Raw genomic sequence first — 57,671 nt, 5'->3', positions numbered from 1 at the left:
GCCCCCGTTGGGCAGTCGGACGTCGACCATGACCACCGACTTCTCGACGGCCTCGGCCACGCGGGCGACCTGACTGCGGGGTTCGGCCTCGTTGTCGTCGTCGCTGCCGGACAAACTCACGGTGTCCGAGTGCAGTGGTGAGGTGACCTCTGCGGTCAGCCGGCCGATCAGGCCTCCGACCACGCCGACCAGCACTGCGATGACCGCCAGCACAGCCAGGGCCTGCCAGCTGACCTTCCGGTCGAAGAGCACTTCGCGGACACCGAGCTTCGGCCCTGGTGTCGTCGGTGCCGGTGGCACCTCGGTCTCGACGGCCGGTGCGCTCAGGCTGGCGGCGGCATCGGGATCGCGCCACGGATCCTCGGGTGCAGGAGCCAGCTCGACATCCCGGGATTCTTCATCCGGATCTCGCTGCAGGCTGTCTGCACCGTCGGGACGGGAAAACGCCTCGCGCAACACAGGATCGGGATTCGACAGGACCGGTTGCGGCGCTCGCGTGGGAGCGGACCCCGAGGGCGCAAATGCGCCGTCTACGCCGTCCGGACGCCCGAAGACGGCGGCAGTCTGTGGCGGCACGGGTGGGCGCTCATTCGGCCGCGGGCCCAATCGAGGGGCCTCGCCGACGTCGCGTGGTTCGGAAGGAGGTGTGGCGCCGAGGCCGTACTTGTCAGTATCGGTCACCGGCCCGCCCGGTCATCCGGTCTCATGAAAAACTCGAACCCCTCGCTCGCGGCTATTCGGTCGCAGATCAACCGGCACCGCCGATCAATCCTCACCGAGGCTACCCGGCTGCCGGTACAAAACAATTGCGGTGCTGCCGCGGACACCGATTGCGGCATTGCCGCGGACACGGTTTCTCAGCGGTTGCGTCGACGCTGGTCCCGATGTACCGGTGAGGCGGGTGCATCGAGCAGGGATTCGTCAGGGTCGACTTGCGCCGGATTGCCTGCGGTCGCGCGCAGGTCGATCTCACGAGTGGGGATCTGGTTGAGTGCGCCCAGCAGTCCCGCGGGCATGACGATCTCTCCGGAGCGTCGCAGTGCCGCGCGCGCTGAGCTCTGCGCATCGACCTCGGCGCGGCATTGCACGCACAACTCGAGGTGCTGTGAAGCACGCATGTAGGCATTCATCCGGAGCTCGCCGTCCACATACGCGGCCACAGCTTCGGTAGCGAGATGCTCGGTGGACAGGAATCGGCGTCCGCCGACGCTGCCGGGTGCTCGATAATTCTTGTTTGCCGAGACCATCGACGACGCCGGGAACCATCCCAGCGCCCGTCGCCGGTTCCGCATTGCTGCGGGCCGATCTCCGCTGCCTGTCGGTTCGGCGCCGTTCGAATCTGCGGGGCCGGAGTCATCGGGTGTGCGTTCACTCACCGCATTCACTCCTTCCTCTTACGTGCCCACCGGGATCCTCGTGGTAGAGGACAAACCTTTTGGGCGTCTCGACAATTCGCCTCGACTCTACGGACTTCGGCGCATGTTCGCCGCGCCGGCGTCCAACATCAACAACGAAGTCACATCCCCTCAGGTTCCCGTTCGGTACGCGGGTCAGATGTCTTGCGTCATGACCGATCGCCCCGAGTGATGACCACTGGCCGCAAGATGTCCGCGGATGGCCTGCCGACCCCGGTGGATGCGGCTGCGGACCGTGCCGAGCTTGACCCCCAGCGTCGCGGCGATCTCCTCGTACGACAAACCTTCGATGTCACACAGGACCACTGCGGCGCGGAACTCCGGTGCCAGGGAATCGAGCGCGCTCTGCAGATCCGGATCGAGATTGGCGTCGTTGTAGATCTGCTCGGGATCCGGATCGCTGCCCGGTACCCGGTCGTAGTCCTCGGGAAGTGCTTCCATCCGGATCTTGTTCCGGCGCCGGACCATGTCCAGGAACAGGTTGGTGGTGATGCGGTGCAACCAGCCCTCGAAGGTGCCTGCCTTGTAGCTCGAGAGCGACCGGAAGACCCTGATGAAGGTCTCCTGGGTCAGATCCTCGGCGTCATGCTGATTGCCGGAGAGTCGGTAGGCCAATCGATAGACCCGGTCGGCGTGTTCACGGACCAGCTCATCCCAGGCCGGCATCAGGGTGGCGTCGCCGGTGGCATCGAAACGCGCCGTCCCAGTCGGTTGGTCTGTCGAAGAATCGTTGGTGTCGAGCACAGTAAGAGTCCCGTTACCGTCTTTGCGGTTGGTCTCTGTCACGATCTGATCAACTCTCCTCCCGGGACCGGTCGACTGCTCCGGTCAATTGCTACACGCACTAGATCGTCAAGAATTGTTACCGAAGGCAACGCCGGCACCGGGCCGGTTGTTCCCCTATGACCCTGTCCGACCGGGGTGTGTACGCACTATGAGCGGCCTGAGCGTTCCCTGAGAGTCCGTGCGCTGCGCAGCAGACTTCCGATACCGCTGCTCAGCGCGCCTAGGCGGCCATTTCCGCGGGCAGCGCTAACCTCAGATCTGTGTCCGATGAGAGCCAGTCCGCCAACACCGATTCCCCGCCGCCTGTCATCGACCCAGCAGTGTTGAGCAGCTACGCGGAGGCCGCGATCGTCGAAGACGAGGCCCTGCGGCTGGCGCGCGAGCGTTCCGACGAACTCGGAGCCCCGTCCATCACCCCGGCTGTGGGTGCCGCACTGTCACTGTTGGCCCGATTGGTCAACGCAAAGGCCGTGGTCGAGGTCGGTACCGGCGCCGGGATCAGCGGACTGTGGCTCCTCAACGGCATGCGCACCGACGGCGTGCTGACCACCATCGATTCCGAAGGTGAGTACCACCGCGCCGCCAAACTGGCGTTCAACACGGCCGGTATCAGCCCCGGCCGCACCCGCCTCATCAACGGACGGGCCGCAGAGGTCCTCCCCCGGCTCGCCGACGGCGGCTATGACCTGGTGTTCATCGACGGCGCCGTCACCGACCAACCACGTTTTGTGGCCGAAGGCCTCCGACTGCTGCGCGGTGGCGGTGTTCTGGTCGTCCACAACGCCTCTGCCGACGGAACCGTCGCCGACCCGGCCACGTCCGATCAGGCTGCAGTCGCGGCGCGCGAAGCCGCAATGCTCATCGCCGACGACGACTCACTGTTGCCGGTGGTGATCCCCCTGGGCCGCGGATTGCTCGCAGCGGCAAAGGCCCCCGCGGCCGACTAACCGATTCCCCCACCTGAACGCTCCACCTTTGCGAGGACGCTCCACATATTTCCGGAGCGTCCTCGTACACGTGGAGCGTTTGGTCAGGTACTGGGCGTCATCGCCGTGAGTTCGGGGTACTTCGGTGCGATCGTGTCGCCCGTCGACACGCCCAGTAGCCGGCGGCCCACCCACGGCATCGCATGCTCCACCGTCCACTGCCGACTGTCCCGACGACGCTGCGTCGGCGAGATCTGTTGCGGCGGACCGAGTTCCACCGGAACCAGATCGTGTTCGATGCCGAGCGCATCGAGCACCTCGATGGCCATGTACACGTGCCCGGCAGTCGACATGTGCATCCGGTCGAATTCCCACATCCCGCGTTCGCGGAACACCCGCATCCGCCAGAAGTCGACCAGCGTGAGGTTGCGCCGCTCGACCACTTCACGCAGGAGTTCGTTGTAGACCGCAAATCGACCGCGCAGGGCCCCGAACACCGGTTTACCGCCGGTGTCGTGAACGGTGAAGGTGACCACCTTGGCGCCGGAATCCTGCAACCGGCCGATCGCGGCGTCGTAGTCCTCCATGAGGGTGTCGATGTCGGCGTTCGGCCGCAACAGGTCGCTGGCACCGGCACTGATGGCCACCAGATCCGGCTTCATCTCGAGGGCCGGGCCCAGTTGCTCCGACACGATTGCCGACATCAGCCGGCCGCGGATCGCCAGGTTCGCGTACCGGAAGTCGGAATCGGCGCGGGCCATCACCTCGGCCACCCGATCGGCCCAGCCCCGCACCCCGTTCGGGCAGCGGGGCTCGACGTCACCCACACCCTCGACAAACGAATCACCGAGGGCGACAAAGCGTTTGAATGATGGTGAGGCGACGACGTCAGACATCTGTCGAGAACCTGATTCCACCATCGGGGAGCTTCACACCTGGCCAGACACGCGCGCCACGAAGCAGTTCACATCGGGCCCCGATGTCGGCACCGTCCCCGATCACGCCGTCCCGGATCAGGGCACGTGGTCCGACCCGGACACCGAAACCGATGATCGACCGCTCGATCACCGCGCCCGCCTCGATCACGGCACCATCGAAGATGACGGCGCCGTCCAGGCGTGCGCCGGCACCGATCTCCGCGCCACGGCCGACCACCGTGCCACCGATGAGCAGCGCCCCCGGCGCCACACCGGCACCCTCGTGGACCAGGTACTCACCGCGAGGTCCGCTCAGCGCCGGTGACGGTGCGATACCGCGCACCAGGTCGGCACTGCCACGGACGAAATCCTCGGGTGTGCCCATGTCGCGCCAGTAGCCGGAGTCGACGTAACTCTGCACGTGCGCGCCGTCGGCGAGCAGTCCGGGAAAGACCTCACGTTCCACCGAGACCGGACGGTCGGCGGGGATCTTTTCGATCACCGAACGGTTGAAGACGTAACAGCCGGCATTGATCTGATCGGTTGGCGGATCCTGCGTCTTCTCGAGGAACGCCGTGACCCGTCCGGTCTCGTCGGTGGGCACACAACCGAATGCCCGTGGATCCCCGACCCGCACCAGATGCAGCGTCACCTCGGCACCCGAGGTCCGATGGGTGTCGATGATGGAGCGGACATCGGTGCCACAGAGGACGTCACCGTTGAACACCAGGATCGTCTTGGCGGTCAGGTGCCCGAGCACATTGCGGATGCCGCCACCGGTACCCATCGGTTCGGACTCGTGCACGTACGTGATCGACAGGCCCATCTTCGACCCGTCACCGAAATGCTGTTCGAAAACCTCGGATTTGAAGGAGGTTCCCAAGACGACCTGCTTGATCCCCGCGGCCTTGATCCGGGCCAGCAGGTGGGTCAGAAAAGGCACACCCGCCGTCGGCAACATCGGCTTTGGCGCCGACAGCGTCAACGGACGCAGTCGAGTTCCCTTGCCGCCGACCAAGATAACGGCCTGGACATCATCTGTCGGGGCGTCGGAAGCCGGGGATGTCACACCATCATCGAGGGTCACTTTGCGCCTTTCGTCGAACTGTCGATCGTTGAGTTGTTTGATGAATCTTCGCGGCGGGCAGCACGTTTGGCCGCTGCTACCACCACTGCCGACCGCGCGGTGAGTCCCGCACGCAGGGCAAGCCTGAGGGGCGCCTGCCACCAATGCGGGTGCCGATCGGCCTGAAACCGATATGCGCTGCGATGGTGCGCAGGCAACATCTTTCCTGGATCACGGCCAGCCGCATGGCCTTTCGTGTGCAAGACCTCCGCGTCGGGCACAAAGACGTTGAGCCAGCCGGCCCGGCCGAGCCGGTCACCGAGGTCGACATCCTCCATGTACATGAAGTAGCGGGAGTCGAAACCGTCGATGGAGTCGAAGGCATCGCGCCGCACCAGCAGGCACGACCCGGACAGCCACCCCACGGCGCGTTCGGATACATCGACGGCATCCTGCCGGTACGCCGCGGTCCAGGGGTTGGACTTCCATACCGTCCCCAGGATCGCGTGTCCGGTTCCGGAGACCAGGTTCGGAACCCGCCGCGCCGACGGATAGATGGTCCCGTCGGGTTCGCGGATCAGGGGTCCCAGAGCACCGGCCCGTGGCCAGCGGTCGGCCGCGGCCAGCAACCGGTCGATCGAACCCGGCGCCCACTCGACGTCCGGGTTGGCCACGATCACGTATTCGATGCCCGGATCCACCGCGGCAACCGCCCGATTCACCGCGCCGCCGTAACCGATGTTGCCACCGGTGTGCAACAACGAGACGTGGTCGTATTTCTGTGCAGCCAGCTCGGGGGCACCATCGTCAGAACCGTTGTCCGCCATGATCACCGCCGGTGTCCCGGTCATCGCGTCATCGAGCGTCTCGATGAATCGGGCCAGGTAGTCACCGGACGAATACGTCACGGTCACCACAACGACACGGTCGGAAACCTGCTCATCACTCACCGCCACAGGGTAGCCGGATACCGCGGCGTCCCCTCCCATCACGCCCCCACCGCCGATCAAGCGCTGACCGCGGCGGCCAGCGCCGAACGCCAGTCCCGCAGCGGGGTCAATCCGGCCTTCTGCCACGACTGACCGGACAACACCGAATACGCCGGACGCGGCGCCGGACGGGGGAATGCGTCCGAGGTGGTGGGCAGCACCCGGGCCGGGTCGGCACCGACCTCGGCGAACACGGCCTGCGCGAGGTCGAACCAGCTGCAACTCCCGGCATTCGTGGCGTGCAGGATTGTTCCGGTCGCCGGTGAACCACCTGCACAGATGTCGGCAGCGAGTTGCAGCAGGCCATCGGCCAGATCGGCCGCGTACGTCGGCGATCCCACCTGATCGGTGACCACCGACACGGTGTCGCGTTCGCCCTCGAGGCGGCGCATGGTTGCGACGAAGTCATTGCAGCCGGGCGCACCGGTGTAGACCCACGCCGTACGGACCACCGTCGCCGACGGGTCACCGGCGCGGACCGCGACCTCGCCTGCCAGCTTGGTCTCGCCGTAGACCGACTTCGGGCCGGTCGGATCATCCGGTTCCATCGGGCGATCGGCCACACCGGTGAAGACGTAGTCGGTCGAGATGTGGATCAGGTGCGCGCCGGTGTAGGCGGTCAGCGCTGCCAGGTTGGCGGGTCCGGTGACGTTGATCGCGTATGCGCGGTCCCGGTCCGTCTCCGCCGCGTCCACCGCGGTGTAGGCCGCGCAATTGATGATCACGTCGGCAGGCCCGAGGCCGCCGAGCACCGAATCCACTGCCACCGGGTCCGTGATGTCCAGATCGGTCGAGGTCAGAGGCCGCACGACCTCGCCCCCTTGAACACGTAGCCGACTGCCCAACTGACCGCCGGCACCGGTCACGACCACAGATCCCAATTGCCTTTGCATACAGACCATCATGTCCGGTTCGGTCGGCCTCCGCGCATCGAGGCCCGATTCGCCAACGTGAACAACATCATCACGGGCGCGCCGGAGCAGCTCCGGCGACGCCGCGAGAATCGCACGTAGCATTGCCACCAGTCCGTCCCCGGTGCACGGCACATCGCGCCCGGAGACCCCTGCCAGTACCTGCCAGAGCCAGCACACAGAGATAGGAGCGCCGCCCGCCGTGGACCGTCCCTCTTCGGATCGACCGTCGGGTGAGCGTCGCAGCGGATCACCCCGCGAGGGTCGCCAACCGCGCTCCTCCTCGGGCGAACCCACTCCGCCGGGTGCACGCCGCCGGCCATCGCCGGACGATCCCCGCGCCGCGGTACCTGCCGAACAGCGGCAGCCACGGCGTCGACTGGACGATGCCGAACGCGTTCGCCGCCCGTCGCGACCGCAGGCAGGCGATCCACCACCGAAGACCCGCCGCAGCGACCGGCCCGCACCCGAAGGTCGTCCGAAGAAGGCGGCGCCCCTTGCCTCGGCCACCTCGACGACAGGTGAAGCCGCCGACAACAAGAAGTCCACTCGTTCCATCACCCGGATCGCGGTGGCCGTGGTCTCGGTCGCCGTCATGGTCGCGACCGGTTACGCCTGGAACCAGATGACCGACCTCGAGAACAGCATCACCAAGCTGGACGGCCTGAGCCTGGGCAGCGGCAAGGACGGCGCCGTCGACATCTTGATGGTCGGTACCGACTCACGCACCGACGCGCAGGGCAACCCGCTCTCGGAGAAGGAACTGGCCCAGCTGCACTCCGCAGACGATGTGGGCACCAACACCGACACGATCCTGCTCATCCGCATCCCCAACGACGGATCCTCGGCCACCGCGATCTCGATTCCACGGGACTCTTACGTCGATGTCCCCGGGGTCGGGATGAACAAGATCAACTCCGCATACGGCACGGCCAAAGAGGAGCGCCGCCGCGAGCTGGTCAACGACGGCATGGACCTCGACGATGCAGACAAGAAGTCCGTGGAGTCCGGACGCGACGCACTCATCGACACCGTCACCGAGCTCACCGGTGTCGAGGTCGACCACTACGCCGAAGTCGGCCTCCTGGGGTTCGTCCTGCTCACCAATGCGGTCGGTGGAGTCGACGTCTGCCTGAAGGCGGCGGTTTCCGAACCGTTCTCGGGTGCCGATTTCCCGGCCGGAGCGCAGACCCTGGACGGATCCGAAGCGCTGAGCTTCGTCCGTCAGCGCCACGACCTGCCGCGGGGTGATCTCGACCGCATCGTCCGTCAGCAGGTCTTCATGGCCTCACTGGCACAGAAAGTCCTCTCGGCCGGCACCCTGTCGAGCCCCGGCAAGCTGTCCGATCTACAGAACGCGGTGTCGCGGTCCATCGTGATCGACGAGAACTGGGACGTCATCAAGTTCGTCGAGCAGCTCAAGGACCTGTCCGGTGGCCGGGTCCAGTTCGCGACCATTCCCGTGGTGACCGAACAGGGCTGGAGCGACGACGGCCTGCAGAGCGTGGTCGAGGTCGATCCGGCCGCCGTCAAGTCCTTCACCGCAGGATTACTCGGCGAAAAGGATGCCTCCGGCAAGACCGCGTTCGTGGCCGCCGACTACACCGTCGACGTGATCAACACCGGCACGGTCGACGGACTGGCCACGAATGTGTCGCGAATCGTTGCGGGCAAGGGATACCTCCCCGGCGAAACAGACAACGACCTCAACGACACCGTCGACAGCCAGGTGCTTGCCGCGGCCACCGACGATCCGGGCGCGAAGGCCGTGGCCAAAGACCTCGGCGGACTGCCGATCATCGCGGATCCGTCGCTGCCCCCGAACACGGTTCGGGTCCTACTGACCGACAGCTACACCGGGCCGGGTTCGATCAATGATTCCGGTCCACAGGACAGCCAGGATTCTGATGGTGACACCGCACCCCCCGCTCCACCCGCCCCTCGAATCACTGCCGGTGGAACCGGCCCGGAGTGTGTCAATTGATCACCCTTGCAGACGCCGCGCTCGATCCGGCGCTGACCAGAGACGGCACCCAACCGCTCCTGACGTACTACAACGACGCCACCGGTGAGCGGACCGAACTATCAGGTCTGACCGCTGCCAACTGGGCTGCCAAGACCGCCAACATGATTCGCGACGAGTTCGGGTTGATGCCGGGCGATGTCGTGGCTGTCGGTCTGCCTGCACACTGGCAGACCGCGGGGGTCCTGCTCGGCGCGTGGTGGGCCGGAATGCATGTGCGCCTGGGTTACACCGACGATGCCGCACTGGCCTTCTGCTCGATGGACACACTCGGCGTGATGGAACAGGCGCCCGAGATAGCGGTGGTCTCGCTCGACCCGTTCGGTATGCCGATGCGGGATCTGCCGATCGGTCTGACCGACTATGCGGCGTCCGTGCGGGTGCACGGGGACCAATTTCGTCCGAGTGGGTCCGCCGATCTGGCGCTCGACGGTCGAACCGTCACACAGATCGTCTCCGCGGCCACCGCTGCCGCCGACGAGGCCGGGATCGTGGCGGGTTCACGGGTCATGTCCACGAGTACCTGGGACACCGCCGAACGCCTGATCGGCAACCTGCTGACGCCCCTGATCGCCGGCGGTTCACTGGTGCAGGTGGCCCATCCAGATGACAGCAAACTGGCCGCGCGGGCCACCACGGAGAAGGTCACCGCGACCCTGCCCTGAGATGACCCGGGACGGCTCAGAACAGCGTGGGCTGAGGCTCTTTGACCGGAGTATGCGTTGGCAACGCTCCACGGAGGGGGTTCTGGCCGACGTCCTCGGAGTCATCGCCGGGGGTACCGGCGAGCCCGTGCTTCTCGATCAGCGGCGTCGTACGGTCGCGTAACCACCGCTGGTATTCCGGTGCCGTGTAGGCCCCGCGTCCATAAATCTGACGGTAGCTCTTCATCAATGCCGGATGGTTCTCCCCGAGCCACGTCAGATACCAGTTCCGGGTTGGGCCACGTAGATGCATCGGAAACGCGGTCACCGAGGTGGCGCCTGCGGCCGCCAGCGCACCGAACAACTCGTCGAGTGCCCCGCGAGAATCGGTGAGCTGCGGCAGAATTGGTGCCGCCATCACATGACAGTCCAATCCGGCGTCCCGCACTGCGGTGATCAGATCCAGTCGCGCGCGAGCCGATGGGGCACCGGGCTCCACCTGCTCACGCAGATCTTCGTCGAGAAGCGCCAACGAGATCCCGATCGACACCGGAACCTGCTGCGAGGCAAGCGACAACAGCGGAAGGTCGCGGCGCAACAACGTCCCCTTGGTGAGGATCGACATCGGTGTGCCGGAATCGGCCAGCGCGCCGATGATCCCCGGCATCAGCCGATAACGCCCTTCTGCCCGGTGGTACGGATCGGAGTTGCTGCCGAGTGCCACCGGTTCACGCTTCCAGCTCCTGCGCGACAACTCTTTTCGCAACACCGCGGCCACGTTCATCTTCACGACGATCTGGGTGTCGAAGTCGCGTCCGGCGTCGAGGTCGAGGTATTCGTGTGTTCCGCGGGCAAAGCAGTACACGCACTGGTGCAGGCATCCACGCATCGGATTGATGGTCCACCGAAACGGCACCTGCGACGCCTCGGGCACCTTGTTGAGCGCACTCTTGCAAAGGACCTCGTGGAAGGTCACGCCGTCGAAGTCAGGTGTCCGTACCGATCGGACGAGACCGGCCCGCTCCAGCCCGGGTAGGGCCGGAGCGGCCGAGTCCTCACCCGCGTCGGGTTCGGCGTCGAGGAGTTGCCCGTCCCATCGCATGTGACCAGTCGAACATCCGTTCTATTCGATGTCAAGTCCACGGCACCGAAGCGGCCAGTTCTCCCAAAACGCCGAAAGTGCGCCGCAACACCCAGATGTCACAGTGCGGCAGCCGGATCCGCCCGCAATGCCTGCCGAGCCGGGAGCGCCGCCGCGAGCAGACCGGCCAGACCGCCGACCACCACGATCCCTGTCAGTACGCCCCATGGCATGTCCGGCGCGGCAAACCGATCGGTGCCGAGTACCGCGGCTGCGCCGGTGAGGCCGTATGTGATTCCCAGCAGCACGCCCATTGCCGAGGCCACCGCGGCGATGGTCGCCGCTTCACACAGCAACATGGCCGCGACCCCGCGACGACTCACACCGATCACCCGCAGCAGCGCATTCTCGCGTCGCCGTTCGATCACCGACAGCGCCATCGTGTTCCCCACCCCGATCAAGGCGACAACCACCGCGACAGCCAGCAGCGCCAGCACGATTCGCAGTACCAGTGCGACGACGTCATCGAGCTGCTGCCGGATCTCGACGCCGCCGGAGAAGGTCGCATCGGGTGTGGCGGAGGCGAGCAGTTCACGTAATTCGGTGAGTGTCTCGCCAGTGTCGGCACGCGAAGTCGTGAGCCGGATCGCCACACCGGTCGGTACGGGCGACGCCGACGCCCCGACCACGGCCCGATCGGCGAATGAGCCGCTGTCTCCCTCGATCACCGTCAACGTCGTCGTCACGCCGCCCGAACCCACCGAGACCCGTTGTCCGACCTCGACTCCCGCGAGCAGCCGATCCTCGTCGGTCAGTGCCAGCTCCGATGACGTCGGCGCCCGGCCGCTGCGCATCAGGTTCTGCAGGTCGACCGTATCGACCACTCCCACCGTCAGCGGTACCCCGTCAACGGCAATGTCCGTGCGGGTCACCGCGACTGCGTCCGAGACTCCCCTGCTGTGCCCGATGGCCTCGACGAGATGGTCGGGCAGCGGCGAACCGGAGGACACCAGCACGTCGACCGGGTACATGTCGGAGATGAGTTCGGTGGCACTCGACCGGACCGTTTGGGCGCCGATGACCATCATCGTGGTCAAGGTGATCCCGATGATCAGAGCCGAGCAGGTTGCCGCTGTTCGGCGGGGTGACCTTCCGGCATTGTCGGCCGCGAGTTCGGCGATCGGTCCGGCCGCGGTGCGGCGCAGCACTCCTGCGCCTGCGGTGCCGACACCCCGGATCAGGGGCGGGAACAGGACGACGCCGGCCTGCATCAGTGCGAGAAAGGTCATGGCGCCACCGAATCCGGCCACCACCCCCGAACCGAGGGCCAGGCCGAGCACCAGAGCCACCGCGCCGGACACCCCGAGTGCCCCTGCGCACCACAGTCGGACAACTGGGCGGTGACCACGTCCAGTGCCCTCGTCACCGGTGGCGAACGCGGCCAGCGGCGAGACCCTGGTGGCCGTCCGGGCCGGCACGGTCGCGGCCACCAGCGTCATCACGACCCCGAGCAAGATCGGCACCACAACCGCCGTTGCCGGGATCGAGAGATCGGTCAGCGGTACCTCGGCGCCCGTCATCCGTACCACGGCAGTCGCCGTCGCCACCCCGCCGATACCCAGGACCACCCCGATCACCGCGGCGACCAGGCTCAGGATCAGGGCTTCCAGACGAACCGCGGAACGTACCTGCGACACCTCGGCACCGATGCAGCGCAACAACGCCAACTCCCGGGTGCGCGAAGACACCAGCACCGCAAAGGTATTCGAGATGACCAGGCACGAGACCAGCGCGGTGATGGCGGCAAACGACAACAGCACGGTTGCCAACAGGTCGTTCTCTCCGGTGTATCGGGCGACCACCTTGTCGGCCGCCTCGATTCCGGTCACGACCTCGGTTCCCGGTACCGACGCGACCTGGGCCCGGATCGCGTCGAGAACGGCCATCGGATCAGCAGAACGATCGAACCTGGTCCGGATGATCACGTCCTCCCCGCGTTCGGATGCGCGCCCCGCAGCGACCGCCGACACCGCTTCCGGGGACGCAAAGAGCTGGGCCGAACCGGCCGCGGGCCCGTCGGACTCCAGCAGTCCCACCACCGTCATCTCGGTGGCGGCGCGATCGGTTGCGGTGTCCATGTCAGGTCGTACGAACAGCTGTTGTCCGACAGCAAAATTGGAGCCTGCCTGGGCGACCACCTGTCCCGGACCGTCCGGGAGGACACCGGTCGACAACTGCTGCCAACGAAGACCGTCATCTTTCGACATCGCGCCGAGACGAACCTGGTTGTACGACTTGCCACCGCTGGTCACACTCACCAGCCTGTTGCTGTCGACGGCCACGGCATCGACACCCCCGATCGCGGCGACCTGCTGACCGGTGCGGTCGGCGAACTCGCCGGGCACCACCACCGCGGCGTCGGTTCCAGCGAACTGACCGGCCACCGCATCACGCATCGACGCCGTCGACGTGGCGGTCAAGGTCAATGTCGCGGCCACGAATGCGACCGAAATGGCCACCGCAAGTGCGGAGGCGACATACCTGCCCTTGTACGCGCGTAGCTGCGCCCAGGCGAAGCCCCTCATCGCGGCCCACCAACCGTACGCACAGCGGCAGGACCGAGACGAAGCATCGATTCGAGCACCGAATCCGCTGTTGGCGATTCGATTCGATCAACCAATCGCCCATCTGCCATCACCAGGACCTGATCGCAGTAACTCGCGGCAACCGGGTCGTGGGTCACCATGACAATGGTCTGTCCGCCGCGCCTGCTGCTGTCGCGCAGCAGGGACAGCACCTGCGCGCCCGAGGTGCTGTCGAGATTACCGGTGGGTTCATCGGCCAGGACCAGCCTGGGCCTGCCAAGCAACGCCCGGGCGATCGCGACGCGTTGCTGCTGTCCGCCGGAGAGTTCACCCGGCTTGTGATCGAGGCGATCGGCGATTCCGAGCGCGTCGACGAGCTCATCGAACCAGGCCTGATCGGCGACACGACGATCCAGAGTCAGCGGCAGAACAACGTTGGCCCGCGCGGTCAGCGCCGGCAACAGATTGAAGGCCTGGAACACGAACCCCAGCTCTCGCCGCCGCAACCGCGTGCGCTCGGAGTCGTTGCAACGTCCCAGATCCACCTCGCCGATCCGCACCGTTCCCGAGGTCGGGGTGTCGAGTCCGGCCAGGCAATGCATGAGGGTCGACTTTCCCGAACCAGACGGCCCCATGATCGCCGTGAACTTCCCCGACGGCACATCCATACTCACATCGCGCAGCGCGTGCACCTCCGCACTGCCCTCACCGTACGACTTGTGCACACCTATCGCCCGCGCGGCGACTGCTTCTGGCATTGCCCTACCTCCCGTTGACCCGCAGAATCAAATGACCTGCCGGACAAACGTATTGCCGGGTGTTGTCACCGGTCATCGGCGTGCAGGAGGACGCGTGGGCCAGACCAGGCATCAGACCGTGGTCTGATGTCGGGCATCTGGCGAGGCTATGCGTGCAGCCGAAGAATGTCGTCGATGCCGACCATGCCGGTCCGGAACGCGAACAGCACCACCTGAACCCGGTCGCGAGATCCGGTCTTCGCGAGGATCCTGCCGATGTGCGTTTTCACCGTCGCCAGGGAGAGGTGGAAGTCAGCGGCGATCTCACTGTTCGTCTTACCGATCGCAATCGCCTGCAGGACTTCGGTTTCGCGCGGGGTCAAGGCATCGATCAGAGCTGCAGGCACCGGCCGTGATGTCCACTGCGGACCCGGGTCCGACCGCCCGGATACGGTTCCGGCCACATGTGCGAGCAGACGCCGCGTCGAGCGGGGCGCGATAACGGCGTCACCGGCGTGCACGGTCCGGATCGCCGCGAGTAATTCTTCGGGCTGAGCATCCTTGAGCAGGAATCCACTCGCACCGGCGGCGATTGCCGCAAAGAGGTACTCGTCGGTGTCGAAGGTGGTGAGAATCAGGACCTTCGGGGTTTCGCTGCCGGACTCCAGGATCTGCCGGGTCGCCGAGATTCCGTCGACACCGGGCATCTGGACATCCATCAGCAGGACGTCGGCGTCGCATTCGGTCAGCCGGGCAAGGGATTCGGCTCCGTCGCCGGCCTCCAACACCACCGCCATATCGGGCTGTGAGTTGATGACCATGCCAAACCCTGCCCGCACGAGCGCCTGGTCGTCGACGAGCCCGACCCGGATCGGTTCGGTCATCGGGACTCGCCCACCGGTAGAATCGCGCGCACCTGATGGCCTGCGTCATCCGCGCGGTTGCCGACCTGCAGCGAACCACCGTGCAATTCGGCTCGTTCCCGCATCCCAAGCACGCCCTTGCCGCCACTGTCGACGACGGCCTCTCCACTCCCCCGGCCGTCATCTTTCACCGTGATCGTCAATACTTCATCTCCCCAGCGCAATTCGATGTCCGCCCCGGCTTGGTCGCCGGCGTGCTTGAGAATGTTGGTCAGGGATTCCTGCACGATTCGATACGCGGTCAGCCCGCACCCCACCGACACGTCCCGGGGTTCTCCGACCGTTCGGTACCGGACCGGCAACCCGCCCGACCGGACTGTTGCCACCAGGTCCGGGAGATCGGCGATACCCGGGACCGCACGGATCTCCCGCGGGCCGTCATCCCGCAGAACCCCGAGCAGCGCCCGCATATCCGACAGCGCCTGCCTGCCATTGTCGGCGATCGTCGCGAGCACCTTGATCGCCACGTCCGGATCCTGCTGTGCCGCATAGCGTCCGCCATCAGCCTGTGCGATGACAACGGTCAGGGTGTGGGCGATGATGTCGTGCATCTCCCGGGCGATGCGGGTTCGTTCACCGACCGCGGCGAGTTCGGCCTCCTGGGCACGCTCGAGTTCGAGCAGCCGCGCTCGTTCCCGCAACGTCGCGACCTCACGAATCCGCGTCCGCCGCAGCATTCCGACCGCCCATACGCCGGCGGAGAACGCGGCCAACAATGCGGCGTCGACCAGACTGTAATTGAAAGCCGGCGCTTCTCTTGCAGCCGTGAAGAACCGGCCCGAAGCCGCCACACCACCGCATATCCCGAGAACTAACGCGGCGCGTGTACCCCGGACCGAACCATAGGCGGCCATCGAATACAGACCGATCGAAGCGGCCGAACCGACGGCCGGGCTCAGGTTCTGGTCGACGGCAACGTGGACCAGCGCGACGCCTGCGATGACCACCCCGGCGACATCGGGGCGCGTCCGGCGAAATGCCAGTGCGATGCAGGCGACAGAACCCAGCAGGATTCGCCACGCGACCCGATCGCCCATCTCTTCCCACAGCTCGGGAACGACGGTCAGGAGCGCGATGGCCCCGGCCAGCAGGGAATCGAGCAGGAGTCGCCGTGGCTCGGCAAACCTGTTCCAGCGCTCGAGTATCCGCTGGGTGCTCACCTCGCCCAATCTAGTGCCCACCCGCGGACTGTCGCATCAGACCACGGGCGGACACACCAACCTCAGCGCAGCAGTGCGCGTGACATCACGACACGCTGGATCTGGTTGGTGCCTTCGTAGATCTGGGTGATCTTGGCATCGCGCATCATCCGCTCGACCGGGAAGTCGCGGGTGTAGCCGGCGCCACCGAAGAGCTGCACCGCGTCGGTGGTGACCTCCATGGCCACGTCCGAGGCGAAACACTTGGCAGCGGCCGAGATGAACCCGAGGTTCTTCTCGCCACGCTCGGCGCGCGCTGCCGAGGTGTAGACCATCAGACGTGCGGCCTCGACCTTCATCGCCATGTCGGCGAGCATGAACTCCACACCCTGGAAGGTGCTGATCGACTTGCCGAACTGCTTGCGATCCTTGGTGTAGGCGATCGCCTGGTCCAACGCGCCCTGTGCGATACCGACGGCCTGTGCGCCGATGGTCGGGCGGGTGTGGTCGAGGGTCTCGAGCGCGGTCTTGAAGCCGGTGCCCGGCTCGCCGATGATGCGGTCACCGGGGATGGTGCAGTTCTCGAAGTACAGCTCCGCGGTCGGTGAACCCTTGATTCCGAGCTTCTTCTCCAGCGGTCCGACGGTGAAGCCGGGGTCGTCCTTGTGGACGATGAACGAGGAGATGCCGTTGGCGCCCTTGTCGGGGTCGGTGACGGCCATGACGGTGTACCAGGTGGACTTGCCACCATTGGTGATCCAGCACTTGGAGCCGTTGAGCACCCAGTCGTCGCCGACTGCCTTGGCACGAGTCTTCATCGACGCGGCATCGGAACCGGCTTCGCGCTCGGACAGCGCGTAGGACGCCATCGCCTCGCCACTGGCGAGGGTCGGCAGGACCTGCTTCTTGAGTTCCTCGGAACCCTTGAGGATCAACCCCATCGTGCCGAGTTTGTTCACGGCCGGGATGAGCGAGGACGACGCGCAGACACGGGCGACCTCTTCGATCACGATGCACGCTGCGACCGAGTCACCGCCCTGGCCGTCGTATTCCTCGGGCACATGGATCGCATTGAAACCCGAAGCCTTCAGCGCGGTGAGCGCCTCTTCCGGGAATCGTGCCTTCTCATCGACGTCTGCCGCGTACGGTTCGATCTCTTTTTCCGAGAGCGCCCGAATCGCGGAGCGCAGCTCATCATGCTCTTCAGCGAGCTTGAACAAATCGAAGTCGGGATTGCCGGCCATCAGAACACTCCTAGTAGGCGCCAGTGCGATTTTCCTTCCCTGCAATTCTAATACCGCCGATCGGTTCAGTTACTGCCGGGTAACTGAAGTCTGTTCGACCGCGGCCACGGGCCCACGGAAGCTAGCCTTGGCGCACCCGAAGACCCGCATGTCGAAAGGCGATCACAGATGAGCGGCCAGACGTCACCGGCAGAAGCACTCTCCGACTTCGAGAAGTCGGATTTCACACATTTCGGCAAGACCAGGACCATCTACCGGCGTGGGCACGGCCCCGCGGTGATCATCATCGCGGAAATACCCGGTATCACTCCGAAAGTCCTCGAGTTCGCCCGCAAGGTGTCCGATATCGGTTGCACCGCAGTGCTTCCCAGTCTTTTCGGAATCGACGGCCTGGACCCCGACAATTCCGGGCCTGCAGACCTGGCAAAAATGGCCGCGTCACTCATCCCGACCTGTATCAGCAGCGAGTTCACCACCCTGGCCACCGGAAAGTCCTCGCCGGTCGTCACCTTGCTACGCGCACTCGCCGCCGACGAACACGGTCGCTGCGGCGGACCGGGCGTCGGCGCGATCGGAATGTGTTTCACCGGCGGGTTCGCATTGGCGATGGCCACCGACGAACGACTGCTGGCCCCCGTACTCGCCCAACCGTCGCTACCTTTTCGGCCGATCAACGCACTGGCCGGCAATATCGATATCTCCCCCGGCGAGCTCGACACCGTCAAAGGCCGCTGCGCCAAGGGACTTCAGGTACTCGGTGTCCGATTCAAGGGCGACCACATATCTCCGCCGAAGCGTTTCGAGTTTCTGCGCGAACAGCTCGGCGATGCGTTTGTGGCGATCGAACTCGACGACAGCGCAGCCGGGCCGTCACCGATGCCGCCGCACTCGGCCTTGACCGAACACCTCATCGACGAACCCGGCCAACCCACCCGGCAGGCCCTCGACGAAGTCCTCGACCTGTTCCGTCGCAAGTTGTTGTCGAGCGTGTAGTTGCTGCGGCATCGACCGGGTGGTCATCACCACAACTACACGCTCGACACGACCAACTATTCGCCGAGCAGTTTGTCCTGCAGCGCTTGGTCTTTGGCCAGGACCATAGTGTTGAGGTTCGCCTGGAACTGTTCCATCCGGGTCCGCAGCGCCGGGTCGGATGCGGCCAGGATCCGGACCGCCAGCAGGCCGGCATTACGGGCCCCACCGATCGATACGGTGGCCACCGGCACTCCGGCGGGCATCTGCACGATCGACAGCAATGAATCCATGCCGTCGAGATACTTCAACGGCACCGGAACACCGATGACGGGCAGCGGTGTTGCCGACGCCACCATGCCCGGCAGGTGCGCGGCGCCACCGGCGCCGGCGATGATGACCGAAAGGCCCCGGCCGGCAGCATCTTTGGCGTAGTCGAGCATGCGTTGCGGTGTGCGGTGCGCGGAGACGACACCCACCTCGAATCGCACACCGAACTCCGCGAGCGCCTCGGCGGCGGCCTCCATCGTCGGCCAATCCGAATCGCTGCCCATGATCAGGCCGACCCGCGGCCCTGACGCTGTCGACGCCGACCCTGCAGTTTCACTCACCGTGCACATCCCATCCATCGGTCCAGATCCCGGTCGACATCCAGTGTGCCGCCCGTTCGGCCACCTCCCGCACCCGCGCCACATCGTCCGGGTTGTCGATGTCGTCGGTCGCCGCGCCGAGCACGTTGATGTGCCCGATCTTGCGGTCCGGCCGTTCGCTCTTGCCATAGAGGTGCACCCTGGCCTGCGGAATCCGCGCGAACAGGTGATGCAGGCGCTCGTCCATCGACATCTCCGGCGCCTGTTCGGCACCGAGGATGTTGGCCATCACGGTGATCGGCGCGAGGGTGCCGGTGTCGCCGAGCGGGTAGTCGAGCACGGCACGCAGATGCTGTTCGAACTGCCCGGTGACCGCGCCGTCCATGCTCCAGTGGCCACTGTTGTGCGGCCGCATCGCCAGTTCGTTCACCAGCAGATCGCCATCTCCGGTTTCGAACAACTCCACCGCCATCACACCGACCACGCCGAGTTCGGCGGCGAGCGACAACGCCAGGCGTTGTGCCTGCGCGGCGACATCTGGATCGAGGGACGGTGCCGGCGCGATCACGACAGCGCACTGACCCTTACGCTGCACGGTTTCGACGACCGGCCACACCGCGCCCTGGCCGAAGGGCGAACGCCCGACCATCGCCGACAGCTCACGACGCAGCGCCACCTTCTGCTCGGCCATCAACGCCGTCCCAGCGGGGGCCTTCGCCAGGACCTCGAGTGCTTGCTCCCGACTTTCGATGAGCCAGACACCACGGCCGTCGTAACCGCCGCGGATCGTCTTGAGGACGATCTCCCAGTGATGTCGGTCACCGAACTCGATGAGTTGAGCCTGCGGATCGGTGCCCGCCAGTTCCACGTAATCCGGGATTGGGGCGCCCAGTGATGCCAGTTTGCCCCGCATCGCCAGTTTGTCCTGGGCGTAGATCAGTGCACTCGGCGGCGGCAACACCTTGACGCCTTCGGAGACCAGAACCTCGAGATGTTCGACGGGCACACCTTCGTGGTCGAAGGTCAGCGCATGGCATCCGCGAGCGGCGGCCCGGAGATCGTCGAGGTCGGTGTGTGAACCCAAAACGAGATCAGGGGTCACCTGACCGGCGGGTTCATCGACCGAAGCGGCCAATACCCGAAGCCGCTGACCCAGCGCAATCGCTGCCTGGTGCGTCATCCGGGCCAGCTGTCCGCCGCCGATCATGGTCACCACCGGCATTCCCGATACCGCCGCCGACCGACTGCCGGACGCCGCGGCGGCGCTTCCTGCCGATGCCGGGACGGGGGCAGGCGGAGCCGTTGCCACGATCGATTCAGGGGCTGGGTTTCGATCACTCGTCACGGCTACCAATCGTGTCATGTTCGGCCTCGGATGAATGACACGGGCAGGCCACACGCTCGGAGATTCGTTCCGGCGGGTGGTTATTTCGTAGACTGCATCCTTGTGTCATTCATCGACGGGCTGCTGTCCCGTACTCCAGCGCCGATCCGAGCGCTGGCGATGCGTCACAACGAGCTGATCAAGTTCGCGATCATCGGCGGATCGATGATGCTCCTCGACATGGCGATCTTCTATTCGCTGAGCCTGACCGTTCTCGACACCAAGCCGGTCGTCGCCAAGATCATCTCGGGTGTGCTGGCCACGATCGTCAGCTACGTCCTCAATCGCGAGTGGGCATTCAAGAACCGTGGTGGCCGCGAGACACACCACGAGGCCATGCTGTTCTTCGCGATCAGCGGCGTCGGCGTCGTGTTGCAGGCAGCCCCGTTGTTCGTCGCCAACAACCTCTTCGACATCCGTAGTTCGGTGGATGTCACCCAGCTCGTCTTCATCGACTTCGTCCTGGGTTACATCATCGGCAATCTGATCCAGATGGCATTCCGATTCTGGGCGCTGCGCCGCTTCGCCTTCCCCGAGTCCGAGCTGGACCCGGACGGGTCGGTACCCACCGGTCTGGAACCGACACCCGGCGAGCTCGGGCACAGCTGAGCGATCCCGGGATTCACCGGGGCTCTACGCGACTGCTCGATGCATCCGGGCCGTCCTCCTCGACGTCGTACCTGGGCACGACGATCGCGAACGTCGGTGGACGACGATGCAGCAGATCCAGCCGACCGCCATCGGCCTCGATGAGAGATCTCGCCAACGACAGTCCGACACCACTCGAACCGCCCTCCGAATAGCCGCGCTGAAATACGTGCGGTGCACTTTCGTCGGTCACGCCCGGTCCCTGATCCGACACCGAGATACGGATCATGCCGCTCCCGGGCAGCTCCTGGGTGTCGACGACGGTATCGCCCCGACCATGCTGCAGTGCGTTGTCGACGAGCACCGCGAGCGCCTCCCGCAACCGGGTTGGCGTCACCCTTACGGCGGCCTGTCCGGTCGTCTGCGCGGTCAATTCGCGACCCTCGACCGCAAACGCCTGCTGGAAGTCGGAGACCACCAACGCCACCTGCTGCGAGACGTCGACCGGCTCGAGCATCGCGACCTGTTCGCCGCGGGCCGCGGTGATCAGTTCGTCGAGTTCGTTGGTCAGTCGTTCCACCTGTCCCAAGGCCGCTTCCGCTTCGCTGACGACATCGGTGTCGGGATGGATCGACAACTCCTCGAGCCGGAGCCGGATCGCGGTCAGACGACTGCGAAGTTGATGGGACACCTCGCCGACGATTCGCCCCTCACGTTCGAGCCGGGTGGTGATCTCCCGGTTCGCGGCGTCGAGAGCGGACGACATCCGGTCGAGTTCGTCGATGCCGTAGTGCCGGCCCTCGGTCCCGAAGTCACCCTGTGCCATCCGTGCCGCGCGTGCCGCGACATCTTCGAGTGGATCGGCCAGACGTCCGGCGGTGACGGCCGCGACCACGACGCCGGCGATCACCGACATCGTCACCACCAACGACACGACGCCCACGGCAGCCCACTGCCCGCTGCGCACCTGGGTCTGCGGAATAGACAGGGTCAATGACCCGGCCTCCCCCAAGGCGAGCGATTCTCTGACCGCCCGTTCATCGAACTCGGTGCCGATCCCGACTTCACGTTGTTCGGTCCCGGTCGGGGTCGCCACCGGATAAGTGATCACCAACCGGCCCTCGGCCGGGATGAGCAGGCGGAACTTCTCCCGATCGAGTGCCCCGGTGATCCTGCCGTCGGAACCCTCCTGGAGGAGCAGTTCTGTGGAGATACGTTTGAGCCGATTGTCGAGGTCCTGTTGTGCGGTGTCGCCCACCCACCACCACGCGGTGACCATCAGGGGCACGCCGAGGAGCAGTCCGATGCCCACGACCATGCCGATCATCGACCGGAGAATGCGGCCGCGCACGTCTAGTCGGGATCGAAGCGGAAGCCGACACCACGGACGGTCACGATCCGCTTCCGGCGGTTGGGCTGGTCGTCCCCGATCTTTCGGCGCAACCAGGAGATGTGCATGTCGAGAGTTTTGGACGACAGCAGATCCGGGGTGCCCCAGACCTCGGTCAGGATCTCTTCCCGACTGACCACCTCACCGGCCCGCTCCATCAGGTAGCGCAGCAGGTCGAACTCCCGGTTGGCGAGCGTGGTGTCCACGCCGGACACCTGGACACGTCGCCCCCGGGCATCGAGGTGGATGTCGCCGGCCTCGAGCACGACGTCGGCGGTCTGCTTGCGACGCAACAACGCTCGCACCCGGGCCAGCAGCTCGGCAAGCCGGAACGGTTTCCCGACGTAGTCGTCCGCCCCGGCATCGAGACCGACGACGAAGTCGACCTCGTCGGTGCGGGCGGTCAGCATCAGCACGGCCAGCTGAGGTCGGGTCTGCCGGATGCGACGGCATACCTCCAGACCATCCATCTCTGGCAGGCCGAGGTCGAGGACCAACAGCTCGAACCGTCCGCTGGCGGCGCGTTCGAGTGCATCGGTACCGGTGGTGACCACCTCGCAGCCGTAGCCCTCGCGCGTCAGCGCACGCGCCAGCGGCGCGGATATCGCTTCATCGTCTTCGGCGAGCAGAACATCGGTCACCTGATCAACTTAGGCCCCCGGCGCACAGATATGCCGCCAACGACATGGCTACGGCCGGAAAGTCTGCGCCCGGCCGTCATCGGCGACCGCGGAAGTCGTCACCGTCGGCGGTGTCGAAGACCTCGTGATACAGCAATGAATGGACGCGTTCGACCTGTGGGATGTCGTTGAACTCGAGGGGATCCTCGGACGCCGACTCGATGATGAGCGTTCCTGTCCGCAGGATCCGGTCGAGCAGTCCGTGCCGGAACTCGACTGAGTTGATGCGCTGGACCGGGATGTCGATCCCGGACCGGGTGAGGATGCCGTTGCGGTAGGTCACCCGGCGGTCGGTGAGCACGAAGTGGGTGGTCCGCCAGCTGATGAACGGACGGATGAAGAACCACAGCACCAGGCCCAGCCACACCACCGCGATGATGATGCCCAGGACCGTCTTCGTGGACGACCCGATGTCGGAGGTCGACAGGTATCCGCCCGCGACACCGGCCAGAGCCGTGCCGAGAACAAACACCACGATCGGCATCAGCAGGCACTTCCAGTGCGGGTGGTGGTGCAGGATCACGCGTTCACCCTGGGCCAAAATGCTCTCCGGATACCCCATCAACAGGCCTTCCCTCTCGATACGCATGGAACCCGATGCGCGGGTGCGCCACATCTGGACGTGCCGCAATCAAACCACCCGCCTGCCACACCTGACGTGGAGTCCGAGCCGGTGGGGGTTACGGTTGTCGCCTCATCATCGAAACACCGCAGGTATCGGTGATCAGTAGACTCACCTGCAGGGAGGTGCCCGATGTACCCGAATGATCCGAACAAACCACGCACCCAGCGCTATGACCGCGGACAGGACCCCGATCCGCAGGCATACAGCCAGGCCTACCCCGAACAGGGCTACCAGCAACCCTACGATCAGTATCAGGCCGGCCAGTACCCCGGCGATCAGAACTACGCGCCGCCTGCCCGGCCGGCTGCGCCGCAGCGACGACCGAAACCCAATCGGCCACAGGTCAATCCGACGATGTTCATCGGCGGTGTCCTGGCCACGGCCGTGGTCACCGGACTCGCGGCCTGGCTGGTCGCCTGGATCATCCGGCTCATCATCACCCGGGTGAACGAAACCGGTGCACTCGGTGTGTGGAATCCGATGGCCAACGACGAGTACTGGTTTGCCGTCGTGGCGTTCCTCTGCGCCATCTTCGCCGGCGCACTCTGGTACGTCCTGCAGTTGGCGACCCCTGCGCCCAACGACTTCTTCAAGTGGATCGTCGGGCTGCTCATCGTTGCAGCGATCCTGATCCCGCTGCTGCTGTCGCGGGAATGGACCACCGGCATCTCGACCGCGATCGTGCATGCGGTGATCGGTCTTCCGATCATGTTCCTCATCCCGGCAATGGGCACGAAGAGCATGGACCGTCGCTGATCTGAACTCCGACGAGCTCGCGGGCGCGGGGATCAGTCGGTGATCCGCAGGTGCGTCACGTCGCCTGCGGACACCGCCACCCGCTCCCCGCGCTTGTCCTGCACGACAACCCGCCCGGTGCCGTCGATCTCGACCGCGACACCCTCGAGCTGCTTGTCCAGGGGCAACTCCACCCGGACCTGATGGCCGAGCGTGGCGCAGCGCGCGCGATAGTCCTGCCGCAGTCCGTCGAGGTCGTCCGGCCACTGTTGCAACCTGCGGTCCAGCGCGACGAGAACGGCTGCGGCAAGGTCCTGCCTGCTCACGTGGGCACCCGCCAGCTCCAGCGAGATCGCCGTCGGGACCGGGAGTTCGGTCTCCGTGAGGCTGACGTTGATCCCGATCCCGATGATCGCCGCCGCACCCGACGGTCCACGGGTCAATTCGGCCAGGATTCCGCACACCTTGCGGCCGCCGATGCCTGCGGTGGTCTCTCCGGGCGCAGGCAGCAGAACATCGTTGGGCCACTTGAGCACCGGTGCGAGGTCACTGACCGCCCCGATGCCCTCGACCACTGCCAGGCCGGCCAGCAGCGGCAACCAGCCGAGCGCGGCCGGAGCGTTCGCGGTGTCCGCCGCCACCGCCACGGACATCGCCACCTGTGAGCGTGGCGGGCTCACCCACTGCCGCGCGTGACGTCCACGGCCCGCGCTCTGGTGTTCGGCGACCACAACCGACCCGACACAGTTCGATGTCGCGGCCAGGGCCACGAGATCTGCATTGGTCGAACCGGTTTCCTCGACCACCCGCACCGAGCTCCAGCGGGTGCCCGCCACAGCGTCCCGGAGTGCTTGTTCGTCGATCGGTTCACGCTTGACTGCCTGCGGCTTCATGCCATCAGCGTAGGGGCAGGCGCCGGGGAGATCCTCGGCTGCCCGCAGGGGGTTTTGACACGAAGATCTACCTGTATCCGGCGGTACCACCTCAAATGTGAGTTAACCCTCAGGTTAGCCCGGCGCGCACCCCCTTCACACAGTGTGGATAGCATCAAAGCCATGACGAGTTCCCCCCAGGACGCGCAAGCGGCGCCGGACATCCACACAACTGCCGGAAAACTCACTGACCTGCACAATCGCCTTGCCGAGGCCAAGCACCCGGTCGGCGAAGCAGCAGTCGAGAAAACCCACGAGAAGGGCAAGCTCACTGCACGCGAGCGCATCACCCATCTCCTGGACGACGGTTCGTTTGTCGAACTCGATGCGCTGGCCCGCCACCGCAGCACCAACTTCGGACTCGGCGACCGCCGTCCGGTCGGCGACGGCGTCGTCACCGGATACGGCACCATCGACGGCCGCGAGGTCTGCATATTCAGTCAGGACGTCACGGTCTTCGGTGGCAGCCTCGGCGAGGTCTACGGCGAGAAGATCGTCAAGGTGATGGACCTGGCGATCAAGACCGGCCGTCCGCTGGTCGGCATCAACGAAGGCGCAGGCGCCCGCATCCAGGAAGGCGTTGTCTCCCTTGGTCTGTACGGCGAGATCTTCCACCGCAACGTGCGCGCCTCGGGTGTCATCCCCCAGATCTCGCTGATCATGGGCGCGGCGGCCGGTGGCCACGTCTACTCCCCCGCGCTCACCGACTTTGTTGTCATGGTCGACAAGACCAGCCAGATGTTCGTCACCGGCCCCGACGTGATCAAGACCGTCACCGGCGAGGACGTCACCATGGAAGACCTCGGTGGCGCCCACACCCACATGGCGAAATCCGGTGTTGCGCACTACGTCGGCACCGACGAAGAAGACGCCCTGGAGTACGTCAAGGACCTGCTGAGCTACCTGCCGAGCAACAACCGCGGCGAGGCCCCTCGCCTGCCGGTTGCCGCGCCTGCCGCCGGTTCGATCGAGGACACCCTGACCGACGAAGACCTCGAGCTCGACACCCTCATCCCGGACTCCCCGAACCAGCCGTATGACATGCATGAGGTCATCCGCCGCATCCTCGATGACGACGAATTCCTCGAGGTGCAGGCCGAGCGCGCGATGAACATCATCGTCGGCTTCGGCCGCGTCGACGGACGCAGCGTCGGCCTCGTCGCCAATCAGCCGACCCAGTTCGCCGGCTGCCTCGACATCGACGCGTCCGAGAAGGCCGCGCGTTTCGTGCGCACCTGCGACGCGTTCAACGTCCCGATCATCACCCTGGTCGACGTGCCGGGGTTCCTGCCCGGTACCGAGCAGGAGTTCAACGGCATCATCCGTCGCGGAGCCAAGCTCCTCTACGCATACGGCGAGGCCACGGTCGGCAAGATCACCGTCATCACCCGTAAGGCTTACGGCGGCGCGTACGACGTCATGGGCTCCAAGCACATGGGCGCCGATGTGAACCTGGCCTGGCCGACCGCTCAGATCGCTGTCATGGGCGCCTCGGGCGCGGTGGGCTTCGTCTACCGCGGCAAGCTCAAGGAAGCCGCCGCCAACGGCGACGACGTCGATGCACTGCGTCTGCAGCTCCAGCAGGAATACGAGGACACCCTCGTCAATCCGTATGTCGCCGCCGAACGCGGATACGTCGACGCGGTGATCCCGCCGTCGCACACCCGCGGTCAGATCGCCACCGCGCTCAAGCTCCTCGAGCGCAAGATGGTGAGCATGCCGCCGAAGAAGCACGGGAACATCCCCCTATGAGCGACCACACAACGCCTGCGGGCGACGAGACCGCCGCCCCCGCAGCGCCGTTCCTCACCGTGGTCAAGGGCAATCCGACCGACGTCGAGGTCGCTGCCCTGGTCGGTGTGCTCGCCGCAGCAAGCGGGTCGGGTGCACCTGCCGATCCCGGTCCCCGCAATCTCTGGGGTGCACACGTCGACCGGCTCCGGCCTGCAGGCGGGTTGGCGCCCAGCGCTTTTCCGAACCTGCGCTGGGATTACTGACCCGGTGACGCCCGGTTACCGCCGATGACCCGGTTCGTCCTGGCATCGGCGTCACCCGCACGTCGCAAGATCCTCGGCGCCGCCGGCATCAGCCCGGTGGTGTCGGTCTCCGAAGTCGATGAGGACGCGCTGCTTGCCCAGGCAGGCAGCGCGGCCTCACCGTCGGCGATCGTGACGATGCTGGCCCGCGCCAAAGCGCTCGACGTGGTCGGCCGCCTCGATGCCGACCTCGCGATGGATTCGGTTCTCGTCGGCTGCGATTCGATGCTGCTTCGCGATGGTGTGCTCACCGGCAAGCCACACACCGCGCCGGTCGCCCGCTCGCAATGGATCGACATGCGCGGTACCGAAGCACAGCTGATCACCGGACATTGCCTGCTCCGACTGATCGACGGTGAGATCGCCTCCACCGAAACCGGCAGTGTCGCAACAACTATTCGTTTCAGCTCCCCCACCGATGAACAGATCGACGCGTACGTCGGCAGCGGCGAGCCCCTACAGGTCGCCGGAGCATTCACCCTCGATGGGCTCGGTGGCTGGTTCATCGACGGCATCGACGGAGACCCCTCATCCGTGATCGGAATCAGTCTTCCGCTTGTCCGAGAGCTGCTCGATCGGGTTGGTGTCAGTGTCACCGACCTGTGGTCCCCCGGGGCATGACCATGACATCGCGGACGCGGCCCGGCTAGCCTGTACCGCGTGATAACTGAACCGATGGGCTCGACCGACGACCTCGCCATCGAAGTACGAAGTCTGTGCAAGAGTTTCGGCGATCATCGCGCGGTCGACAACATCGACCTGACCGTCGCGCGGGGTACGGTCTGCGGTGTCCTCGGCCCGAACGGGGCCGGCAAGACCACGATGATCCGGATGCTCACCACGCTGTTGCGACCCGACTCCGGGACGGCTCTCATCCTCGGCCGCGATGTCGTCCGGGAAGGTCCGGCAATCCGATCCCTCATCTCCTTGACCGGGCAGTACGCCTCGGTCGATGACGATCTCACCGCCGCCGAGAACCTCGACATCTTCGGGAGGTTGCTGGGCTTGCGCAACGCTGAAGCCAGGGACCGTGCCCGCGAGCTCGTCGACGAATACGGGCTCACCGCCGCAGCGGGACGCCCGGTCCGCAAGTTCTCCGGCGGGATGCGGCGCCGACTCGACTTGGCGGCCAGCATGATTCGTCGGCCCGAACTGCTGTTCCTCGACGAACCCACCACCGGACTCGATCCGCGGACCCGAACCCAGCTGTGGGAGATGGTTCGAGGTGTGGTCGCAGACGGCACGACGGTCCTGTTGACCACCCAGTATCTCGACGAAGCCGACGCCCTCGCCGATCACCTCGTGGTCATCGATCACGGTCAGGTTGTCGCGGACGGCACACCGGAATCCCTGAAACGTTCGGTGGGCAACTACGCCCTCTCGATCACGCTCGCCCGCGGCGACGACCGCGCCCGCGCAACCGAGATCATCATGCGGTTGCTCGACGGGCCGATCGAATACGAGGAGAGAACTCGGCAATTGACGATGTCGGTGAGCGATTCGGCGCGTTCGGCACAGGTGATCGCGGCACTGTCCGAGCAGTCGATCGAGGTGCAGGAACTCAGCGTCCACAAGCCTTCACTCGACGAGGTGTTCTTTGCGCTGACCGAGGATCGGAGCCCGGCATGACCATCAACCGGACGACCGAAGTGTCGAACGACCCGGCCCTCGGGCACATCACCACCCGAAAAGCTCTGCGCGACACGTCGACGATGGCCCGGCGCGGCCTGCTGAAGTTCAAGCACACACCGCAACAGCTACTCGACGTCATCGTCGTGCCCATCGTGTTCACCGTGATGTTCGCCAACATATTCGGTGGCGCGATCGCCGGGAGCGTCGACGCCTATCTACCCGTCCTCATCCCCGGTGTGCTGGTGAACATCGTGATCACCAGCACCGTCGTGGTCGGGGTCCAATTGCGGGTGGACATCGATCGCGGTGTCTTCGATCGCTTCGTGTCCCTGCCGATCTCGCGAATCGCGCCGCTGTCCGGATCGTTGGTCGCCGCCGTGGTCCGGTACGTCATCGCGATCGTCATCACGCTGATGGTCGGATTGTGCATGGGTTATCAGCCCGCGAGCGCCCTCGGCACGCTGGCCGCAATCGCCCTGGTGATCTACGCGGCCTTCTCGTTGAGCTGGATTTTTGCGTTCATCGGCGTCCTGATGAGTAAAGCCTCGTCGATTCAGGGGATCTCGGCGCTCACCCTCACGACGCTGGGCTTCATGTCCAACGCCTTTGTGCCGACCGAGAGCATGCCGTCATGGATGCGGACGATCGCCGAGATCAACCCGATCTCTCATCTGGTTTCCGCGGTGCGTTCGCTGGCCAATGAAGGTCAAGCGGATATGCACATCGTGTGGTCGTTGTTAGGCTCCACCGTGGTCATCGCGGTGATCGCACCGCTGACCGTGAAGACTTACCTGCGGCGGCTGTAGACCGACCGCCCGACGAAGGAGTATTGGTGGGTCAGACGTCCCCGGTCCTACGCATCACCCCCGACGATGATCTCTTCGTCCGGATGCACCGGGCGGCAGGCCTCGGAGTCGTGAGCCAGATGGTCTGGAGATTGAGATCTCCACTCGACGCCGGCGAGCTGGAACAGTTCGGGACCGCGCTGGCGGCAGGGCATTTCAGTCGAGTATTGCGTCGGCGGCGGATGCCTCTGGCCCGCGACCACTGGATCCGCGGCGGAACACCGGGGGCTGTCCATGTCGACTCGGCTGCGTTGACCGCCGATCAGATCCACGACTGGATCGACACCGCTGCCCAGTTCGAGGTCGATCTCATCGCCGGCCCGGTGTGGGAACTCCGTTCGGCCCCACTGCTCGACGGCGGCGAGCTGGTGTCGCTCTGCTTCTCACACGCCGTGGCGGACGGCGCCCTCTTCGGCAAGAACATCGACAACGCACTCTCCGCCGAGCACCCCGCGATCCCGCCCGCCACACCGGTGCGGGCGTGGGACGACCTCTCGGACGCGCTGGGTCAGCTGCGTCAGATCAGCGGAGGTCTGGGCACTCTGGCCGCATCGTGGATACGGTCTCGACGCAGTGCCGACGAACGTCCTGCCAATGTCGTGACCTCGATGTCTGTTCCGTTTCCGTCCCATATAGAGGTGCCCGACGATGCTCCCGGGTACATCGCGCCGTTCGCGGTCGCCAGCATGCCGACGAAAGAATGGCTCGATGTCGCCGCCCGACACGGTGGTTCGGGCAATTCGTTGTTCGTGGCCATGGTCGTCGGGATCCTGGTCGGGACCGGCCGCGCCAGCTGGGACGACACCGTCCGCGTGTCGGTCCCGATGACCGCCCGCACGGACCCCGACGACATCCGGTCCAACGCGACCACCGGCCGCTCCCTTGACCTTCCGGCCCGACTGAGCCAGGAGCGGGATCTGGAGGCCGTCAAGGCGCATTCCAAACTCATGTACATCGATTCGTCGCGGCGACCGAGCACGATCACCCTGCTGCAGCCGCTGGCGCAGGCACTGAGCGACCGAACTCTGCTCCGGCTCAACCGCCGAGCCTCGACACCGCTGGCGTTGGCGTCGAACATGGGGACCTTCAGCGCTACATTCGGCGGCCTCGGGCGCCCCAACCGAGTCGATAAATTCATGGGTAGGTCCGTCACGCCCGCCATCACCCGCGAACGGCTCATCCAACTCCGTGGCGGCTTGATGGCCTGCGCGATCGTCAGTGGCGACACCATGAACCTCACGGTCAGCGGCCTGGATCCCGTGGCTCTGCCCGACACGGACACACTCTCCGAACTGCTCGCCGCCGAGTGCGACCGTTGGGATCTCAAACCCGAACTGTGGTGATGCGCTGGATCGCAAAACATTTGATCTGAGCGCAGGTGTGTCTCAACCCATATTATGATCACGCGACTGCATCGAAACGATGACGGCGATGTTTCATCACACCGCAATACCGCTTGTCCGAGAACCCGAAGGGACCAATTGATGCCACGTGCACCGATGACAGCTGCCGACGGCGCGCTGCGCCGCCACAAGGTCTTCAGGCAGCTGTTAGTGCTCGCGGCACTCTCCACCCCGATCGTTGCGATGACAGCGCCCGCCGCAGCCGCTCCGGCACCGATTTCGACGGTCGAGCAGGTTGTCCAGGAGGGTCCGACCCAGTGGGCGATGTACGTGCACTCCGCCTCGATGGACCAGACCATCAAGGTTCAGGTCCTGACACCCGAAGTCGCCACGTCGACCACTCGCCCTTCGCTGTACATGCTCAGCGGGCTCGGCGAGGAAGACCCGACCAACAGCATGTGGTTGCGCAAGACCGACGCCGTCGACTTCTACAAATCGAAGAACGTCAACGTCGTGTTGCCGCTGGCGGGCAACGGTAGTTTCTACACGGACTGGCAACGCGACGATCCAGAGCTCGGACGCTATCGGTGGGAAACCTTTCTGACCGAGGAACTCCCACCACTGGTGGATGCCGAGTTCGACGGCAACGGAACCCGCGGCATCGCCGGCCTGTCCATGGGCGCAGGCTCTTCACTCACACTGGCAGCCCGCAACCCGGGTTTCTACCGGTCCGTCGGGTCCTTCAGCGGCTGCTATTCCACGGCAGATCCGGCCACACAGGTGTTGACCCGGGGCATCGTCGCCGCATTCGGCGGCGATGCGGACAACATGTGGGGTCCCACGGGCGATCCGGACTGGGCAGCACACGACGTTCTGCTCCACGCCGGCGGACTTCGCGATACAGCCATCTACGTCTCGGTCGGTTCCGGCTTGCCGGGGCCGTACGACGCGCCGGAGTATCCGGGAAACACCAGCCCGCTCGACCGCGTCGTCGTAGGCGGCGCGATCGAACTGGGTTCGCTATGGTGCACCCAACAGTTGGCTACCGAATTGGCCCATCGAGAGATACCGGCGACGTTTGATTTCGAGGACCTGGGCACACATTCGTGGCCGTACTGGGTCACTCAAATGCACAAGAGCTGGCCGGTGCTCGCACGCGGCCTCGGAATTTCGGCCTGAGCGAAAAGTTCAAGGGCTCGAACATATTTCATGATCTGACAGAACCGACGAGGACTCTCGCTCCTCGCGGAATCAGGCATTAAAAAAGACAGACGGGGAGTTTTCTGATGGAATACACCGAACTGGCCGACTATGCATTGCCGAGCGGTGTTCTGACCGAGTGGTACCCGGCCGTCGCAGATGACGACGCCTGGCGCGCCGACGATCGACAGCTGTCGTACATGCACCTCGAACACGCTCGGCGCGCCTACACCGAAGGCGACGGCTGGTTCAGCGAATGGATCGGAACCGCCTTCGCCATCCACCATCGGCTCGACGCAGACGTCTTCTCTCGCACGCTCCTTCGCTGGTACGCACGTCACGAGGCATTCCGGGCTTCCGTCGTGGCATCCGAAACCGGCGACGGGGTCGATTTCCTCCGGCGGACGGTGTCGCCCGACGCAATTTCGGTCGAGGCCATCGGTTCACCTGAGGTCATCTCCAGCACAGCTGTTTTCGGACGGGTCAGCGAACTGTTCAACACCAAGGTCAACCCGTTGCATTGGCCGCCGTGCATCGCGGTGACGGTCGCGCCTGCCGACGATACCCAGTCGTTTCTGGTCATCTTCGCGGCCGATCACACCGTCATGGACGCCTACACCCAGGTTTTCGCCATCAAGGAACTGACCGCGATCTACGAATCGGAGCTGCTCGACGTACCTGATCAGCTACACGAGTTCGGCAGCTACCTCGACTTCAGCGACGCCGAGCGCACCATCGGATCGCAGATCACCGCCGACGACGCAGTGGTGTCGCGGTGGACGGCGTTCTTCGAGGCCCACCACGATTCCACGCTCGACACCCAGCCGCATTCGATGCCACGCTTCCCCGTTCTGCAGACGATCCCGGCACCGACAAGCGCGGAACGCCCAGCGGTGTCACCTGCCAACGACAGTGAGTACCAGGCCAGCCTGTCCTCGTGGCTTCTGAATGCCGAAGAGACCGAGCGCTTCCACCAGATCTGCAAAAAGCTCGGGGCCAACATGCAGGCCGGTGTCTACACCGCGCTGTCGATCACCAATTCGCGGCTCGCGGGGAATCCTGATCTACGCTTCATCAGCCCGGTTCACACCCGCACAGAATTGAAGTGGGGCGAATCCGCCGGATGGTTTGTCGGCATCATCCCGGTTCATCTACGTCCGGGATCGGCGAAAAGTTTCTCCGAGGCCATCACGCAGCTCGGAAAGAACGCGGCCGAGTACAAGGAATTGGGTACCTCGCCCTACTACCCGATCGCCGATCTCATCGGTGACCGCACCCCACCGCAGTTCGTCATCTCCTACATCGACCTGCGGAACGCCGAGGGTTCCGAACATTGGGATGCCCGGCAGGCTCGGGTGTTGCGCAGCTCGACCCGGAATTCCGACGAGGTCTATCTGTGGATCAACCGGATCCCCAGGGGCACGAACATATCGGCTCGTTTCTCGGCGAGCCAGCAGGCCAGCGAATCGGTACACCGTTACATCTCGACATTCAATGACGTCTTGCGCACCGTCATCGACGACGGTGACGCACTGTTCGATACCGCCGCCGCCAACGAACCGACCCGCGGCGACGTGTACTCACCGGACTCGCGCTCGTGAAGGGCTCGACACTGGACTGGTGGTCACCCGAACCGGGCACACTGGTCGAGTGGCGCCTGCGTGATCCCGACGGAGCCAGGGCGAACTCGGCCCAGAGCGCCACCGGCCCGTCCTTCCTTCAGCGTGACCACCTGATGGCGGCCGCCGCCAAGCGTGCGACCGGTGAGACAAACCAGGCCATCGCCATGATCGTCACCGACGTGGACGAACGACTCGATCGTGATGCGATGGCCCGCGCCCTGACCGCCTTCGTACGCAGGCACGACGAACTGCGGTGCTGGTTCGATGTCTCCGACTCGGGACCGGTGCGCCACCTGGCTCCGGAATCGGCGATCGAGTTCACCACGGTGGACGAGGGTCCGTCGGGCACTCCCGACGAACTGGTCGCTTACATACACTCCCGCATCGACACCGAGGCCGTCTTCGACCATCTCCCCGGTTTCGCGTTCGGGGCCATCGACGCCGGCGACCGGTTCGGTTTCTATTTCGTTGCCGATCATTCCCATACCGATGGGGTGTCACAAACGCTCGCGCTCGACGAGATCTTCGAGACCTACCGTCACGAGATCGACGGCAGCGCAGACCTTCCACTATTGCCCGCCGGCAGCTATTTCGATTTTGTGGCAAATGAGATGCTGCTCGCCGGACAGGCCACACCCGATGACGCGCGTATCGATGCCTGGCGCCAGATCCTCAAGACCCATGGCGGCAAGGTCCCGCGCTTTCCACTCGATCTCGGGCTGGCGGACGGCGAGACCATGCCGAACGCGGTGATCGAGCAACCGGTGACCGACGGTCCACAATCAGATCGCTGCGAGGAACGGTTGCGCGAGATCGGCGCCTCCCTGCAGGGGTGCATCTTTGCCGCCCTTGCCGCAGCCGAAAGTGTGCTGGCCGGGAGTTCAGAGTTCTTCACGACCACCATTCTTTCCGTTCGCACGCCGGAAACCGTTGGTACACAAGGCTGGTTGTGCAATTTCGCACCGGTCGCGTTCCGCGTGGAAGATGACGTCGAATTCCACGACCTTGTCATCACCGCGTCGGCCGCAACCCGCAAGGCACGCGAAATCGGTTCCCTACCAGTGCATGCAGCGCTCGGGTATCTCGCAGCCGAAGGTTCCATCGATCTGGAAAGTGGTTCACCGCAAATGGTTTCGTATTTCGACCTTCGCCGCCTGCCCCGCGCGGACGATCCGGTCAAGAAGGCCGCCCTGATCCTTCCCGGTCGAGGCCGTACCCGGAACGCGAACATGTGGATCAACCGCGGCGACTACGGAATTCGATTGCTGACGCAAATCCCGGACAACGAGACGGCGCGCAAGAACACCACCGAGTACATCGCGGTGGTCACCGACTTCATCGCGTCGTTCGCCAATGGTGAGAACCGGCCGGTGCGGACCGGCTAGATACGCACACCATGAAACTCACCACAATCGACCGTGTGGTCATCGCGCCGGGTCAGGTCGACACCTGGCCGATCTCGGCAAATCGCGAGGCACAACCCAGTCCGACCGGACCGTCGGAGAACGAACGCTTCCACCTCGAGTCGGTTCAGGGAGGTGGTATCGGCTGGTTGGCGGTCACGATCGAGTTGCCCGGTCCCTTTGCCCCCGAAGTCCTCACCGAAGCGTTGCGCGAACTCCTGGACCGTCACGACGTCCTGCGTTCGTACTTCGTTGTCACCGACGACCCCGACGCCGCCGCATCCGCGAACGGCGGGTACACGCGGTTCACCCATGACCCCGGAAGCGCCGACGTACAGGCCCTGAGCGATCAGTACTTCATCGACGACGACACCGGCGCCGCGGCGGTTCTCGAATCGGCGATCAACGCGACGTGCACACCGTTCGCGCCATACCCGCATTTTTTCGCAGCGGTGCGTCACGAGAACTCGACCACCGTCGTATGTGCTTTCGATCACTGCTTTGTCGATGCACTGTCGCTGGCGATCATCGCCGAGGATCTGCTCGATCACTTTCGCGGGATCGAGGTACCCGCTGCGGGCTCTTTCCTGTCCGGCGGTGGTGCCGAGGTGCCGGCCATGGCCCCCGACGACGACCCTCGACTGGTTCCGTGGCGAAGCCTCCTGCACGCGACCGAATGGGCGGTCCCGGCGTTCCCACTCGACCTCGGTGTCACCGAAGGTGATCGTGTACCCCCACACATCGACATCCGCACGATCTACGACGCCACCGCAGCGAAGCGTTTCGACGCCATCGCACGTACCGAGGGTCTGCGCACCTATCCGGCGATGGTCGCCTGCCTCGCCACGGCCGTCTTTCGCGCCGGCGGTCCCGACCGCACCGCGATGATCATTCCGGTTCACACCCGAAACGAGCCGAACCGTGAACGCGCCGTCGGATGGTTCGTATCGAATGGTCCATTGCTCGTGGACGGATCCGATCCGGACCTGCTCGCGTCGATGCGCAACGCCACAGGGGCATTGCGGGCGGCGGTGTTCGCCGCGGATCTGGGATTGTCGACCGTTTTCAGCGTGTTCGGCGACCGGATAAGAATGGTCCGCCACGACGTCTTCATGGTGTCGTACGTCGACTATCGCCGTTTCGATCTTCCGGATTGGTCAGCACCACAACACGTTTCGAGTTCCAGCGATACCGATGCGCTGCAGCTGTGGTTCTGGCGGGACCACGATGGATTGCATCTGCGGGCGCGGTATCCTTCTACCGATACCGGACGTTCGACCGCCGCGCGGGTGCTCGACGATTTCGTCGATTTGGCGGGGTCGGTAATCTCGACTCGAACAAACATTTAGATCCGCACCTGCTGATTCCATTGGTCGGCAGCGATCGTCTGGAGAGACACAGTGACCGTCGAGACCGACAACAACCCCGGCTTCGCCGAGTACGTACACCCCGAGCGCCTGGTGAGCACCGAATGGCTCAGCGCTCACCTGGGGACCGATGGACTGAAGATCATCGAATCAGACGAAGATGTATTGCTGTTCGACATCGGACACATCCCGACCGCACAGAAGGTCGACTGGCATCTTCACCTCAACGACCCGGTCGTCCGCGACTACATCTCAGGTGATCAGTTCGCAGAACTGATGCGCAGCAAGGGCATTCGGCGTGACGACACCGTCGTCATCTATGGAGACAAGAGCAACTGGTGGGCCGCCTACGCGCTCTGGGTGTTCACCCTCTTCGGCCACGAGGACGTCCGGCTACTCGACGGTGGCCGCGACGCCTGGTTCGCCGAGGACCGCGACATCACCTTCGATGTGCCGTCGTACCCCGAATCCGACTACCCGGTTGTCACCCGCGACGACTCTGTCATCCGAGCGTTCGCCGCGGAGGTCCACGGTGTCATCGGCACCGAACCCCTGATCGATGTCCGGTCGCCGCAGGAGTACACGGGCGAGCGCACCCATATGCCCGAGTACCCGCAGGAAGGTGCACTTCGCGGGGGCCACATCCCCACCGCGCTGTCGATCCCGTGGGCCAAGGCCGCCGCTGCCGACGGCCGGTTCAAATCGCGCGCCGAACTCGACGAGGTCTACGCCGACCTCGACGCCGATATTCCGACGATCGCCTACTGCCGGATCGGTGAGCGGTCGTCACACACCTGGTTTGTGCTGACCCACCTGCTCGGATTCACCAAGGTCCGCAACTACGACGGATCGTGGACCGAATGGGGCAACGCCGTTCGGGCCCCCATCGTGACCGGTTCCGAACCGGGCACCCAAAGCAGCCAGAGATGACCGCGGCGCTCGACGAAATCGTCGACGATTTCGCCGCACTGTCGGATTCGGAGAAGATCCAGCTCCTCCTCGAGTTCTCGGACGAGCTCCCCGAGCTACCCGAGGATCTCGCCGAGGCCGCGATGGAACCGGTACCCGAATGCCAGTCACCGCTGTTCCTCTCGGTGGACAACAGCAACCCGGATTCGGTGAAGTTGTTCTTCAGCGCTCCGCCGCAGGCGCCGACCACCCGTGGATTCGCGTCCATCCTGTATCAGGGACTCAACGGTGCCAGCTCTGAAGAAATCCTCGCGATTCCGGTCGATTTCTATACGCGGCTCGGGCTCGACTCGGCCATCAGTCCGCTGCGATTGCGGGGCATGTCCGCCATGCTCACCCGGATCAAAGCGCATCTGGGCCCTCCCGCCCGATCCATGAGGTCATGAAGTTCATCCAGATGATGGACCAGCCCGTCGAACCGGGCGGGCTGGTCGAGTGGAGCCCCTACACCGAGGGCGGGATGGCCCATTGGACCGCGGATTCGCGTCCTACCTCGCACAATCATGAACTCCATCTGCGCGGCGCGTTCGAGCACCGGCTCCGGACCCACCGCGAAGGCGGCCGTGAGTCCTGGCTGGGTCTGGCGATCGAGTTCGACGAACCGCTGTCGATCCCGGCCATCCGCGCCGCGCTCACGATGTGGATAGACCGCCACGAGGTCCTACGCAGTCATGTGGTGATCTGGAGCGACCATCTGGCCAGGCTGACCACCGGACCGGGAACGGTGAAGCTCAAGATGGGCCGCGTCGGCTGGTATTCGGAATCGGCACCCTTGCTCGACCAGCTGGCAGGCACTTTCGACCGGGCCACCGCACCCCTGCAGTGGCCTGCCTACATTTTTGCCACGGTCGCCCGGGAGAAATCGTTCACGCTGTTGTTCGCCGGTGACCATTCGCTGGTCGACGGCTACTCGCTGATCATGGCGCAACACGAACTGATCGCGCTCTACTCCGCCGCGCGGCGCCGTTCCGACCATGCGCTGCCCGCAGTGGGTTCTTACGTCGACTTCAGCGCCTATGAGCGGCGCGAGGCCGACGCCGCCGGTGTCGACCACGAAGCCGTCGCGGTCTGGGCCGATTTCCTCCGCGACACCGGCGGCACACTGCCCGCCTTCGAATTGGCTGACCAACCCGAAGAAGCCGAAGAGGCAGGCACCGACGACCGGCCGGCTTCGGTGCACCCGATCCCGGATCTGGTCCCTCAGGGCTCGCTGACCGGAGCCCTGCTCGATGACGAGCAGACGAACCGGTTCACCGCCGTGTGTTCGGCAGCCGGCGGTTCGTTGATGTCGGGTGTGCTCGCGGCGCTCGCGGCGGTCTATGCCGAACTCGGCGGCGGCCCGGTGCTGCGCTGTGTGATTCCCCGGCACACCCGCGGCGACCAGCAGTGGTTCGGCGCGCTCGGCTGGTTTGTGGCAACTGTTCCCTTCCGCCTCGACACGACCGGGGTGTCCGATTTCGGTCAGCTGATCGGGCGGGCCTCCGACGAGATGCGCCGTGTCCGCAAGGCGGCCAACCTCCCTTTCCTTCGGGTCGGCGAGATCCTCATGGAGGTGAAAAGAGAACAGGCGCAGCGGATCTCGACTCAAACAGCCAGAGAAGAAGCGCAGCGGAGCTCGGTGGAATCATCGGCCAATGTCGATTTCCCGGAGCCGAAGTTCGTGGTGTCGTTCATCGACCTGAGATTTGCACCCGGACACGCCGAGGCCGATGCCGGTCGGGCACGAGTTCTGCGCAGCCACAACTATTCCAGCGACGAGGTCTACATCTGGATCAACCGGACGGCCTCTGGGCTGCGTATCTCGGCCCGCTTTCCGTCGCATGGACCTACCCACAGCCAGGTCGGCCGGTATCTGTCGCGGTTCGGCGACTTTCTCAAGCAGATCGGTGATCAGAGCACTTTCGGATCCTTACCCGCGAGTAGGGAAACGTGAACGAACAACCACCTTCTCGGTTACCCGTGAGTAGCTAAACCGGACCGAACGAGCGATCTGTGGGTTGGAGTCGAGACCGATCGCCGAGGTGCTTAGACTCCACTGGAGTGCTGTCGTCCATCCACCGATGGACCAGTGCGCCACACCACAAGACGTCGATATCCAACATCGATATCCACCACAGTGTCACCAACGCGCAGACACCAGCGCCCGACAGGAGATCCAGTGCCAAGTCACGCCAGCACAGCACTCACGAAAGTCCTCATCGCCAACCGCGGTGAAATCGCGGTCCGCGTCATCCGCGCCGCGAAAGACGCCGGACTGACCAGCGTCGCGGTGTACGCAGAACCCGATGCGGATGCTCTCTTCGTGAAGCTTGCCGACGAGGCGTTCGCCCTCGGTGGACAGACATCGGCCGAGTCGTACCTCGTGTTCGACAAGATCCTCGACGCCGCGAAGAAGTCCGGCGCCGACGCGATTCATCCCGGCTACGGATTCCTGTCCGAAAACGCCGAGTTCGCCCAGGCTGTCATCGACGCCGGGCTCACCTGGATCGGTCCCTCACCGCAGTCCATCCGCGACCTCGGAGACAAGGTCACCGCGCGCCACATCGCGCTGAAGGCCGACGCCCCGATGGCACCGGGCACCAAGGACCCGGTCAAGAACGCCGACGAGATCGTCGCCTTCGCCAAGGAGTACGGCGTCCCCGTGGCCATCAAGGCCGCATTCGGTGGCGGTGGCCGTGGCATGAAGGTCGCTTACACGATCGAAGAGATCCCAGAACTGTTCGACTCGGCCACCCGTGAGGCAATCTCGGCCTTCGGTCGCGGCGAGTGCTTCGTCGAGCGCTACCTCGACAAGGCCCGCCACGTCGAGGCCCAGGTCATCGCCGACCAGCACGGCAACGTCATCGTCGCCGGAACCCGCGACTGCTCGCTGCAGCGCCGCTTCCAGAAGCTCGTCGAAGAAGCACCGGCCCCGTTCCTGACCGCAGAACAGCGGGAAAGAATCCACTCCTCGGCGAAGGCCATCTGCAAGGAAGCCGGCTACTACGGTGCCGGCACCGTGGAGTTCCTCGTCGGCAACGACGGACTGGTCTCGTTCCTCGAGGTCAACACCCGTCTGCAGGTCGAGCACCCGGTCACCGAGGAGACCGCGGGCATCGACCTGGTTCGCCAGCAGTTCCGCATCGCCGCCGGTGAGAAGCTCGAGTTCACCGAAGATCCCACCCCGCGCGGACATTCGTTCGAGTTCCGCATCAACGGTGAAGATGCCGGTCGTGGCTTCCTGCCCGCCCCCGGACCCATCAGCGTCTACAAGGAGCCGACCGGCCCCGGCGTGCGCGTCGATTCCGGTGTGGTCGAAGGCGACGTCATCGGCGGACAGTTCGACTCGATGCTGGCCAAGCTGATCGTGACCGGCGAGAACCGCGAGCAGGCCCTGGAGCGTTCACGCCGCGCGCTGGCCGAGTTCCAGGTCGAGGGCCTTGCCACCGTGCTGCCGTTCCATCGCCACATCGTGTCGAACCCGGCCTTCATCGGTGACGGCCAGGGCTTCGACATCTACACCAAGTGGATCGAGACCGACTGGGACAACCAGATCGAGCCCTACACCGGCGCACAGCCGATCGAAGAAGACGAGACCGAGCCCCGCAAGACCGTGGTGGTCGAGGTCGGTGGACGCCGCCTGGAGGTCTCCCTGCCGGGCGATCTGGCCATCGGCAACGGTGGTGGCAACGGCGCGGTCAAGAAGAAGCCGAAGTCGCGTACCCGCGCCAAGGGTGGCGCTTCGGCCGCTTCCGGTGATTCCGTGACCGCACCGATGCAGGGCACCGTGGTCAAGGTCGCCGTCGTCGAAGGTCAGGAAGTCGCGGCAGGCGAGCTGGTCGTGGTGCTCGAGGCCATGAAGATGGAAAACCCCGTCACCGCCCACAAGGACGGCGTTGTCACCGGCCTGAGCATCGAGGCAGGCGCAGCCGTCACGCAGGGCACCGTCCTGTTCGAGCTCAAGTAGGACCGCAGCCATCGAAGCGGTCGAGATCAACGCGGGCGCGTGGTACCTGCGCGCGTACCGCGATGACGACCGGGTGTCGGACCGGCCGGCCTTGGCGCTGGCCGGTGTCACCGACCCCGATTACGTCCGATCGTGTGAGCGGGGCTGGGCGAACGAAACGCGGTTCACCTGGGCGGTCTGCGAACCGACCACCGGTGAGATGCTCGCCGAGGTCGCGCTCGAACCCGAGGCCGACACCTACTTCGCCACGCTGACCGGGTTCGCCCGGGACGGCTTCGAGGTACCGCTCGAGGCCGCCAAGGTCGTGGTCCGCCGATTCGGTGAAGGTGCCCTCGGCTTCACGATCAAGGACTAGCACTTCACGCAAAACCACACGGTGCGGTCATTTCCAGCAGTTGCAACTGCTGGAAATGACCGCACCGTGTGGTTTTGTGCTTTCCGGCTCAGGAGTCCGGATAGTCGTGGTCGATGCCACTACCGAGGTCGCTGCAGTCGACGTCGATCACGTCGTCGCGGCCGGCCAGGTACGGTCCGGCACCGCGATCGCCCGCCAGGGAATCAAGCACGGCGTCCAGGTGATCGGCACCGATGTACACCGGATGTCCGGCCTTCCCGGAGTGTGTTGCGCGGGCCAGCGCGGCCGGTGTCGGGCCTGCCGCCGCCAACAGCCGGGCGACCTGCCCCGCGGTCGCATCCGGGATGTCAACAACATGTAAAACCACTCCGGCCAACCCCGCGTGTTCACGGGCTCGATTCAGGCCGGCCCGCACTGATCCACTGAGCCCGATCTGCCATCGCGGCACCCGTACGGCGCGGGCCTGCGGCGGCATATCCGGCTCGGCGGCGCCCACGGTCACCAGTACCTCCGCGCACCCACCGTCTATCAGCGCGCGAACACCCGAGCGCAACCACTCCCCTTCTGCAGCAAGTACTTTCGGCATTCCGTATCGGGTCCCGGCGCCGGCTGCCAGCAGCACACCGACCACGACCGGCACCCCGGCTCGCTCCTCGTGCCCCACTCCCACGCGACTCCCCCCACCCTCTCGCCAGATACGCCGACACGACAACAACCCTCGCCGCTCCATCACACATGATCACGTCACCGCACCACCACTGCCCCGAGAAACCGAACTCATCGCCGCGCCCAAGCAGTCGACGTGCGGCAGAATGGGTACTTCGCAACGCCTTGAAGCCAGTGGACAGGCCCCATCACGTCAGCGCGGTTCGATCCGAGACGTATTGGGCTGATACATGAGGGAAAGACAGGTCATAGACAATAGACGGAGGTCACAACTTGCGACGAGTTGACTGGCGGGGCCTGGAGAGCTTCAACGACTTGCGGCAGAGTCAAGCAATTCACGCCCTGTACCAATGTTGCACGTCCACGATCTGGGCGCTCCGGGTGGCGGCAGGACGCCCTTACGTCGATGAAGAGGCCCTGTTCGACCGCGCTGACCTGATCCTGGCCGAACTCACCGAGGCCGATCTCGACGAGGCGCTCGACGGGCACCCCCGAATCGGTGACAAAACCGACAACGCTTCGTCGGCCGGTGAGCAGTCCGGTGTCGTGGGTGCGGACGCGGAGATCCTCGACGAACTCAAGACGTGCAACGCCGAGTACGAGGCCAGGTTCGGACATGTCTATCTCGTGTTCGCCAACGGCCGCCCGGCCGGAGAACTGCTGGCAATACTCAAAGAACGGATGAGCAACAGCCCGGAGACCGAGCGGCGCGTCCTGCGGATGGAGTTGTCGAAGATCAATCGGCGGCGGCTCACCGCCATGCTCGAACCGGCGGTACGGTACGCGACCGAGGAAGACGCGTACACCTCGTGATCAGAATCACGAGGGTCGAGGTAGGAGTGACCTGGAGTATGTGGACGATCGAAGTGACAAGGTGAGCGGCTTGAGTACCCACGTGCTCGATGCGGTCACGGGGTTACCGGCGGCCGATGTGGACATCACACTCAGCACATTCGATGGAGTCACGATAGCGTCTGGAACAACCGATTCCGATGGCCGAATACAGTCGATCGCCGACGATGATCTCGCCGCAGGCACGTACCGACTGACGTTCGACACCGGAACATGGTTCGCCGCCCGGCACATTGAGCATTTCTACCCGGAGGTGTCGATCGCATTCGCGGTAACCGACACCTCGCGGCACTACCATGTGCCGTTGCTGCTCAGCCCTTTTGCCTACTCCACCTATCGGGGTAGCTGATCCGAAAGAGAGTGACACAGACCCATGGGCATCATCCTTGGCGAAAACCAATACGGAAAAGCCGAGAACCGGGTTGTTCGGATCTACCGGGATTCACCCCGCCACGAGATCAAGGACATCAACGTCGGGACCTCACTGCGCGGTGATTTCGCGGCCGCCCACACCGACGGTGACCAGCGCAAGGTGTTGCCCACCGATACCCAGAAGCAGACCGCCTACGCGTACGCGAAAGAAAAAGGCATCGAGAGCATCGAGAAGTACGCTCTCGCACTGGCCCAACGGTTCGTCGACAACACAGAACCGGTGATCGGCGCGCGGATCGAGGTCGAGGAATACAGCTGGGAACGCGCCGTCGTCAACGGTGTCGAACACGATCACACCTGGGTCCGTAAAGGACAGGAAGTCCGCACCGCGGACATCACCGTCGAAGGCAAGGGTGACGATCAAAAGACCTGGGTCATAGGCGGTTTGAAGGACCTGGTGGTCCTCAAGTCGACCGGCTCGGAGTTCCACGACTTCCTCGAAGACGAATACACGGTCCTGGAGCCCACCAACGATCGCGTGATGTCGACGTCCTTGGTCGCAAAGTGGCGCTTCACGGCCGGACACGAAGCCGAAGGCGGAGCCGGACCCTACGACTACGTCGACTGGGAGGCCGTGTACCCCGCGATCAGGCATATCATCATCGAGAAGTTCGCCACCGTGCACTCATTGGCCTTGCAACAGACGCTGTTTCAGATCGGCACAGGGATCCTGGAGGCCTTCGATTACATCGCCGAGGTGAAGTTGTCGGCACCGAACATCCACCACTTCGTCTATGACCTCTCCAAGTTCGGTCTGGAGAACAACAACGAGGTGTTCAACGCCGACGACCGGCCCTATGGCCTGATCCAGGCCACGGTCACCCGCGACGACGCACCCGACGCCGGACCGTCCTGGACACCCCAGCGCACCTGGCTCGCCTAGCCGACCACATGGGCCACCGAATCGCCAGGCTGTCCCATCCTCAGTATGTCGGTGGCGGTTCGTTCCTCCCCCGCTCTTCGCGACGTTCCCGGTTGAGTTGCTCTCCCAGTTCGCGCTGCCGACGATTGGCGAGTCGTTCCTGTTGGCGGCGTGCATGTTTGGCAGCGGTACGCGACTGTTGGCGGTCGGTGTGCTGCGGGCGCGATGGCGACGGTCTTCGTGGTGGCCGGCCTGGTGAGCCGCGTTGGTTGTCGAAGACGATCAACCTCAACGTCGGGAACAGGTCATCGCCGGTCCACCCCGGACCGTGATAGTGGCGGCGTTCGGGGGTGGTGAAGATCAACCGGGTCCGCCCGGTACGTGGGTCAGGGTACTGATCATCAAGCCAGTCGATTGGTCGAGCTCCGCTTCGCTTCGTCTCCGCGCAGTACGTCTTCAGCTGATGGTGAAAACGGCACAGCGTCTTCATCTCTGACGGATGGGTGCAACCACCGGCCTCAGGCTCGTTGTGGTTGTACTCGCAGGTGTGGTCCAGGTCAGCTCCCCAGGCCTTGTGCTCACAGCCGGGCCACATGCAGTACACATCCCGGATCCGGAGGTAGGTATCCAAGACGACTGACGGACGGTACTGGTCACCCGGCTGGGTGGTCGGCAGCGGAATCACCTGCGGGAACGGCGCTGCGATCGCATTGTCGTCGCCGCCATCGGGGAGGTTCTCGGCTGGTGGGTTCTGCGGTCCGCGCATGTAGATCTTCGGCCGCTTGGGCTTCGGTGTCTCCGGTTCGAGCGGCTCGGGTTCCGATTGCACGGGTTCGGGTTGAGGCTCGGGGTGCACAGTAGCGGGTGCAGGTTTGTTGCCCATAGGTCGCTGGATCGTTTCCGGGCGGGCCGCGATGTCACGAACATGATCGCCGGAGATCACACCGTGACCATCCATGAATCCGGGATTGGTTGCGGTTCCTTCCAAGGTCGACTGGTCGGTGATCACGTGCAGCACGATCTTCACGTCCACGCCTGAGATGACTTGTCCGGCAGGAACAGTGACAATCTCAGCGGTACAAGGATGTTTCGGGTCGTTCGGGCATTCACAACGGAACTCGCGACCCATCACCGTGGCGAACAATGCATCGGCCATCCGGTCAGACTTCTTTCGCGGATCAGCCTTACACGTGGCCATCGCCAACTTTTCCAGCCGCGCCATGATCAACGTCAATTCCTCAGCCGTGGAATGCGCATCCAGCACCGCCATCCCGTGGTCGGTGTTGTTCGCCCACACCCCGCGATTGTTTTTCGCATCCTCACGGTTCTTACGCACCAAGTCCGGGTCACGACGAAAGATGATGGCATCGACCATGTCTCGCATCCGACCCTTCGACCACGACCCACGCCGGCCCAGTGCTTCGGCGATGCCGCGATCGATATCGGCCATATGGGCCGAGCCTTCGATCAACTCGGTCCGCGCGATGATGTCAGGGATATGGTGCGCGGCGATGCGACCGACCTTCAACAACGCATTGACCGCAGGCAGTCGATCGCGCAGCGCGACCCCGCGATTGATCTGGAGCTCCGCGGTCCGCTGCGTCAATCCCTGTGCCGCAGACAATCTCGCCGCACACTGCGCGAACGGATCAAGCGCCCGCATCTCCGCCTCAGACCCAGCAGTCGGCTCTACCAAATGTCGGTGCAGCATCGCCGCAGCGGCATACCGCTCCCACTCCATCCGCGACTGCTGAACCATCGCAAGCTCGGTGTTACGCAACAACTCATTCACACCCAGCGACTCGACGGGCCCGATTTCATCGTCCCCACCTGCATCTTCGATCTCCCCATCGAACATACATTTGAGACTAGACGGGGGGTACGACAAGCGATTCCAACGCCAGACGCGGCTACCCCACCTCGGGCGACAACTCCCGCAACAGAACAGCTTTGGCCGCGCGGACGTGCGCTTTCATCACCGATTCGGCCCAGAGCGCGTCACGATTGCGTAGGGCGGCGACGAGGTCACGGTGGTGCGCAAAGCTGCGCGACAGTTCTTCCGGGTCGTAACGCTGGAAGGTGCGCATCACCAGTGAGACCTGAATGACGTTGCCCAACATCGTTGTCAATCGCGAGCTCGCCGCCGCGATCCGCACAATCGAGTGGAACTCGTCGTTGCACTGGGCGACCAACTCGACCCGCTCATCGGCGAGTGCGGAGTCCATCAGATCGCACAGCTCCGCCAACCGGTCCAGTTCGGTGGCTCCGATCCGCTCAGCGGCCCGCGATGCGGCCATCGCCTCGAGCACCATTCGCAGGTCGTAGATCTCTTCGACGTCGTCTGCCGTCCAGTCGTAGACCCGGGCGCCGCGATGCGGCAAGACCTCGACGAGGCCTTCCATCTCGAGTTGTCGCAGCGCCTCCCGGACCGGCGTACGACTCGCGCCGGTCACGTCCGCGAGTTCGACCTCCCCCAATCGCGCACCGGGAAGATATCTCCCGTCGAAGATTCCCTCCCGGATATGCGCGTACACCTTGTCGACCGCTCGGGTCACGTGGACCTCCCTCAATTGTTGTTCACAATCTAGGCGGAGTGTCATAGTTTGTCTTGTCTCCCGCCCCCGGCGACCAGGTTACGCGTCGAGCGTGTGCATACAACCTCGGCTACGTGCACTATGGACGGATGGATACGGTGCAACTGGTCGAGGTCAGTCCCCGCGATGGCCTGCAGAACGAGAAGACGGTGTTGTCGGTCGACTCGAAGGTTGAACTGATCAACCGAAGTGTCGCGGCCGGGGTGAAACGTGTCGAAGCCGTGAGCTTTGTCAATCCGGCCAGGGTCCCCCAGATGGCCGGTGCCGAAGAAGTGATGGCCCAGGTCCCCCGCGTCGACGGGGTGTCGTATATCGGACTCGTCCTCAATCGACGTGGGCTGGAGCGCGCACTGACAACCGGGGTCGACGAGGTCAATGTGGTGGTGGTCGCAACCGACGAGTTCAGCACCAGGAACCAGGGTTGCACTGTTGCCGAGGGTGTTTCGGCGTGGAGCGACATCGCTGCCGCAGCGAAGGCAGCAGGCTTGCGCACGACTGTGACCATCGCCGCCGCGTTCGGGTGTCCTTTTTCCGGCGACGTCGATCCCGCGTGGGTCACCGAGCTGATCGGACGGGTGGCTCAGGCAGGCCCGGACGAGATCGCACTGGCCGACACGATCGGTGTCGGGGTACCCGCCCAGGTTCGCAAACTCGCCGCCGGCGCTGCCCGCAACGCACCAGATGTGGCGCTGCGCTGGCACTTTCACAACACCCGCAACACCGGATACGCCAACGCCTTGACCGCGCTCGACCTCGGCGCCAGCGCCCTCGACGCGAGTATCGGCGGCTTCGGTGGGTGCCCGTTCGCCCCTGCCGCCACCGGCAACATCGCCTCTGAAGACCTCATCTACGCACTCGACCGATCCGGCGTCACGACCGGCGTCAAGCTCGAATCCCTGGCCGAGACGGCCGTGTGGCTCGGCGGTCAGCTCTCGAAGGACGTGTCAGGGCAACTCAGCCGGGCAGGCAATTTTCCGGCTCGCTGATCATCAACGCAGCCCGCCGGTCAGCGCCCAGACCAGTTCCGGATCGCGTCTCCCAAGGAGAGTTCGGTCGATGACGCCGGCACCGGTACGGCTGTGCGGGAAAAGCGTGGTGCGGGCGCCGGCTGGACCACACCGTCGACCACAATGATGGCGTCCCGGTCGGCCATCTGTGGGTGCGCAGCAACCTCACCAAAGGCCAGAACCGGTGTCACACAGGCATCGGTGCCGGCAAAAACCGTGGTCCACGCATCCCGGGAACGCGAGGCGAACACGTCCTGGAAAGTCTTGACCAGTACCGGCCACTGCTCCTTGTCCCAGCGGTCAGGTAGGTCGGCCTCGGTCAGTCCGAGGCCGCGCACCAGTTGCGAATAGAACGGCGGTTCAATCGATCCGACCGCCACGTAGCCGCCATCCGAGCATTCATACGTGCGGTAGAACGGGGCCGATCCGTCCAGCAGGTTGGTGCCACGGTCATCGGACCACCGGCCTGCGGCCCGCCACGACCAGAGGAGCTGCGACAACAGATTGGCGCCGTCCGCCATGGCGGCATCGACGACCTGTCCTCCTCCTCCGGTGCCTGCCCGGTCGCTGTCCCGATTCCACAGGGCACTCAGAACTCCGACCACCAGCAGCATCGATCCGCCGCCGAAGTCGGCAACCATGCTCAACGGCGGCACGGGTGGGCCGTCGGCCGGGCCCATCGCACCGAGTACACCGGTCAGTGCCAAATAGTTGATGTCGTGGCCCGCGGTCTGTGCCAGCGGTCCGGTTTGTCCCCAGCCGGTCATCCGGCCGTACACCAGTTGCGGGTTGCGTTCGTGACAGTTGTCCGGGCCCAGACCCAGACGTTCCATGACGCCGGGGCGGAAGCCTTCGAGCAACACGTCCGCAGAGGCGATCAGGTCGAGTACGTGGTTCCGGTCGATCTCATCCTTGAGGTCTGCGGTGACCAGTGCGCGGCCCCGCCACATCGCTCGATCCGCGTCGGCGACACCGTCTGCTGCTGCCGCCTTGGCCCGGCGGTCGACGCGGACCACGTCGGCACCCAGATCAGCCAGGATCATCGCTGCGTGGGGTACCGGACCGATACCGGCCATCTCGACCACTCGGATACCGGTCAGCGGTCCCGTCATCGGTCACTCCTATCGGGTAAGCCGCTCTGCAGCACACCGTCGATCGCATACGAGGTGTACGTATCGGCAAGGGCGCCAACGTCCTGACCGGCGTGCAGCCACCAGCTGATGCCGTTCATCATGTCCAGGATCGCCACCGCCGCCTGATGAGGATTGGCGGTATGGAACTCCCCGGCAGCAACACCGGCGGCGATCACGTCGCGCACCCGTCGCTGGTAGTACTTACGGATATCGGTGATCTCCGCCAGATGTTCGGGTGTGAGCGCTGTCTGCTCACGCAGACTCACCAGATGCTCGGTCTGATGCTCGGCCAGACTCCGGATATGTGCATGCATCAGGTTCGACAGGCGCTCCTTCGGAGTTCCCGCAGCGTCCAAGAGTGGCATGTGCAGGTCTTGAAGGTCGCGTGTCATGCGGAGCGCGATGGCGTACATGATCTCTTCTTTGCTGGCGAAGTGGTTGTACAGGCTCGCGCCACGGATACCCACCGCTTCGCCGATCTCCCGCATGCCAACCGTGTGATAGCCCTGCTTGGCAAAGAAATCCGCTGCGGCCGAGACGATCTCGGCGCGACGCCCCGCACCCCGCCCATTCGCCGCCGGCGCCTGCTGCGCCGTCACCGGGAGCTCGCCTCGGCATAGAGGCGACGAAGTTCGCGTTTGAGCACCTTCCCCTGAGGGTCGACCGGTAATTCGGTCAGTGCATGAATCTTCTTGGGGGTCTTGTAGCTTGCGATCGACTGCTTACAGTGCGCCATGAGCGAGTCGGCGTCGAGCGTCGACTCCTCCCGCAGGACGACAAAGCCGGTGACAACCTCGGACCAATAGTCGTCGGGCAAGCCGACCACTGCGGCGCGCACCACGTCGGGATGACTCTGCAGGGCGCGCTCGACTTCTTGGGAAGACACGTTCATGCCACCGGTTTTTATCATGTCTTTGCTGCGGTCGAGGAAGAACAGGTTGCCGCCGTCATCGCGTCGCACGATGTCGCCGGTGTGCACCCATCCGTCCCGGATGACCTGCGCAGTCCGTTCGGGGTCTTTGAAATACCCCGACATCACCGACGGCGAACGGCAGATCAGCTCACCGGATTCCGCCGGATTCCCTTCGGCGTCGATAACTTCGACCTCCAGATGCGCAACAGGCTTTCCGATCCATGTGGGATCGGCGTCCGGGATGTCATCGAGTGTGTGGAACCATCCCACGCTGCCCAGCTGCGACAGCTCGGACTGGCCCCAGTACGTGCCCCAGGTGACGCCCGGCGCCGCATCCGCCCACGCCGTGATCGCATGCGGCGACACCTGACCGCCATAGGTCATGCAGCGCTGCACTGTTCGCACGGTCTCCGGACCGAAATCTGAATGTCCGGACAGACCGATGTAGAAGGTCGGCGTCTGGGCCAGGACCGTGATCTTCTCGTCCCGGATCATCGACAACGACGCGCCCGCAGCGGTGGTCGCGGGCAGCACGAGGGTTGCACCCATCATCGTCAGTGTGGTCATCGATCCGATGCCTGCGATGGTGTGAAAAGGCATGACATACAGCCAGATGTCGTCCGGCTGAGTACGCAGACCCCAGCTCCATGCCGGACCGGTGGAGATCAGGTAGTTGCGGTGCGTGATCATGACGCCCTTGGGCGCCGCCTCGGTGCCGCTGGTGTAGACGATCATCGCCAGGTCGTGTTCATCGACCTCACAGTCCGGTTCATCCGATGACGCTGCTGCCAGCAATGCGTCAAACGACTTCCATCCCGCGACGTCGGTTCCGCCGAACACCACGTGGTGACCGACAGGCGCGCTGTCCCGCACGTCGTCCACCACATGCGTGAACTCGGCGCCGACGAGGACCACCGACGGCTCCAGGTGCGAAAGCTGCTGCGCGACTTCGGCCGTACCGAACATCACGTTGATACCGGAGTACGAGGCACCTATCTTGAGCGCGCCGTAATACGCAACCACGGTGTCGACGTGGTTGCGTGCCATCACGGCAATACGATCGCCTCTACCCACACCCATGCCGCGCAGTGTGTTGGCACAGCGGTTCGCCCGTTCGTTGAGCTCGGCGTAGGTGCAGACATGGCGATCACCGGCGACGTTGTAGCTGATGAATGCCGGCTTGCCACCCTGGGTCCGGGCGTGGCGGCGGAGCTGGTCACCGAGCGTGGCCCGGCCTAGTGGGCTCGAGGCAATCGTGTTCAAAGACATTGTTTTTCAGTACTCCATGATCTGGCGAAGCCAATGCGCCGCAGCAGCCGCGATGGTCACAGCAGTGCAGGGACGGAAAATGATCGACTAAGCGAACATTGGCGTTTCGAAGGAATCGATCGAGACGATGTCCTCGACACGGCTTCGGGTGAGCTTGGTCGGGAACTTGCCGCTGGGGTAACCGACGGCGATGTGGGCAGCGGTGATGAAACCCTCGGGAATCCCGAGCAGTTCGCGGACCGCGGGCTCCTCATGACACAGCAGCGTGGTCACCGCACTACCGACACCCTGGTCACGCAACGCCAGACACAGGTTCTGCACCGTCGGATAGATGGATGCTCCGCCGACCACGCTGATGCGGTCCAACTCGGCGTCGGTGGGATGGAGCCCGTCGATCTCGGCGCACACCACGATGAGCGCAGGCACCGTCGCGAGGTTGTGTGCGAACTCGTTGGCACTGCGAATCGTCTTGGGTACCGCACCGACGTCTTTGGTGCCGTCACTGATCGCGCTGTAGTAGGCCTCCCAGTACGGCAGGTACAGGTCTGCCAGCGCCTTCTTCTTGGCATCGTCGCGCACCACGATCCAGCGGACCGGCTGCCGATTGCCACCCTGCGGACCAAAGCGGGCAACTTCGAATGCGTCGTAGAAGACCTTCTCCGGAACCGGCGTATCCGAGTAGTGCCGACAGGTTCCGGTGGTGCGCATCGCCTCGGAAAGTTCCATCAAAATCTCCTTGTTACGGGATCGGCCCCGCCCGTGGCCCAGAGCCGACGGCGGATGACTGACCAGCTTCTACTTACCACTGTTAGCGTGATTGCAGTCACAGCATCGCCAGTAGACCGCCGTTCTGTCAAGTCTCTTCTGCCCATCCACGCCCACGTCGCAGAATTTCTCCCAGCCCTTGCATTTCCTAGACTATCCGTGGTTAGTCTTGTGTCGTGAACCTTCAGCCATCCGCACCCGCGAACGGGATCGACTCCGCCCGGCTGGGTCAAGCAGTCAACGCAGCGAACATCCCCACACTCCTCGCCGTCCTCTATCAACTGACCGGCGATCGACAGTGGCTTTCCGCGCGCTACCAGCCGACCCGAAGCCGCGGCATGGACGACAACGCCACCGGCGGATTGTCCGACGACCTCCAGACCGAGGTCCGAGCCGCAACTGTCGACGCGGTCCTCGCCTGGGCCGGCGGCCGAGAGCCCGCACACCTCGCCCTCGACACCTCAGAACTCATGGAGGTCATGGAGTTCACCATGGGTGAGCCGGTGCCGCACGAGTTCGGCCCGATGATGGCCGAGGTGATGGGTTTCGACAACACGCCCGAACCCCACCCGACCCGCGCGGTTCCCACAGATTTCTCGGTTGTGGTGATCGGCTCCGGTATCGCCGGCATGCTCGCCTCGGTCCGCCTGAGCAAGGCCGGTATCAGCCACGTGGTCCTCGAGAAGAACGACAACGTCGGCGGATCATGGTGGGAGAACACTTATCCCGGCGCCGGGGTGGACACGCCGAGTTACCTGTACTCGTACTCGTTCTTCCGTCACCCGTGGTCGACACATTTCGGTAAACGCGATGAGGTCCAGCAGTACCTCGAAGACTTCGCCAAGACCTACAACCTGCGGACGAACATCCGTTTCGGCACCGAGGTCAGCAGCGTGGTCTACGACGAAGCCGCACAACGGTGGAACATCACCGCCCGCGACACCGACAAGAACCTGATCACACTCTCGTCCACTGCCGTGATCAGCGCGGTAGGTCTTCTCAACCGCCCGAAGATCCCGCCGCTACCCGGACTCGGCACATTCACCGGAGAGCTCTTCCATTCAGCGCAGTGGCCATCGGCCATCGACCTGCAGGGCAAGCGGGTTGCCATTGTCGGCGCCGGTGCCAGTGCCATGCAGATCGGACCCGCCATCGCCGGTTCGGTTGCCTCACTGACCATCTTCCAGCGCTCACCGCAGTGGATCGCCCCCAACGACGTGTACTTCTCGCAGGTCGGCGACGACGTTCATTGGCTGATGGACCATGTGCCGTACTACCACGAGTGGTACCGGGTGAGGCTGTCCTGGATCTTCAACGACAAGGTCCATCCGACCCTGACCGTCGACCCGGAGTGGACCGAGCCGAAGCACTCGATCAACAAGACCAACCATGGACACCGCGCGTTCTACACGCGCTACCTCAGCGACGAACTCGAAGGTCGCCCAGACCTCATCGAGAAGTGCCTGCCGGACTACCCGCCCTTCGGGAAGCGGATGCTTCTCGACAACGGCTGGTACCGGATGCTGAAACGCCCAGGGGTGGAACTCATCACCGAAGGCGTCGCGGAGATCACCGAGACCGGACTCAAGGACAGCGCCGGCCGCGAACACGAGTTCGACGTCATCATCATGGCCACCGGATTCCACACCGACCGTCTGCTCTACCCCATGGATGTGGTCGGGCGTTCCGGTGCCAGCACCCGTGAGGTGTGGGGCGAGCACGACGCCCGCGCGTACCTCGGCGTCACCGTGCCCGACTTCCCGAACCTGTTCATCATGACCGGACCGAACACGGCCCTTGGCCATGGCGGCAGCTTCATCACCATGCTCGAGTGCCAGATGCGCTACATCATGGACGCGTTGACGCAGATGGTCGATACTGACCTCGGTGCCATCGAGCCTCGTCAAGACGTCCACGACGACTACAACCAGTCGGTCGACGACGCCCACGCGTCGATGGTGTGGACCCACCCCGGCATGAGCAACTGGTACCGCAACGCCGACGGCCGCGTGGTTGCCGTCCTGCCGTGGCGAATCATCGACTACTGGTCCATGACCCGCCACGCCGATCTGACGGAGTACGTGACAGAGCCCGCAAGGCGATAGACACAAGTTCGCCGGCGCCCATCAGGGCGCCGGCGAATCTGTTTACCGCACAGTCTTATTCCAGCTCGACCAGCAAGTCGCCGCCTTCAACCTGCGACACTGACGTGATGGCGACCCGCTTGACGGTGCCGCCGGTGGGCGCGGTGATCGCGGCCTCCATCTTCATGGCCTCGATCGAACCGATCGCAGCTCCGGCCGCCAGCTTCTCCCCGGGTTCAACCACAATCGTGACCACACCACCGAACGGTGCGGCGATGTGTTTCGGATTCCCGGTCTGGGCCTTCTCGGCCACCGCTTCGGTGACATCGAGGCTACGGTCACGCACCTGCACCGGCCGCAGTTGCCCGTTCAGGATGCACATGACCGTACGCATCCCCCGCTTGTCCGGTTCACTGATCGCCTCGAGACCGATGAGCAACTCGACACCGGGTTCGAGTTCCACCCGATGCTCGTCGCCGTAGCGCAGGCCATAGAAGAACTGGTTCGCCGACAACGTCGAGGTGTCGCCGTATGCGACCTTGTGCTCTTCGTAGTCCCTGGTCGGGCCCGGGAACAGCAAGCGGTTCAGCGTCTTCCGACGCAACGCCGCATCCGGGTCCTGCAGATCGGCCGTGTCTTGATCTGACAGCGCCACTTCGGGTTTGGGCTCCGCCCGCCCGGCCAGCGCCCGGCTACGCAGGGGTTCGGGCCAACCACCGGCCGGATCCCCCAGCTCGCCGCGCAAAAATCCGATCACCGAATCGGGAATGTCGTAGGAGGTCGGATCATCGGCGAACTCCTTGGCACTGACGCCCTGACCCACCAGAGTCAAAGCGAGGTCTCCGACCACCTTCGACGACGGGGTGACCTTGATCAGCCGTCCGAGCATCCGGTCGGCGTCGGCGTAGGCGCCTTCGATCTGCTCGAACTGATCTCCCAGTCCCAGTGCGACGGCCTGCTGACGCAGATTCGAGAGCTGCCCACCGGGAATCTCGTGGGTGTAGACCCGGCCCGTCGGCGACGGCAACCCGGACTCGAACGGCGCGTACACCTTCCGCAACGCCTCCCAATACGGCTCGAGATCGCAGACGGCGCCCAAATCCAGACCGGTGTCGAACTCGGTGTTGGCCGTGGCCGCCACAATCGCCGACAACGCCGGCTGACTGGTCGTCCCGGCCATCGACGCCGATGCACCGTCGACCGCATCCGCGCCGGCCTGCCAGGCCGCATAGTAGGTGGCCAGCTGGCCACCGGGGGTGTCATGGGTGTGCACGTGCACCGGCAGATCGAAGTTGCTGCGCAGCGCGGTGACCAGCGCAGTGGCGGCCTGTGGGCGCAGCAGGCCGGCCATGTCCTTGATCGCCAGGACGTGCGCACCCGCCTCTACGATCTGCTCGGCCAACTTCAGGTAGTAATCGAGCGTGTACAGCTTCTCGTTCGGGTCAGACAGATCCCCGGTGTACGACATCGCGACCTCGGCGATCGTGGTGCCGGTCTCGCGGACCGCGTCGATCGCCGGCCGCATCTGATCAACATTGTTCAGCGCGTCGAAGATCCGGAAGATGTCGATACCGGTCGAAGCCGCCTCGGCCACAAACGCTTTGGTGACCGTTTCGGGATACGGCGTGTAGCCGACGGTGTTGCGACCCCGCAGAAGCATCTGCAGGTTGATGTTCGGCATCGCTTCACGCAACTGCGCCAACCGATCCCACGGATCTTCCTTCAGGAACCGCAGCGCCACATCATAGGTCGCCCCACCCCAGCACTCCACCGACAACAACTGCGGTGTCGCAGCGGCCACATACGGGGCCACCATGAGCAATCCGGACGTCCGTACCCGGGTCGCGAGCAACGACTGATGGGCATCACGGAAGGTTGTGTCGGTGACCCCCAACGCCTTTGAAGCCCGCAGATCTGCGGCAAAACCCTCCGGCCCCAGCTTCAGCAACCGTTGCCGCGAGCCATCAGCCGGTGAGCTGATGTCGATGTCGGGGAGCTTGTCGCGCGGATAGACCGTGGCCGGCCGCTCACCATGAGGCTTGTTGACCGTGACATCGGCCAAATAGTTCAGGATCCGGGTACCGCGGTCAGCAGAGACCCGCGAGGTCATCAGTTGCGGACGCTGCTCGATGAACGAGGTGGTGACATTCCCGGCCCGAAAGTCCGGATCGTCCAGAACTGCCTGCAGGAACGGGATGTTCGTGGCCACGCCACGAATCCGGAACTCTGCAACCGCGCGCCGGGCGCGGGCCACCGCTGTCTCGAAATCGCGACCGCGACACGTCAGCTTCACCAGCATCGAGTCGAAGTGTGCGCTGACCTCGGCGCCAAGAGTCGCTCCACCATCGAGCCGAATTCCGGCACCACCAGGTGTGCGATATGCGGTGATCCGGCCGGTGTCGGGGCGGAAGCCATTGGTCGGATCTTCGGTGGTGATCCGGCACTGCAACGCCGCGCCGCGAATCTGAACGGTGTCCTGCGACAACCCCAGATCGGACAGCGTCTGCCCCGACGCGATCCGGATCTGCGACTGCACCAGATCCACATCGGTGATCTCTTCGGTGACCGTGTGCTCGACCTGGATCCGCGGATTCATCTCGATGAACACGTGATTGCCGTTGCGGTCGAGCAAGAACTCGACCGTGCCCGCACACGAGTAACCGATCTGCTTGGCAAACGCCACCGCGTCCGCGCACATCTTTTCGCGCAGCTCCTGCGGTAGATGCGGTGCAGGCGCCAACTCGATCACCTTCTGATGGCGCCGCTGTACCGAGCAGTCGCGTTCGAACAGATGCATCACGTTGCCGGCGCCGTCGGCAAGGATTTGAACCTCGATATGACGTGGTTCGATCACCGCCTGCTCCAAGAACACCGACGCATCACCGAATGCCGACTTCGCCTCACGGCCAGCAGCTTCGATGGCCTCACGCAACTCGTCGATCGTCTCGACCCGGCGCATCCCGCGGCCCCCGCCGCCGGCGATCGCCTTGACGAACACCGGGAACGTCATCGATTCGGCTGCAACCATCAATTCTTCGACGTCATCGGACGCCTGTGACGACGCCAGAACCGGCAGACCCGCCTCACGGGCAGC

General features: G+C 64.6%; 53 protein-coding genes (2 of these 53 only partly in view). 26 read left to right on the top strand and 27 right to left on the bottom strand.

Translation table 11 applies throughout. The features are described from left to right. The 3 genes from AC56PL_RS23225 to sigE all read right to left on the bottom strand — a co-directional run. Nucleotides 1–681 carry the start of a trypsin-like peptidase domain-containing protein gene (locus tag AC56PL_RS23225; RefSeq protein WP_495517763.1) on the bottom strand. It extends 828 nt beyond the left edge of the window, so 681 of the gene's 1,509 nt are visible here — the first part of the coding sequence; it begins with the start codon at nucleotides 679–681; its stop codon lies beyond the left edge, outside the window. 176 nt (nucleotides 682–857) lie between these two features. Continuing rightward, nucleotides 858–1,376, bottom strand: coding sequence for a hypothetical protein (locus tag AC56PL_RS23220; protein ID WP_495517764.1), 519 nt, complete (start codon nucleotides 1,374–1,376; stop codon nucleotides 858–860). Between the two features lie 174 nt (nucleotides 1,377–1,550). After that, on the bottom strand, nucleotides 1,551–2,159 hold the full coding sequence (sigE, locus tag AC56PL_RS23215; protein ID WP_495518393.1) for an RNA polymerase sigma factor SigE: 609 nt from the start codon (nucleotides 2,157–2,159) through the stop codon (nucleotides 1,551–1,553). A gap of 302 nt (nucleotides 2,160–2,461) precedes the next feature. Here sigE and AC56PL_RS23210 point away from each other — a divergent pair, with 302 nt between their 5' ends. Continuing rightward, nucleotides 2,462–3,148, top strand: a complete 687-nt coding sequence (locus AC56PL_RS23210) for an O-methyltransferase (protein ID WP_497155265.1) — start codon at nucleotides 2,462–2,464, stop codon at nucleotides 3,146–3,148. A gap of 83 nt (nucleotides 3,149–3,231) precedes the next feature. On the opposite strand, the gene AC56PL_RS23205 is transcribed toward AC56PL_RS23210, so the two are convergent. From AC56PL_RS23205 to rfbD, 4 genes are read right to left on the bottom strand one after another with little or no spacing between them, the layout of a single operon-like run. After that, nucleotides 3,232–4,023 carry an SGNH/GDSL hydrolase family protein gene (locus tag AC56PL_RS23205; protein ID WP_497155264.1) on the bottom strand — a complete coding sequence of 264 codons (792 nt, stop codon included), beginning with the start codon at nucleotides 4,021–4,023 and terminating at the stop codon, nucleotides 3,232–3,234. Beyond that, complete coding sequence (gene manB, locus AC56PL_RS23200; RefSeq protein ID WP_495517767.1) at nucleotides 4,016–5,131, bottom strand: mannose-1-phosphate guanylyltransferase; 1,116 nt, start codon at nucleotides 5,129–5,131, stop codon at nucleotides 4,016–4,018. The genes AC56PL_RS23205 and manB overlap by 8 nt, the downstream gene beginning before the upstream one ends. Beyond that, complete coding sequence (locus tag AC56PL_RS23195) at nucleotides 5,128–6,099, bottom strand: glycosyltransferase family 2 protein (RefSeq protein ID WP_497155318.1); 972 nt, start codon at nucleotides 6,097–6,099, stop codon at nucleotides 5,128–5,130. The genes manB and AC56PL_RS23195 overlap by 4 nt, the downstream gene beginning before the upstream one ends. 17 nt (nucleotides 6,100–6,116) lie before the next feature. Continuing rightward, the gene (gene rfbD, locus AC56PL_RS23190; protein WP_497155317.1) at nucleotides 6,117–6,992 is read right to left on the bottom strand and encodes a dTDP-4-dehydrorhamnose reductase; all 876 of its coding nucleotides are present in this window, start codon (nucleotides 6,990–6,992) and stop codon (nucleotides 6,117–6,119) included. A gap of 220 nt (nucleotides 6,993–7,212) precedes the next feature. On the opposite strand from rfbD, the gene AC56PL_RS23185 reads away from it, so the two are divergent. Together AC56PL_RS23185 and AC56PL_RS23180 are read left to right on the top strand one after the other, a co-directional pair. Further along, on the top strand, nucleotides 7,213–8,994 hold the full coding sequence (locus AC56PL_RS23185) for an LCP family protein (RefSeq protein WP_497155263.1): 1,782 nt from the start codon (nucleotides 7,213–7,215) through the stop codon (nucleotides 8,992–8,994). Next, entirely contained in the window at nucleotides 8,991–9,698 is a 708-nt protein-coding gene (locus tag AC56PL_RS23180) for a TIGR03089 family protein (protein ID WP_497155262.1), read from the top strand. The genes AC56PL_RS23185 and AC56PL_RS23180 overlap by 4 nt, the downstream gene beginning before the upstream one ends. A 16-nt stretch (nucleotides 9,699–9,714) precedes the next feature. Here the strand turns inward: AC56PL_RS23180 and AC56PL_RS23175 are convergent, their stop codons facing one another. The 6 genes from AC56PL_RS23175 to AC56PL_RS23150 form a co-directional block, all read right to left on the bottom strand. Further along, nucleotides 9,715–10,779 carry an Rv2578c family radical SAM protein gene (locus AC56PL_RS23175; protein ID WP_497155261.1) on the bottom strand — a complete coding sequence of 355 codons (1,065 nt, stop codon included), beginning with the start codon at nucleotides 10,777–10,779 and terminating at the stop codon, nucleotides 9,715–9,717. 98 nt (nucleotides 10,780–10,877) lie between these two features. Next, complete coding sequence (locus AC56PL_RS23170; protein WP_497155260.1) at nucleotides 10,878–13,343, bottom strand: FtsX-like permease family protein; 2,466 nt, start codon at nucleotides 13,341–13,343, stop codon at nucleotides 10,878–10,880. Next, nucleotides 13,340–14,101 carry an ABC transporter ATP-binding protein gene (locus AC56PL_RS23165; RefSeq protein WP_497155259.1) on the bottom strand — a complete coding sequence of 254 codons (762 nt, stop codon included), beginning with the start codon at nucleotides 14,099–14,101 and terminating at the stop codon, nucleotides 13,340–13,342. Before AC56PL_RS23165 ends, AC56PL_RS23170 begins: the two co-directional genes overlap by 4 nt. 146 nt (nucleotides 14,102–14,247) lie before the next feature. Further along, the gene (locus tag AC56PL_RS23160) at nucleotides 14,248–14,964 is read right to left on the bottom strand and encodes a response regulator transcription factor (RefSeq protein ID WP_497155258.1); all 717 of its coding nucleotides are present in this window, start codon (nucleotides 14,962–14,964) and stop codon (nucleotides 14,248–14,250) included. Beyond that, complete coding sequence (locus AC56PL_RS23155) at nucleotides 14,961–16,163, bottom strand: DUF7134 domain-containing protein (RefSeq protein WP_495517775.1); 1,203 nt, start codon at nucleotides 16,161–16,163, stop codon at nucleotides 14,961–14,963. Before AC56PL_RS23155 ends, AC56PL_RS23160 begins: the two co-directional genes overlap by 4 nt. 62 nt (nucleotides 16,164–16,225) lie before the next feature. Beyond that, nucleotides 16,226–17,386, bottom strand: coding sequence for an acyl-CoA dehydrogenase (locus tag AC56PL_RS23150; protein ID WP_497155257.1), 1,161 nt, complete (start codon nucleotides 17,384–17,386; stop codon nucleotides 16,226–16,228). A 168-nt stretch (nucleotides 17,387–17,554) separates the two neighbouring features. Between AC56PL_RS23150 and AC56PL_RS23145 the strand changes: the two genes are divergently transcribed. After that, complete coding sequence (locus tag AC56PL_RS23145; protein ID WP_497155256.1) at nucleotides 17,555–18,379, top strand: dienelactone hydrolase family protein; 825 nt, start codon at nucleotides 17,555–17,557, stop codon at nucleotides 18,377–18,379. Between the two features lie 56 nt (nucleotides 18,380–18,435). Here the strand turns inward: AC56PL_RS23145 and purE are convergent, their stop codons facing one another. Continuing rightward, nucleotides 18,436–18,978: a 5-(carboxyamino)imidazole ribonucleotide mutase gene (gene purE, locus AC56PL_RS23140; RefSeq protein WP_497155255.1), complete on the bottom strand. Its 543-nt coding sequence runs from the start codon at nucleotides 18,976–18,978 to the stop codon at nucleotides 18,436–18,438. Next, entirely contained in the window at nucleotides 18,962–20,170 is a 1,209-nt protein-coding gene (locus AC56PL_RS23135) for a 5-(carboxyamino)imidazole ribonucleotide synthase (protein ID WP_497155316.1), read from the bottom strand. The genes purE and AC56PL_RS23135 overlap by 17 nt, the downstream gene beginning before the upstream one ends. A gap of 225 nt (nucleotides 20,171–20,395) precedes the next feature. Here AC56PL_RS23135 and AC56PL_RS23130 point away from each other — a divergent pair, with 225 nt between their 5' ends. Next, nucleotides 20,396–20,941, top strand: a complete 546-nt coding sequence (locus tag AC56PL_RS23130; RefSeq protein ID WP_497155254.1) for a GtrA family protein — start codon at nucleotides 20,396–20,398, stop codon at nucleotides 20,939–20,941. 13 nt (nucleotides 20,942–20,954) lie between these two features. On the opposite strand, the gene AC56PL_RS23125 is transcribed toward AC56PL_RS23130, so the two are convergent. The 3 genes from AC56PL_RS23125 to AC56PL_RS23115 form a co-directional block, all read right to left on the bottom strand. Next, nucleotides 20,955–22,247, bottom strand: a complete 1,293-nt coding sequence (locus AC56PL_RS23125) for an ATP-binding protein (RefSeq protein ID WP_495517781.1) — start codon at nucleotides 22,245–22,247, stop codon at nucleotides 20,955–20,957. Between the two features lie 26 nt (nucleotides 22,248–22,273). Then, nucleotides 22,274–22,951: a response regulator gene (locus AC56PL_RS23120; protein WP_495517782.1), complete on the bottom strand. Its 678-nt coding sequence runs from the start codon at nucleotides 22,949–22,951 to the stop codon at nucleotides 22,274–22,276. Between the two features lie 76 nt (nucleotides 22,952–23,027). After that, nucleotides 23,028–23,579, bottom strand: a complete 552-nt coding sequence (locus tag AC56PL_RS23115; protein WP_495517783.1) for a PH domain-containing protein — start codon at nucleotides 23,577–23,579, stop codon at nucleotides 23,028–23,030. Between the two features lie 165 nt (nucleotides 23,580–23,744). Here AC56PL_RS23115 and AC56PL_RS23110 point away from each other — a divergent pair, with 165 nt between their 5' ends. Continuing rightward, the gene (locus AC56PL_RS23110; RefSeq protein ID WP_495517784.1) at nucleotides 23,745–24,371 is read left to right on the top strand and encodes a hypothetical protein; all 627 of its coding nucleotides are present in this window, start codon (nucleotides 23,745–23,747) and stop codon (nucleotides 24,369–24,371) included. 32 nt (nucleotides 24,372–24,403) lie between these two features. On the opposite strand, the gene AC56PL_RS23105 is transcribed toward AC56PL_RS23110, so the two are convergent. Then, nucleotides 24,404–25,243: a biotin--[acetyl-CoA-carboxylase] ligase gene (locus AC56PL_RS23105; RefSeq protein ID WP_497155253.1), complete on the bottom strand. Its 840-nt coding sequence runs from the start codon at nucleotides 25,241–25,243 to the stop codon at nucleotides 24,404–24,406. 162 nt (nucleotides 25,244–25,405) lie between these two features. On the opposite strand from AC56PL_RS23105, the gene AC56PL_RS23100 reads away from it, so the two are divergent. The 15 genes from AC56PL_RS23100 (at nucleotide 25,406) to AC56PL_RS23030 (ending at nucleotide 42,000) form a co-directional block, all read left to right on the top strand. Beyond that, nucleotides 25,406–27,034, top strand: a complete 1,629-nt coding sequence (locus AC56PL_RS23100) for a carboxyl transferase domain-containing protein (RefSeq protein WP_495517786.1) — start codon at nucleotides 25,406–25,408, stop codon at nucleotides 27,032–27,034. Then, the gene (locus tag AC56PL_RS23095) at nucleotides 27,031–27,279 is read left to right on the top strand and encodes an acyl-CoA carboxylase epsilon subunit (protein WP_495517787.1); all 249 of its coding nucleotides are present in this window, start codon (nucleotides 27,031–27,033) and stop codon (nucleotides 27,277–27,279) included. The genes AC56PL_RS23100 and AC56PL_RS23095 overlap by 4 nt, the downstream gene beginning before the upstream one ends. A gap of 24 nt (nucleotides 27,280–27,303) precedes the next feature. After that, nucleotides 27,304–27,939 (top strand): Maf family nucleotide pyrophosphatase, encoded by a 636-nt coding sequence (locus AC56PL_RS23090; protein WP_495517788.1) that lies wholly within the window; start codon nucleotides 27,304–27,306, stop codon nucleotides 27,937–27,939. 39 nt (nucleotides 27,940–27,978) lie between these two features. Further along, a complete protein-coding gene (locus AC56PL_RS23085) occupies nucleotides 27,979–28,947 on the top strand; it encodes an ATP-binding cassette domain-containing protein (protein ID WP_497155252.1) in 969 nt (322 codons plus the stop codon). Beyond that, nucleotides 28,944–29,756, top strand: coding sequence for an ABC transporter permease (locus tag AC56PL_RS23080; RefSeq protein WP_495517790.1), 813 nt, complete (start codon nucleotides 28,944–28,946; stop codon nucleotides 29,754–29,756). The genes AC56PL_RS23085 and AC56PL_RS23080 overlap by 4 nt, the downstream gene beginning before the upstream one ends. A gap of 26 nt (nucleotides 29,757–29,782) precedes the next feature. After that, nucleotides 29,783–31,138, top strand: a complete 1,356-nt coding sequence (locus AC56PL_RS23075; protein WP_497155251.1) for a hypothetical protein — start codon at nucleotides 29,783–29,785, stop codon at nucleotides 31,136–31,138. A 243-nt stretch (nucleotides 31,139–31,381) separates the two neighbouring features. Then, nucleotides 31,382–32,317 (top strand): alpha/beta hydrolase-fold protein, encoded by a 936-nt coding sequence (locus tag AC56PL_RS23070; protein WP_495518395.1) that lies wholly within the window; start codon nucleotides 31,382–31,384, stop codon nucleotides 32,315–32,317. A gap of 107 nt (nucleotides 32,318–32,424) precedes the next feature. Next, nucleotides 32,425–33,939, top strand: coding sequence for a condensation domain-containing protein (locus AC56PL_RS23065; RefSeq protein ID WP_497155250.1), 1,515 nt, complete (start codon nucleotides 32,425–32,427; stop codon nucleotides 33,937–33,939). Continuing rightward, nucleotides 33,936–35,345 (top strand): condensation domain-containing protein, encoded by a 1,410-nt coding sequence (locus AC56PL_RS23060; protein ID WP_495517793.1) that lies wholly within the window; start codon nucleotides 33,936–33,938, stop codon nucleotides 35,343–35,345. Before AC56PL_RS23065 ends, AC56PL_RS23060 begins: the two co-directional genes overlap by 4 nt. A gap of 11 nt (nucleotides 35,346–35,356) precedes the next feature. Continuing rightward, nucleotides 35,357–36,712, top strand: a complete 1,356-nt coding sequence (locus tag AC56PL_RS23055; protein WP_497155249.1) for a condensation domain-containing protein — start codon at nucleotides 35,357–35,359, stop codon at nucleotides 36,710–36,712. A 51-nt stretch (nucleotides 36,713–36,763) separates the two neighbouring features. Continuing rightward, nucleotides 36,764–37,660, top strand: coding sequence for a sulfurtransferase (locus tag AC56PL_RS23050; RefSeq protein ID WP_497155248.1), 897 nt, complete (start codon nucleotides 36,764–36,766; stop codon nucleotides 37,658–37,660). Continuing rightward, nucleotides 37,657–38,085: a SufE family protein gene (locus AC56PL_RS23045; RefSeq protein WP_495517796.1), complete on the top strand. Its 429-nt coding sequence runs from the start codon at nucleotides 37,657–37,659 to the stop codon at nucleotides 38,083–38,085. The genes AC56PL_RS23050 and AC56PL_RS23045 overlap by 4 nt, the downstream gene beginning before the upstream one ends. After that, the gene (locus AC56PL_RS23040) at nucleotides 38,082–39,632 is read left to right on the top strand and encodes a condensation domain-containing protein (RefSeq protein ID WP_497155247.1); all 1,551 of its coding nucleotides are present in this window, start codon (nucleotides 38,082–38,084) and stop codon (nucleotides 39,630–39,632) included. Before AC56PL_RS23045 ends, AC56PL_RS23040 begins: the two co-directional genes overlap by 4 nt. A gap of 225 nt (nucleotides 39,633–39,857) precedes the next feature. Then, nucleotides 39,858–41,645, top strand: coding sequence for an ATP-binding protein (locus AC56PL_RS23035; protein ID WP_495517798.1), 1,788 nt, complete (start codon nucleotides 39,858–39,860; stop codon nucleotides 41,643–41,645). A gap of 10 nt (nucleotides 41,646–41,655) precedes the next feature. Next, entirely contained in the window at nucleotides 41,656–42,000 is a 345-nt protein-coding gene (locus tag AC56PL_RS23030) for a hypothetical protein (RefSeq protein ID WP_495518396.1), read from the top strand. A gap of 88 nt (nucleotides 42,001–42,088) precedes the next feature. Here AC56PL_RS23030 and AC56PL_RS23025 read toward each other — a convergent pair whose 3' ends face one another. After that, the gene (locus AC56PL_RS23025) at nucleotides 42,089–42,670 is read right to left on the bottom strand and encodes a nucleotidyltransferase family protein (RefSeq protein ID WP_497155246.1); all 582 of its coding nucleotides are present in this window, start codon (nucleotides 42,668–42,670) and stop codon (nucleotides 42,089–42,091) included. A gap of 269 nt (nucleotides 42,671–42,939) precedes the next feature. Between AC56PL_RS23025 and uraD the strand changes: the two genes are divergently transcribed. The 3 genes from uraD (at nucleotide 42,940) to pucL (ending at nucleotide 44,833) form a co-directional block, all read left to right on the top strand. Beyond that, on the top strand, nucleotides 42,940–43,479 hold the full coding sequence (gene uraD, locus AC56PL_RS23020) for a 2-oxo-4-hydroxy-4-carboxy-5-ureidoimidazoline decarboxylase (RefSeq protein ID WP_497155245.1): 540 nt from the start codon (nucleotides 42,940–42,942) through the stop codon (nucleotides 43,477–43,479). Nucleotides 43,480–43,540: 61 nt separating this feature from the next. Further along, nucleotides 43,541–43,867, top strand: coding sequence for a hydroxyisourate hydrolase (gene uraH, locus AC56PL_RS23015; RefSeq protein WP_497155244.1), 327 nt, complete (start codon nucleotides 43,541–43,543; stop codon nucleotides 43,865–43,867). 24 nt (nucleotides 43,868–43,891) lie between these two features. After that, the gene (gene pucL / locus AC56PL_RS23010) at nucleotides 43,892–44,833 is read left to right on the top strand and encodes a factor-independent urate hydroxylase (RefSeq protein WP_497155243.1); all 942 of its coding nucleotides are present in this window, start codon (nucleotides 43,892–43,894) and stop codon (nucleotides 44,831–44,833) included. Nucleotides 44,834–44,873: 40 nt separating this feature from the next. On the opposite strand, the gene AC56PL_RS23005 is transcribed toward pucL, so the two are convergent. Beyond that, complete coding sequence (locus AC56PL_RS23005) at nucleotides 44,874–46,670, bottom strand: HNH endonuclease signature motif containing protein (RefSeq protein WP_497155242.1); 1,797 nt, start codon at nucleotides 46,668–46,670, stop codon at nucleotides 44,874–44,876. Nucleotides 46,671–46,722: 52 nt separating this feature from the next. Then, a complete protein-coding gene (locus AC56PL_RS23000; RefSeq protein WP_495517805.1) occupies nucleotides 46,723–47,367 on the bottom strand; it encodes an FCD domain-containing protein in 645 nt (214 codons plus the stop codon). A 128-nt stretch (nucleotides 47,368–47,495) separates the two neighbouring features. Between AC56PL_RS23000 and AC56PL_RS22995 the strand changes: the two genes are divergently transcribed. After that, nucleotides 47,496–48,392, top strand: coding sequence for a hydroxymethylglutaryl-CoA lyase (locus tag AC56PL_RS22995; protein WP_495517806.1), 897 nt, complete (start codon nucleotides 47,496–47,498; stop codon nucleotides 48,390–48,392). 20 nt (nucleotides 48,393–48,412) lie between these two features. On the opposite strand, the gene AC56PL_RS22990 is transcribed toward AC56PL_RS22995, so the two are convergent. The 4 genes from AC56PL_RS22990 to AC56PL_RS22975 all read right to left on the bottom strand — a co-directional run bounded on the left by AC56PL_RS22990 (nucleotide 48,413) and on the right by AC56PL_RS22975 (nucleotide 52,454). After that, nucleotides 48,413–49,525 (bottom strand): CaiB/BaiF CoA transferase family protein, encoded by a 1,113-nt coding sequence (locus AC56PL_RS22990; RefSeq protein ID WP_497155241.1) that lies wholly within the window; start codon nucleotides 49,523–49,525, stop codon nucleotides 48,413–48,415. Beyond that, nucleotides 49,522–50,145 (bottom strand): TetR-type transcription factor C-terminal domain-containing protein, encoded by a 624-nt coding sequence (locus tag AC56PL_RS22985; protein ID WP_495517808.1) that lies wholly within the window; start codon nucleotides 50,143–50,145, stop codon nucleotides 49,522–49,524. Before AC56PL_RS22985 ends, AC56PL_RS22990 begins: the two co-directional genes overlap by 4 nt. Next, nucleotides 50,142–51,728 (bottom strand): AMP-binding protein, encoded by a 1,587-nt coding sequence (locus AC56PL_RS22980; protein ID WP_495517809.1) that lies wholly within the window; start codon nucleotides 51,726–51,728, stop codon nucleotides 50,142–50,144. The genes AC56PL_RS22985 and AC56PL_RS22980 overlap by 4 nt, the downstream gene beginning before the upstream one ends. Before the next feature lie 87 nt (nucleotides 51,729–51,815). Then, on the bottom strand, nucleotides 51,816–52,454 hold the full coding sequence (locus AC56PL_RS22975; protein WP_495517810.1) for a nitroreductase family protein: 639 nt from the start codon (nucleotides 52,452–52,454) through the stop codon (nucleotides 51,816–51,818). A 215-nt stretch (nucleotides 52,455–52,669) separates the two neighbouring features. Here AC56PL_RS22975 and AC56PL_RS22970 point away from each other — a divergent pair, with 215 nt between their 5' ends. After that, on the top strand, nucleotides 52,670–54,598 hold the full coding sequence (locus tag AC56PL_RS22970) for a flavin-containing monooxygenase (RefSeq protein WP_497155240.1): 1,929 nt from the start codon (nucleotides 52,670–52,672) through the stop codon (nucleotides 54,596–54,598). 55 nt (nucleotides 54,599–54,653) lie between these two features. Here the strand turns inward: AC56PL_RS22970 and AC56PL_RS22965 are convergent, their stop codons facing one another. After that, on the bottom strand, nucleotides 54,654–57,671 hold the 3' portion of the coding sequence (locus AC56PL_RS22965) for a pyruvate carboxylase (protein WP_497155239.1). Its footprint extends 366 nt past the window's final position; 3,018 of the gene's 3,384 nt are visible here — the last part of the coding sequence; its start codon lies off the right edge, out of view; it ends in the stop codon at nucleotides 54,654–54,656.

It is taken from the genome of Williamsia sp. Y721 (assembly GCF_059683565.1).
This window is presented reverse-complemented; position numbering and strand designations above follow the sequence as displayed.

Excerpts from the sequence above, each read along its gene's own strand:
- rfbD (WP_497155317.1), bottom strand. The coding sequence starts at position 6,992 with ATGCAAAGGCAATTGGGATCTGTGGTCGTGACCGGTGCCGGCGGTCAG.
- AC56PL_RS23105 (WP_497155253.1), bottom strand. The coding sequence starts at position 25,243 with ATGAAGCCGCAGGCAGTCAAGCGTGAACCGATCGACGAACAAGCACTC.
- AC56PL_RS22995 (WP_495517806.1), top strand. The coding sequence starts at position 47,496 with ATGGATACGGTGCAACTGGTCGAGGTCAGTCCCCGCGATGGCCTGCAG.
- AC56PL_RS23065 (WP_497155250.1), top strand. The coding sequence starts at position 32,425 with ATGGAATACACCGAACTGGCCGACTATGCATTGCCGAGCGGTGTTCTG.
- AC56PL_RS23070 (WP_495518395.1), top strand. The coding sequence starts at position 31,382 with ATGACAGCGCCCGCCGCAGCCGCTCCGGCACCGATTTCGACGGTCGAG.
- AC56PL_RS23040 (WP_497155247.1), top strand. The coding sequence starts at position 38,082 with ATGAAGTTCATCCAGATGATGGACCAGCCCGTCGAACCGGGCGGGCTG.
- pucL (WP_497155243.1), top strand. The coding sequence starts at position 43,892 with ATGGGCATCATCCTTGGCGAAAACCAATACGGAAAAGCCGAGAACCGG.
- AC56PL_RS23005 (WP_497155242.1), bottom strand. The coding sequence starts at position 46,670 with ATGTTCGATGGGGAGATCGAAGATGCAGGTGGGGACGATGAAATCGGG.
- AC56PL_RS23125 (WP_495517781.1), bottom strand. The coding sequence starts at position 22,247 with ATGATCGGCATGGTCGTGGGCATCGGACTGCTCCTCGGCGTGCCCCTG.
- AC56PL_RS23110 (WP_495517784.1), top strand. The coding sequence starts at position 23,745 with ATGTACCCGAATGATCCGAACAAACCACGCACCCAGCGCTATGACCGC.
- AC56PL_RS23095 (WP_495517787.1), top strand. The coding sequence starts at position 27,031 with ATGAGCGACCACACAACGCCTGCGGGCGACGAGACCGCCGCCCCCGCA.
- AC56PL_RS22980 (WP_495517809.1), bottom strand. The coding sequence starts at position 51,728 with ATGTCTTTGAACACGATTGCCTCGAGCCCACTAGGCCGGGCCACGCTC.
- AC56PL_RS23175 (WP_497155261.1), bottom strand. The coding sequence starts at position 10,779 with ATGCGATGGGACGGGCAACTCCTCGACGCCGAACCCGACGCGGGTGAG.
- AC56PL_RS23195 (WP_497155318.1), bottom strand. The coding sequence starts at position 6,099 with ATGGGAGGGGACGCCGCGGTATCCGGCTACCCTGTGGCGGTGAGTGAT.
- AC56PL_RS23100 (WP_495517786.1), top strand. The coding sequence starts at position 25,406 with ATGACGAGTTCCCCCCAGGACGCGCAAGCGGCGCCGGACATCCACACA.
- AC56PL_RS23090 (WP_495517788.1), top strand. The coding sequence starts at position 27,304 with ATGACCCGGTTCGTCCTGGCATCGGCGTCACCCGCACGTCGCAAGATC.
- AC56PL_RS23165 (WP_497155259.1), bottom strand. The coding sequence starts at position 14,101 with ATGCCAGAAGCAGTCGCCGCGCGGGCGATAGGTGTGCACAAGTCGTAC.
- AC56PL_RS23045 (WP_495517796.1), top strand. The coding sequence starts at position 37,657 with ATGACCGCGGCGCTCGACGAAATCGTCGACGATTTCGCCGCACTGTCG.
- AC56PL_RS22990 (WP_497155241.1), bottom strand. The coding sequence starts at position 49,525 with ATGACGGGACCGCTGACCGGTATCCGAGTGGTCGAGATGGCCGGTATC.
- AC56PL_RS23205 (WP_497155264.1), bottom strand. The coding sequence starts at position 4,023 with ATGTCTGACGTCGTCGCCTCACCATCATTCAAACGCTTTGTCGCCCTC.
- AC56PL_RS23135 (WP_497155316.1), bottom strand. The coding sequence starts at position 20,170 with ATGCCGGTGGTGACCATGATCGGCGGCGGACAGCTGGCCCGGATGACG.
- AC56PL_RS23145 (WP_497155256.1), top strand. The coding sequence starts at position 17,555 with ATGAGCGGCCAGACGTCACCGGCAGAAGCACTCTCCGACTTCGAGAAG.
- purE (WP_497155255.1), bottom strand. The coding sequence starts at position 18,978 with ATGTGCACGGTGAGTGAAACTGCAGGGTCGGCGTCGACAGCGTCAGGG.
- AC56PL_RS23160 (WP_497155258.1), bottom strand. The coding sequence starts at position 14,964 with ATGACCGAACCGATCCGGGTCGGGCTCGTCGACGACCAGGCGCTCGTG.
- AC56PL_RS23115 (WP_495517783.1), bottom strand. The coding sequence starts at position 23,579 with ATGCGTATCGAGAGGGAAGGCCTGTTGATGGGGTATCCGGAGAGCATT.
- AC56PL_RS23170 (WP_497155260.1), bottom strand. The coding sequence starts at position 13,343 with ATGAGGGGCTTCGCCTGGGCGCAGCTACGCGCGTACAAGGGCAGGTAT.
- AC56PL_RS23150 (WP_497155257.1), bottom strand. The coding sequence starts at position 17,386 with ATGGCCGGCAATCCCGACTTCGATTTGTTCAAGCTCGCTGAAGAGCAT.
- AC56PL_RS23080 (WP_495517790.1), top strand. The coding sequence starts at position 28,944 with ATGACCATCAACCGGACGACCGAAGTGTCGAACGACCCGGCCCTCGGG.
- AC56PL_RS22975 (WP_495517810.1), bottom strand. The coding sequence starts at position 52,454 with ATGGAACTTTCCGAGGCGATGCGCACCACCGGAACCTGTCGGCACTAC.
- AC56PL_RS23055 (WP_497155249.1), top strand. The coding sequence starts at position 35,357 with ATGAAACTCACCACAATCGACCGTGTGGTCATCGCGCCGGGTCAGGTC.